General features: G+C 70.6%; 53 protein-coding genes, 1 tRNA gene and 1 riboswitch (1 of these 55 cut by a window edge). Of the genes, 32 read left to right on the forward strand and 22 right to left on the reverse strand.

The genetic code is table 11. The features are described from left to right. The 9 genes from HLK59_RS08010 to HLK59_RS08050 form a co-directional block, all read left to right on the forward strand. Positions 1-1,251, forward strand: a 1,251-nt coding sequence (locus HLK59_RS08010; RefSeq protein ID WP_171140572.1) for a cytochrome P450, incomplete at its 5' end; no start/stop codon positions are given. A 215-nt stretch (positions 1,252-1,466) separates the two neighbouring features. Then, positions 1,467-2,411 carry a transglycosylase family protein gene (locus HLK59_RS08015; RefSeq protein WP_171140573.1) on the forward strand — a complete coding sequence of 315 codons (945 nt, stop codon included), beginning with the start codon at positions 1,467-1,469 and terminating at the stop codon, positions 2,409-2,411. Positions 2,412-2,615: 204 nt separating this feature from the next. Beyond that, positions 2,616-2,794: riboswitch (cyclic di-AMP (ydaO/yuaA leader) on the forward strand. Positions 2,795-2,797: 3 nt separating this feature from the next. After that, on the forward strand, positions 2,798-3,493 hold the full coding sequence (locus tag HLK59_RS08020) for a transglycosylase family protein (RefSeq protein WP_171140574.1): 696 nt from the start codon (positions 2,798-2,800) through the stop codon (positions 3,491-3,493). A gap of 326 nt (positions 3,494-3,819) precedes the next feature. Next, a complete protein-coding gene (gene eno / locus HLK59_RS08025) occupies positions 3,820-5,106 on the forward strand; it encodes a phosphopyruvate hydratase (RefSeq protein WP_171140575.1) in 1,287 nt (428 codons plus the stop codon). 99 nt (positions 5,107-5,205) lie between these two features. Further along, a complete protein-coding gene (locus HLK59_RS08030; RefSeq protein ID WP_171140576.1) occupies positions 5,206-5,682 on the forward strand; it encodes a septum formation initiator family protein in 477 nt (158 codons plus the stop codon). Positions 5,683-5,727: 45 nt separating this feature from the next. Beyond that, on the forward strand, positions 5,728-6,258 hold the full coding sequence (locus HLK59_RS08035) for a DUF501 domain-containing protein (RefSeq protein ID WP_171140577.1): 531 nt from the start codon (positions 5,728-5,730) through the stop codon (positions 6,256-6,258). Next, the gene (locus HLK59_RS08040) at positions 6,255-7,196 is read left to right on the forward strand and encodes a Ppx/GppA phosphatase family protein (RefSeq protein WP_171140578.1); all 942 of its coding nucleotides are present in this window, start codon (positions 6,255-6,257) and stop codon (positions 7,194-7,196) included. Before HLK59_RS08035 ends, HLK59_RS08040 begins: the two co-directional genes overlap by 4 nt. Positions 7,197-7,616: 420 nt before the next feature. After that, the gene (locus HLK59_RS08045) at positions 7,617-8,993 is read left to right on the forward strand and encodes an NAD(P)/FAD-dependent oxidoreductase (RefSeq protein WP_171140579.1); all 1,377 of its coding nucleotides are present in this window, start codon (positions 7,617-7,619) and stop codon (positions 8,991-8,993) included. 182 nt (positions 8,994-9,175) lie between these two features. After that, positions 9,176-10,465: a cyclopropane-fatty-acyl-phospholipid synthase family protein gene (locus tag HLK59_RS08050; RefSeq protein WP_171140580.1), complete on the forward strand. Its 1,290-nt coding sequence runs from the start codon at positions 9,176-9,178 to the stop codon at positions 10,463-10,465. 53 nt (positions 10,466-10,518) lie between these two features. Here HLK59_RS08050 and HLK59_RS08055 read toward each other — a convergent pair whose 3' ends face one another. Then, a complete protein-coding gene (locus HLK59_RS08055; protein WP_171140581.1) occupies positions 10,519-13,047 on the reverse strand; it encodes an FtsX-like permease family protein in 2,529 nt (842 codons plus the stop codon). Further along, complete coding sequence (locus tag HLK59_RS08060; protein ID WP_171140582.1) at positions 13,047-13,817, reverse strand: ABC transporter ATP-binding protein; 771 nt, start codon at positions 13,815-13,817, stop codon at positions 13,047-13,049. Before HLK59_RS08060 ends, HLK59_RS08055 begins: the two co-directional genes overlap by 1 nt. 391 nt (positions 13,818-14,208) lie before the next feature. Between HLK59_RS08060 and HLK59_RS08065 the strand changes: the two genes are divergently transcribed. The 3 genes from HLK59_RS08065 to HLK59_RS08075 all read left to right on the forward strand — a co-directional run bounded on the left by HLK59_RS08065 (position 14,209) and on the right by HLK59_RS08075 (position 16,741). Further along, positions 14,209-14,291, forward strand: a tRNA-Leu gene (locus tag HLK59_RS08065). 216 nt (positions 14,292-14,507) lie between these two features. Then, entirely contained in the window at positions 14,508-15,683 is a 1,176-nt protein-coding gene (locus HLK59_RS08070) for a 4-hydroxybenzoate 3-monooxygenase (protein WP_171140583.1), read from the forward strand. 170 nt (positions 15,684-15,853) lie between these two features. Continuing rightward, positions 15,854-16,741, forward strand: a complete 888-nt coding sequence (locus HLK59_RS08075; protein WP_171140584.1) for a Bax inhibitor-1/YccA family protein — start codon at positions 15,854-15,856, stop codon at positions 16,739-16,741. An 81-nt stretch (positions 16,742-16,822) separates the two neighbouring features. Here HLK59_RS08075 and HLK59_RS08080 read toward each other — a convergent pair whose 3' ends face one another. Beyond that, positions 16,823-17,053 (reverse strand): DUF4287 domain-containing protein, encoded by a 231-nt coding sequence (locus tag HLK59_RS08080; RefSeq protein ID WP_089102276.1) that lies wholly within the window; start codon positions 17,051-17,053, stop codon positions 16,823-16,825. A gap of 120 nt (positions 17,054-17,173) precedes the next feature. Here HLK59_RS08080 and HLK59_RS08085 point away from each other — a divergent pair, with 120 nt between their 5' ends. After that, positions 17,174-17,467 (forward strand): hypothetical protein, encoded by a 294-nt coding sequence (locus HLK59_RS08085; protein WP_206326898.1) that lies wholly within the window; start codon positions 17,174-17,176, stop codon positions 17,465-17,467. Between the two features lies 1 nt (position 17,468). Here the strand turns inward: HLK59_RS08085 and HLK59_RS08090 are convergent, their stop codons facing one another. The 3 genes from HLK59_RS08090 to HLK59_RS08100 all read right to left on the reverse strand — a co-directional run bounded on the left by HLK59_RS08090 (position 17,469) and on the right by HLK59_RS08100 (position 20,983). Further along, the gene (locus HLK59_RS08090; RefSeq protein ID WP_171140638.1) at positions 17,469-18,251 is read right to left on the reverse strand and encodes a hypothetical protein; all 783 of its coding nucleotides are present in this window, start codon (positions 18,249-18,251) and stop codon (positions 17,469-17,471) included. A 283-nt stretch (positions 18,252-18,534) separates the two neighbouring features. Continuing rightward, entirely contained in the window at positions 18,535-19,755 is a 1,221-nt protein-coding gene (locus HLK59_RS08095) for an acetyl-CoA C-acetyltransferase (protein ID WP_171140586.1), read from the reverse strand. A gap of 196 nt (positions 19,756-19,951) precedes the next feature. Beyond that, positions 19,952-20,983 (reverse strand): SGNH/GDSL hydrolase family protein, encoded by a 1,032-nt coding sequence (locus HLK59_RS08100; protein ID WP_171140587.1) that lies wholly within the window; start codon positions 20,981-20,983, stop codon positions 19,952-19,954. Positions 20,984-21,132: 149 nt separating this feature from the next. Here HLK59_RS08100 and HLK59_RS08105 point away from each other — a divergent pair, with 149 nt between their 5' ends. Then, on the forward strand, positions 21,133-22,521 hold the full coding sequence (locus HLK59_RS08105) for a cystathionine beta-synthase (protein WP_171140588.1): 1,389 nt from the start codon (positions 21,133-21,135) through the stop codon (positions 22,519-22,521). Positions 22,522-22,855: 334 nt separating this feature from the next. Here the strand turns inward: HLK59_RS08105 and HLK59_RS08110 are convergent, their stop codons facing one another. Continuing rightward, a complete protein-coding gene (locus HLK59_RS08110; RefSeq protein WP_171140589.1) occupies positions 22,856-23,683 on the reverse strand; it encodes a helix-turn-helix transcriptional regulator in 828 nt (275 codons plus the stop codon). A 153-nt stretch (positions 23,684-23,836) separates the two neighbouring features. On the opposite strand from HLK59_RS08110, the gene HLK59_RS08115 reads away from it, so the two are divergent. Next, positions 23,837-24,598, forward strand: coding sequence for an SDR family oxidoreductase (locus tag HLK59_RS08115; RefSeq protein WP_171140590.1), 762 nt, complete (start codon positions 23,837-23,839; stop codon positions 24,596-24,598). A 9-nt stretch (positions 24,599-24,607) separates the two neighbouring features. On the opposite strand, the gene HLK59_RS08120 is transcribed toward HLK59_RS08115, so the two are convergent. The 6 genes from HLK59_RS08120 to HLK59_RS08145 form a co-directional block, all read right to left on the reverse strand. Further along, positions 24,608-25,048, reverse strand: coding sequence for a hypothetical protein (locus HLK59_RS08120; protein WP_171140591.1), 441 nt, complete (start codon positions 25,046-25,048; stop codon positions 24,608-24,610). Positions 25,049-25,129: 81 nt separating this feature from the next. Then, the gene (locus HLK59_RS08125; protein ID WP_346779672.1) at positions 25,130-25,567 is read right to left on the reverse strand and encodes a carbonic anhydrase; all 438 of its coding nucleotides are present in this window, start codon (positions 25,565-25,567) and stop codon (positions 25,130-25,132) included. Positions 25,568-25,714: 147 nt separating this feature from the next. Next, positions 25,715-26,647, reverse strand: a complete 933-nt coding sequence (locus HLK59_RS08130) for an ABC transporter substrate-binding protein (protein WP_171140592.1) — start codon at positions 26,645-26,647, stop codon at positions 25,715-25,717. A gap of 10 nt (positions 26,648-26,657) precedes the next feature. Continuing rightward, positions 26,658-27,320, reverse strand: a complete 663-nt coding sequence (locus HLK59_RS08135) for an ABC transporter permease (protein ID WP_171140639.1) — start codon at positions 27,318-27,320, stop codon at positions 26,658-26,660. Further along, positions 27,320-27,961, reverse strand: coding sequence for an ABC transporter permease (locus HLK59_RS08140; protein ID WP_171140593.1), 642 nt, complete (start codon positions 27,959-27,961; stop codon positions 27,320-27,322). Before HLK59_RS08140 ends, HLK59_RS08135 begins: the two co-directional genes overlap by 1 nt. After that, complete coding sequence (locus tag HLK59_RS08145) at positions 27,958-28,995, reverse strand: ATP-binding cassette domain-containing protein (RefSeq protein WP_171140594.1); 1,038 nt, start codon at positions 28,993-28,995, stop codon at positions 27,958-27,960. Before HLK59_RS08145 ends, HLK59_RS08140 begins: the two co-directional genes overlap by 4 nt. Before the next feature lie 141 nt (positions 28,996-29,136). On the opposite strand from HLK59_RS08145, the gene HLK59_RS08150 reads away from it, so the two are divergent. The 3 genes from HLK59_RS08150 to HLK59_RS08160 all read left to right on the forward strand — a co-directional run bounded on the left by HLK59_RS08150 (position 29,137) and on the right by HLK59_RS08160 (position 32,465). After that, on the forward strand, positions 29,137-30,834 hold the full coding sequence (locus tag HLK59_RS08150) for an aromatic amino acid ammonia-lyase (protein WP_171140595.1): 1,698 nt from the start codon (positions 29,137-29,139) through the stop codon (positions 30,832-30,834). Further along, entirely contained in the window at positions 30,831-31,745 is a 915-nt protein-coding gene (locus tag HLK59_RS08155; protein ID WP_171140596.1) for a MurR/RpiR family transcriptional regulator, read from the forward strand. The genes HLK59_RS08150 and HLK59_RS08155 overlap by 4 nt, the downstream gene beginning before the upstream one ends. A 126-nt stretch (positions 31,746-31,871) precedes the next feature. Beyond that, the gene (locus HLK59_RS08160) at positions 31,872-32,465 is read left to right on the forward strand and encodes a hypothetical protein (protein ID WP_171140597.1); all 594 of its coding nucleotides are present in this window, start codon (positions 31,872-31,874) and stop codon (positions 32,463-32,465) included. 12 nt (positions 32,466-32,477) lie between these two features. On the opposite strand, the gene HLK59_RS08165 is transcribed toward HLK59_RS08160, so the two are convergent. From HLK59_RS08165 to HLK59_RS08185, 5 genes are all read right to left on the reverse strand, one after another. After that, positions 32,478-32,852: a hypothetical protein gene (locus HLK59_RS08165; RefSeq protein ID WP_171140598.1), complete on the reverse strand. Its 375-nt coding sequence runs from the start codon at positions 32,850-32,852 to the stop codon at positions 32,478-32,480. Positions 32,853-32,878: 26 nt separating this feature from the next. After that, positions 32,879-33,364, reverse strand: coding sequence for a roadblock/LC7 domain-containing protein (locus HLK59_RS08170; protein ID WP_171140599.1), 486 nt, complete (start codon positions 33,362-33,364; stop codon positions 32,879-32,881). 34 nt (positions 33,365-33,398) lie between these two features. Then, positions 33,399-34,277, reverse strand: coding sequence for a MarR family transcriptional regulator (locus HLK59_RS08175; RefSeq protein ID WP_171140600.1), 879 nt, complete (start codon positions 34,275-34,277; stop codon positions 33,399-33,401). Continuing rightward, a complete protein-coding gene (locus HLK59_RS08180) occupies positions 34,274-34,678 on the reverse strand; it encodes a hypothetical protein (RefSeq protein ID WP_171140601.1) in 405 nt (134 codons plus the stop codon). The genes HLK59_RS08175 and HLK59_RS08180 overlap by 4 nt, the downstream gene beginning before the upstream one ends. A gap of 187 nt (positions 34,679-34,865) precedes the next feature. Continuing rightward, positions 34,866-36,194: a diaminopimelate decarboxylase gene (locus HLK59_RS08185; protein ID WP_171140640.1), complete on the reverse strand. Its 1,329-nt coding sequence runs from the start codon at positions 36,192-36,194 to the stop codon at positions 34,866-34,868. A gap of 172 nt (positions 36,195-36,366) precedes the next feature. On the opposite strand from HLK59_RS08185, the gene hutU reads away from it, so the two are divergent. Genes hutU through hutI form a run of 4 tightly spaced genes read left to right on the forward strand, consistent with a single transcriptional unit; the run spans position 36,367 to position 41,931 of the window. Further along, complete coding sequence (gene hutU / locus HLK59_RS08190) at positions 36,367-38,031, forward strand: urocanate hydratase (RefSeq protein ID WP_171140602.1); 1,665 nt, start codon at positions 36,367-36,369, stop codon at positions 38,029-38,031. A gap of 56 nt (positions 38,032-38,087) precedes the next feature. Beyond that, entirely contained in the window at positions 38,088-39,290 is a 1,203-nt protein-coding gene (locus HLK59_RS08195) for an allantoate amidohydrolase (protein WP_171140641.1), read from the forward strand. Continuing rightward, on the forward strand, positions 39,287-40,639 hold the full coding sequence (locus HLK59_RS08200) for a formimidoylglutamate deiminase (RefSeq protein ID WP_171140603.1): 1,353 nt from the start codon (positions 39,287-39,289) through the stop codon (positions 40,637-40,639). Before HLK59_RS08195 ends, HLK59_RS08200 begins: the two co-directional genes overlap by 4 nt. Continuing rightward, on the forward strand, positions 40,636-41,931 hold the full coding sequence (hutI, locus tag HLK59_RS08205) for an imidazolonepropionase (RefSeq protein ID WP_171140604.1): 1,296 nt from the start codon (positions 40,636-40,638) through the stop codon (positions 41,929-41,931). The genes HLK59_RS08200 and hutI overlap by 4 nt, the downstream gene beginning before the upstream one ends. Positions 41,932-41,993: 62 nt before the next feature. On the opposite strand, the gene HLK59_RS08210 is transcribed toward hutI, so the two are convergent. Further along, positions 41,994-42,899 (reverse strand): RNA polymerase sigma factor SigF, encoded by a 906-nt coding sequence (locus HLK59_RS08210; RefSeq protein ID WP_171140605.1) that lies wholly within the window; start codon positions 42,897-42,899, stop codon positions 41,994-41,996. A 240-nt stretch (positions 42,900-43,139) separates the two neighbouring features. Between HLK59_RS08210 and HLK59_RS08215 the strand changes: the two genes are divergently transcribed. The 7 genes from HLK59_RS08215 to HLK59_RS08245 all read left to right on the forward strand — a co-directional run bounded on the left by HLK59_RS08215 (position 43,140) and on the right by HLK59_RS08245 (position 49,971). Further along, positions 43,140-43,517: an STAS domain-containing protein gene (locus tag HLK59_RS08215; protein WP_171140606.1), complete on the forward strand. Its 378-nt coding sequence runs from the start codon at positions 43,140-43,142 to the stop codon at positions 43,515-43,517. A gap of 200 nt (positions 43,518-43,717) precedes the next feature. After that, a complete protein-coding gene (locus tag HLK59_RS08220) occupies positions 43,718-44,233 on the forward strand; it encodes an ATP-binding protein (protein WP_171140607.1) in 516 nt (171 codons plus the stop codon). Positions 44,234-44,568: 335 nt separating this feature from the next. Continuing rightward, the gene (gene serS, locus HLK59_RS08225; RefSeq protein ID WP_171140608.1) at positions 44,569-45,846 is read left to right on the forward strand and encodes a serine--tRNA ligase; all 1,278 of its coding nucleotides are present in this window, start codon (positions 44,569-44,571) and stop codon (positions 45,844-45,846) included. Between the two features lie 168 nt (positions 45,847-46,014). Further along, positions 46,015-46,695, forward strand: a complete 681-nt coding sequence (locus HLK59_RS08230; RefSeq protein WP_171140609.1) for an LPXTG cell wall anchor domain-containing protein — start codon at positions 46,015-46,017, stop codon at positions 46,693-46,695. 125 nt (positions 46,696-46,820) lie between these two features. Beyond that, the gene (locus tag HLK59_RS08235; protein WP_171140610.1) at positions 46,821-47,633 is read left to right on the forward strand and encodes a hypothetical protein; all 813 of its coding nucleotides are present in this window, start codon (positions 46,821-46,823) and stop codon (positions 47,631-47,633) included. Positions 47,634-47,635: 2 nt separating this feature from the next. Continuing rightward, a complete protein-coding gene (locus HLK59_RS08240) occupies positions 47,636-48,691 on the forward strand; it encodes a hypothetical protein (RefSeq protein WP_171140642.1) in 1,056 nt (351 codons plus the stop codon). Continuing rightward, a complete protein-coding gene (locus HLK59_RS08245; protein WP_346779673.1) occupies positions 48,688-49,971 on the forward strand; it encodes a hypothetical protein in 1,284 nt (427 codons plus the stop codon). The genes HLK59_RS08240 and HLK59_RS08245 overlap by 4 nt, the downstream gene beginning before the upstream one ends. A 62-nt stretch (positions 49,972-50,033) precedes the next feature. Here the strand turns inward: HLK59_RS08245 and HLK59_RS08250 are convergent, their stop codons facing one another. Next, entirely contained in the window at positions 50,034-50,846 is an 813-nt protein-coding gene (locus tag HLK59_RS08250; protein ID WP_171140611.1) for an alpha/beta hydrolase, read from the reverse strand. Between the two features lie 95 nt (positions 50,847-50,941). Further along, the gene (locus tag HLK59_RS08255) at positions 50,942-52,438 is read right to left on the reverse strand and encodes an oligopeptide:H+ symporter (protein ID WP_171140612.1); all 1,497 of its coding nucleotides are present in this window, start codon (positions 52,436-52,438) and stop codon (positions 50,942-50,944) included. A gap of 291 nt (positions 52,439-52,729) precedes the next feature. Here HLK59_RS08255 and HLK59_RS08260 point away from each other — a divergent pair, with 291 nt between their 5' ends. Together HLK59_RS08260 and HLK59_RS08265 are read left to right on the forward strand one after the other, a co-directional pair. Beyond that, on the forward strand, positions 52,730-53,407 hold the full coding sequence (locus HLK59_RS08260; RefSeq protein WP_171140613.1) for a response regulator transcription factor: 678 nt from the start codon (positions 52,730-52,732) through the stop codon (positions 53,405-53,407). 141 nt (positions 53,408-53,548) lie between these two features. Beyond that, a complete protein-coding gene (locus tag HLK59_RS08265; protein WP_171140614.1) occupies positions 53,549-54,820 on the forward strand; it encodes a HAMP domain-containing histidine kinase in 1,272 nt (423 codons plus the stop codon). Positions 54,821-54,829: 9 nt separating this feature from the next. Here HLK59_RS08265 and HLK59_RS08270 read toward each other — a convergent pair whose 3' ends face one another. Continuing rightward, a complete protein-coding gene (locus tag HLK59_RS08270) occupies positions 54,830-55,408 on the reverse strand; it encodes a GtrA family protein (RefSeq protein ID WP_171140615.1) in 579 nt (192 codons plus the stop codon). A gap of 196 nt (positions 55,409-55,604) precedes the next feature. Between HLK59_RS08270 and HLK59_RS08275 the strand changes: the two genes are divergently transcribed. Then, a protein-coding gene (locus HLK59_RS08275; RefSeq protein ID WP_171140616.1) for a 5-(carboxyamino)imidazole ribonucleotide synthase crosses the window boundary here: on the forward strand, positions 55,605-56,539 show its 5' portion. It continues 208 nt past the right edge of the window; 935 of the gene's 1,143 nt are visible here — the first part of the coding sequence; its start codon is at positions 55,605-55,607; its stop codon lies off the right edge, out of view.

The raw sequence follows: 56,539 nt of genomic DNA on the forward strand, positions 1-56,539 counted from the left end.
GCCCCCGAGCTCTTCACCTGGGAGTTCGCCACCGACCCCTACCCCGCCTACGCCTGGCTCCGCGAGCACGCCCCCGTGCACCGGACGAGGCTGCCCAGCGGGGTGGAGGCCTGGCTGGTCACGCGTTATGCCGATGCCAAGCAGGCCCTCGCCGACCAGCGGCTCAGCAAGAACCCGGCGCATCACGCCGAGCCCGCGCACGCGAAGGGGAAGACCGGGATTCCCGGTGAGCGCAAGGCCGAGCTGATGACGCATCTGCTGAACATCGACCCGCCGGACCACACCAGGCTCCGCCGGCTCGTCAGCAAGGCGTTCACCCCACGCAGGGTCGCCGAGTTCACCGACCGGGTGCAGGAGTTGACCGATCAGCTCATCGACCGGTTCGCGGAGAAGGGGTCCGCCGACCTCATCCACGAGTTCGCCTTCCCGCTCCCCATCTACGCGATCTGCGACCTGCTCGGCGTCCCGCGCGAGGACCAGGACGACTTCCGGGACTGGGCGGGCATGATGATCCGGCACGGGGGAGGGCCGAGGGGCGGTGTCGCGCGGTCCGTCAAGAAGATGCGCGGCTATCTGCTGGAACTCATCCACCGCAAGCGCGAAGGGCTCCCCGCCGACCCCGTCGCCGGCGAGGACCTCATCTCCGGTCTCATCCGCGCCTCCGACCACGGCGAGCACCTCACCGAGAACGAGGCCGCGGCCATGGCCTTCATCCTTCTCTTCGCCGGGTTCGAGACCACGGTGAATCTGATCGGAAACGGGGCATTTACCCTATTCGCCCACCCTGAGCAGAGGGCCCGTCTCCAGGACTCCCTCGCCGCCGGAGAGACCGACCTCCTGGAAACAGGCGTGGAGGAACTCCTGCGTTACGACGGTCCCGTCGAACTCGCCACCTGGCGTTTCGCCACCAGGCCGCTCAGTATCGGCGGACAGGACATCGCACCCGGCGACCCCGTCCTCGTCGTACTCGCCGCCGCGGACCGGGACCCGGAGCGGTTCGCCGATCCCGATGTCCTCGACCTCTCCCGACGTGACAACCAACACCTCGGGTACGGCCACGGCATCCACTACTGCCTCGGCGCCCCGCTCGCCCGCCTGGAGGGCCAGACCGCACTCGCGACTCTCCTCACCCGGCTGCCGGACCTCCGACTCGCGGTGGATTCAGCCGATTTGAGATGGCGTGGGGGTCTCATCATGCGTGGACTGCGTACGTTGCCGGTCGAGTTCACGCCCACGAGCCAGGCCCGGTAATCGGCTTCGCGTCGATTCCATGTGCGGCTTCACGCCAACTCGCGCGTCCCCGCAGCTCCTTGCAAACATGACACGCCTTCAACTCTGTGATCTTCACGTGATCTACGCGGCATTAACTTGTGACAAGTGATCGACTGCCGATACGTTCACGCATCAGCGCGGCGACTGTCTCCACCCGTCGCGCCGGTCACTGTTGTCTCGCGAAAGGCCTCCGCATGCTCACCGGGAACGGTCGTCACCGTCGCCCCCGCCAGGCTCCGGCACTCCTCGTCGCGGCCGGAGTGGCCGGCTCCGCCATCGCGATCCCGCTTCTGGGCGCCGGCGGCGCGAGCGCGGCGGACGGGAACACCTGGGATCAGGTCGCCAAGTGCGAGACCGACGGTTCCTGGAGCGCGAACAACGGCGACGGCTACTACGGAGGACTCAAGCTCTCCCAGGAGAACTGGGAGAAGTACGGCGGCCTCGACTACGCCACGAGCCCCGACCTCGCCAGCCGCAACCAGCAGATAGCCGTCGCCGAGAAGGTCCTCGACGACCAGGGCGTCGGCGTCTGGGGCACCTGCGGGCTGCTCAACGGGCTGAGCCAGGACTCGGCCTCGGACGACGTCGACACCGGCGTCGGGAGCGGCACCCCCTCGGCATCCGAAGAATCGGATTCGGATGAATCATCCGATTCATCCACCTCATCCGGTCTGTCCAACTCATCCGGGTCGTCCGACTCGTCGACGGGCTCCACCGCCGACCCGACCGCCTCGCCCTCGGCATCCACCGAAGCGGACGAATCCGCCAAGTCGGATGATTCCGACTCGGGTGCCGAGAAGTCACAGCCGTCCGACAGTCCGTCCACAGCACCGGCAAACAGTGGCGAATCGGACAACTCCTGGCAGGAAGGCGGCTCTTCGGCTCTCGTCGACACCGGCGCCCTCTCCGCTGCCGAGGAGGGCACAGTCGAGGAAGGCACCGGTACCGGCCGGCACCGCGGCGCGAGCGCCGACGAGGGTTCGTACACCGTCCGCGCCGGCGACACGCTCGCCTCCATCGCCGACTCCCTTGACCTCGACGGCGGATGGCGTCGGCTCTACACCGAGAACAAGCAGGTCATCGGCGCCGACCCGAGCAGTATCGAGCCCGGTCAGACCCTCGTACTCGGTAGCGAATAGGGCGAAAACCCCAGGAGAATGCCGGGAGTTCGCGCCACACTTCGCATCAAATGTCCGGTTTGGTGAAAGTGTGGGATGAGTCTCAGAAGCCCTGATCGTCTTTGAAATTCCCCGGATTCCCTGTCTACGGTCAACACCGCTCGTCACCACGAGCCCCGGCTGCCGCAACGCCGAATCCTGCCAGCGGCCGTACGGGAACAGTCGTCGCGTCAAGCGCCGTAGGCAGGAGCGGGGGACCCAAGGTAAGTGCCGGGCCCAGCAGTTCACGCTGGACCGGCTCGGGGTGAAGCCGCGCAACAGGTCGAAAGGCCGGGATGCGCGGCCGGGCAACTCAACCGGCCCGAACCCGACAGCTCACCTCGCAGGCGTCGGTGAGGGGATCCACCATGCTGTTTTCCGGCAAGGGCAAGCACCGCCGTCCGTCCAAGGCCACCCGCGTCGCCGCGCTCGCCGGCGTCACCGGTGTCGCCATCGCCGCCCCGCTGATGGCGGCCGGCAACGCCTCCGCCGCCACCGCCTCCGAGTGGGACGCCGTCGCCCAGTGCGAGTCCGGCGGCGACTGGTCCATCAACACCGGCAACGGCTACTACGGCGGTCTCCAGTTCTCGGCCTCCACCTGGGCCGCGTACGGCGGCACGGCGTACGCCGCGCAGGCCAACCAGGCCACCAAGGCCCAGCAGATCGCGATAGCCGAGAAGGTCCTCGCGGGCCAGGGCAAGGGCGCCTGGCCGTCCTGCGGCGTCGGCCTGTCCAGCGCGAGCTACACCGGCAGCAGCTCCTCCAGCGACAGCGGCAGCGGCTCCAGCTCCAGCTCCGGCACCGACACCAGCACGCGCTCCTCCGAGCAGCAGGCCTCCCGCTCCGCCGAGCGCCCGGCCGCCAAGAAGACCGTCACCACCCCGACCGGCACGAAGGTCAAGAAGGGCGACGGCGAGTACAAGGTCGTCAAGGGTGACACCCTCAGCTCCATCGCCGAGGAGCACGGCGTCAAGGGCGGCTGGCAGAAGCTGTTCAAGCTGAACAAGGACATCGTCAGCGACGCCGACTTCATCTACCCGGGTCAGCAGCTGCACCTCAAGTAAGAGGTCCGCGGCACTCAAGCAAGACCCAGCTGAACCACAGCGCCCTCACATCCGTGGTCCTCATACTGAAGGCCTCGTGAGGGTCCCCCCGTCCCCACGGGCCCCCCGCTCCGGTGCGTGTTCCCCCGTACGCACCGGAGCGGGGTTTTTTCTGCCCGGGTCTTCGGCCGTGTTTCCCGAAACGTCTTTGTTCCGTTCGGAAACAATTTACGATCGGTTCTGTCCACGGGGCGGTCCACGCGGTGGCCGATCGCCCGGAGCCGGTTAGGCTCGTCTCGCAGAGCCGCTGCGGCAGTGCCGTAGCCGCGTCACATCCCATGAAGGAGATGCTCGTGCCGTCCATCGACGTCGTCGTAGCCCGGGAAATCCTGGACTCCCGAGGCAACCCCACGGTCGAGGTCGAGGTCGGCCTCGACGACGGCAGCACGGGTCGTGCCGCCGTTCCGTCCGGCGCCTCCACGGGTGCCTTCGAGGCCATCGAGCTCCGCGACGGTGACCCCAACCGCTACCTCGGCAAGGGTGTCGAGAAGGCCGTCCTCGCCGTCATCGAGCAGATCGGCCCGGAGCTCGTCGGCTACGACGCCACCGAGCAGCGCCTGATCGACCAGGCCATGTTCGACCTGGACGCCACCGACAACAAGGGCTCGCTCGGCGCCAACGCCATCCTCGGCGTCTCCCTCGCCGTCGCCCACGCCGCCTCCGAGGCCAGCGACCTCCCGCTCTTCCGCTACCTGGGCGGCCCGAACGCGCACCTGCTGCCCGTTCCGATGATGAACATCCTGAACGGCGGCTCGCACGCCGACTCCAACGTGGACATCCAGGAGTTCATGATCGCGCCCATCGGCGCGGAGTCCTTCTCCGAGGCGCTGCGCTGGGGCGCCGAGGTCTACCACACCCTCAAGAAGGTGCTGAAGACCAAGGGCCTGTCCACCGGCCTCGGCGACGAGGGCGGCTTCGCCCCGAACCTGGAGTCCAACCGCGCCGCCCTCGACCTCATCGTCGAGGCCATCAAGCAGGCCGGTTACGTCCCCGGTGAGCAGATCGCGCTCGCGCTCGACGTCGCCGCGTCCGAGTTCTACAAGGACGGCAAGTACGAGTTCGAGGGCAAGTCCCGCTCGGCCGCCGAGATGACCGAGTACTACGAGGAGCTCGTCTCCGCGTACCCGCTCGTCTCCATCGAGGACCCGCTGTTCGAGGACGACTGGGCCGGCTGGAACGTCATCACCGAGAAGCTGGGCGACAAGGTCCAGATCGTCGGCGACGACCTCTTCGTCACCAACCCGGAGCGCCTGGCCCGCGGCATCGAGGAGGGCTCCGCCAACGCCCTGCTCGTCAAGGTCAACCAGATCGGCTCGCTGACCGAGACCCTGGACGCCGTCGAGATGGCCCAGCGCAACGGCTTCAAGTGCATGATGTCGCACCGCTCCGGCGAGACCGAGGACGTCACCATCGCCGACCTCGCCGTCGCCGTGAACTGCGGCCAGATCAAGACCGGCGCCCCGGCCCGCTCGGACCGCGTCGCCAAGTACAACCAGCTGCTGCGCATCGAGGAGATCCTCGACGACGCCGCGGTCTACGCCGGCCGCAGCGCCTTCCCGCGCTTCAAGGGCTGAGCCACGACAACGGCCTAGCCAGTCGTACGTACGTCCCCGTACGCGGTCCCGTACCGTGTGCGGGGACGTACGCGCGTGTGTGAAGGGAGAGGCCGGTACATGGCCGTCAAGGACCGGGACCGTTTCTCCACCGCGACCAGGATCAAGCTGCTCGGCGAGCAGACCGCGGCCCGGGTCTACCGCTCCCAGACCAAACGGCAGGCCCGTCGCTCCCGGCTGACCGGCCGGGCGGCGCTGCTCGCGCTGGTCCTGTGCTCGCTGATCGTCGCGCTCGCCTACCCGATAAGGCAGTACGTCTCCCAGCGCGCCGAGATCGCGGACCTCCAGCGGCAGCAGGAGCAGGCCCGGCAGCGGGTCGAGCACCTGCGGGACCAGAAGGCCCGCTGGCAGGACGACGCGTACGCCGAGCAGCAGATCCGCGAGCGGCTCCACTACGTGATGCCGGGGGAGACGGGGTTCATCGTCGTCGACCCGGGCGCGGCGCAGCAGTCGCGCGCCGACATGGGGGCGGCCGACCGCCCCTGGTACTCCAACGTCTGGGACGGGGTCGACAAGTCCGACGCCTCCGACCAGTGAACCGACCTTTTCCCCAGTCAGACAGCAGAGAGACTTTCGTACGGCATGGAAACGCCCCCGCCGACCACTGAGCGCACCGAGCCCACCGACGCCGACGTCGAGGCCTTCAAGCAGCAGCTCGGGCGTCCGCCGCGTGGCCTGCGCGCGATCGCGCACCGCTGTCCGTGCGGCCAGCCGGACGTGGTGGAGACGGCCCCCCGGCTCCCCGACGGCACGCCCTTCCCGACGACGTACTACCTGACGTGCCCGCGCGCCGCCTCGGCGATCGGCACGCTGGAGGCGAACGGCGTCATGAAGGAGATGACGGAGCGGCTCCAGACCGACCCGGAGCTCGCCGCCGCCTACCGAGCCGCGCACGAGGACTACATCGCGCGCCGCGACGCCATCGAGGTCCTGGAGGGCTTCCCGAGCGCGGGCGGCATGCCGGACCGGGTGAAGTGCCTGCATGTGCTGGTGGGGCACTCCCTGGCCGCGGGCCCCGGCGTGAACCCGCTGGGCGACGAGGCGATCGAGATGCTGCCGGAGTGGTGGCGCAAGGGTGCGTGCGTGACCCTCGCGAAGGAGGACGGGCAGTGACCCGTGTCGCCGCCGTCGACTGCGGTACCAACTCCATCCGGCTCCTCGTCGCGGACTGTGACCCGAAGACGGGTGAACTCGTCGACCTGGACCGCCGTATGACGATCGTGCGGCTCGGGCAGGGCGTCGACCGGACCGGGCGGCTGGCCCCCGAGGCGCTGGAGCGGACGTTCGCCGCCTGCCGTGAGTACGCGGCGATCATCAAGGAGCACGGGGCGGAGCGGCTGCGCTTCGTGGCGACCTCCGCCTCCCGGGACGCCGAGAACCGCGACGAGTTCGTCCGGGGTGTCCTCGACATCCTCGGTGTCGAGCCCGAGGTCATCACCGGTGACCAGGAGGCGGAGTTCTCCTTCACGGGCGCGACGAGGGAGCTCACGGGCCGGGACGACCTCGCCAGGCCCTATCTCGTGGTGGACATCGGCGGCGGCTCGACCGAGTTCGTCGTCGGCGACGACCATGTCCGCGCCGCCCGTTCCGTGGACGTCGGCTGTGTGCGGATGACCGAGCGGCATCTCGTCCTGGACGGGGCCGTCACCGACCCGCCCTCCGAGGCGCAGATCGCCGCCATGCGCGCCGACATCGAGGCCGCCCTCGACCTCGCCGAGGAGTCCGTGCCGCTGCGCGAGGCGCGCACGCTGGTGGGGCTCGCCGGGTCCGTCACCACCGTGTCGGCGATCGCGCAGGAGCTGCCCGAGTACGACTCGGTCCGCATCCACCACTCCCGGGTCTCCCGCGAGCGGGTCCGTGAGATCACCGAGTGGCTGCTGCGCTCCACGCACGCCGAGCGCGCGGCCGTGCCCTCCCTGCATCCCGGGCGGGTGGACGTCATCGCCGCGGGGGCGCTCGTACTGCTCTCGATCATGGAGCGGATCGCCGCCGAGGAGGTCGTCGTGAGCGAGCACGACATCCTCGACGGCATCGCGTGGTCGATCACGTAGCCCTCTGCTGAGCAGGAAGAACAACGTATGAGCACGTCTGAGGGGCCCTTCGGGGCCCCTTGGTCGCGTGCCGTCGGAAAAGTTCGTGAAGTTCTTCACAAGGAATTGGGTCCTGCCGGACGAGGAATGTGCCCCGGTTGACCCTTCCGAGGGCCCAACACCCGTGTGAACACGTTCAAAACGCAGAGATGCGGACCTCGTGCGAAGGCGCCGCGCGAGATCGTCTCGAAGGTCTCACGACGGCTCCGAAAGCCCGGAGAGGCAGCTCACGCGGCATTGACAACGGCCCGCTCTACACGCCGGTTCCCGGTCCGCGCCATGACCTGGATCACGTGAGCCGCGGAGGATAACACACACCTTGTTTGAGCTTGTGAAGGGGCGCACGAGCGACCCCCTAGGGGCAGGTGGATACTCGATGGCATGAGCACCACGGAGCGTCCCAGGATCCTCGTAGTAGGCGGTGGGTACGTAGGCCTGTACGCAGCTCGGCGCATTCTCAAGAAGATGCGCTACGGAGAGGCGACCGTCACGGTCGTCGACCCCCGGTCGTACATGACCTACCAGCCCTTCCTCCCCGAAACCGCCGCCGGCAACATCTCGCCGCGCCATGTCGTCGTCCCGCTGCGACGCGTGCTGCCGAAGGCGGAGGTGCTGACCGGCCGGGTCACCACCATCGATCAGGACCGCAAGGTCGCCACGATCGCCCCGCTGGTCGGCGAGGCGTACGAGCTGCCCTTCGACTACCTGGTCATCGCGCTCGGCGCGGTCTCCCGCACCTTCCCGATCCCCGGCCTCGCCGAGCAGGGCATCGGTATGAAGGGCGTCGAGGAGGCCATCGGCCTGCGCAACCACGTCCTGGAGCAGCTCGACAAGGCCGACTCCACCACCGACGAGGAGATCCGCCGCAAGGCGCTCACCTTCGTCTTCATCGGCGGCGGCTTCGCCGGTGCGGAGACCATCGGTGAGGTCGAGGACCTGGCCCGCGACGCGGCCAAGTACTACAAGACGGTGTCCCGCGAGGACATGCGCTTCATCCTGGTCGACGCCGCGGACAAGATCCTGCCCGAGGTCGGCCCCAAGCTCGGCCAGTACGGCAAGGAGCACCTGGAGAGCCGCGGTGTGGAGATCTACCTCTCCACCTCGATGGACTCCTGCGTCGACGGTCACGTGGTGCTGAAGAACGGCCTGGAGGTCGACTCCAACACGATCGTGTGGACCGCCGGCGTCAAGCCGAACCCGGTCCTCTCGCGCTACGGCCTCCCGCTGGGCCCCCGCGGTCACGTCGACACCGCCCCGACCCTCCAGGTCCAGGGCACCGACTACATCTGGGCCGCCGGCGACAACGCCCAGGTCCCGGACGTCGCCGCCCGCAAGGCCGGCGTCGAGAACGCCTGGTGCCCGCCGAACGCCCAGCACGCGCTGCGCCAGGCCAAGGTCCTCGGCGACAACGTGGTCTCCGGCATGCGGGGCTTCCCGCAGAAGGAGTACGCGCACTCCAACAAGGGTGCGGTGGCCGGTCTCGGCCTCCACAAGGGCGTCGCGATGATCGTCATGGGCAAGGTGAAGATCAAGGTCAAGGGCCGTCTCGCCTGGTACATGCACCGCGGCTACCACGGTCTGGCCATGCCGACCTGGAACCGCAAGGTCCGCGTCTTCGCCGACTGGACCCTCGGCATGTTCCTCAAGCGCGAGGTCGTCTCCCTCGGCGCGATGGAACACCCCCGCGAGGAGTTCTACGAGGCTGCCAAGCCGGTCCCGGCGGCCGAGCCGAAGAAGACCGAGGCGAAGGCCTCCTGACCGGCTCCGGTCACTGAACAGCCCGAAGGGGCCGCCCGCCATCCGTGGTGCGGGCGGCCCCTTCGGCGTCGTACATACGTGTCCTTTGCCCGGTCATGACGTCGCGCCGGGACTGGACTGCGCGCCCGCTTTTGTTTACGTAAGTGGACAAAACCAGGATCCTCGTCACGGAGGTGTGCGCCATGTCCGATGCCGCGCCGCGGCTGAAGAACCTCTTGGAACAGCTGCTGGGAGTCCCCCTCCCGGTGCGCGTCCGCGCATGGGACGGATCCCAGGCAGGCCCGCCGGGCGCCCCCGTGCTGGTCGTGCGCAACCGCCGGGCCGTCCGGCGGCTGCTGTTCAAGCCCGGCGAGCTCGGCCTCGCGCGCGCCTGGGTCGCGGGCGACCTCGACATCGACGGCGACCTCTACACCGCCCTCGGCCTCATCTCGGGCCTCGTCTGGGAGCGCGACGAGGACGCCCGCGGCCTCTCGGAGGTACTGCGCGACCCCGGCGCACGGGCCGCCGTACGCGGCCTCGTGAAGCTCGGCGGACTCCCGCTGCCGCCCGCCCCGCCCCGCGAGGAGGTCCGCCGCCGCGGCCACCTCCACACCAGGCGCACCGACCGCCGCGCCGTCAGCCACCACTACGACGTCGGCAACGACTTCTACGAGATCGTCCTCGGCCCGTCGATGGTCTACTCGTGCGCCTACTGGGAGTCTCCCGGCGGCACGCTCGAAGCGGCCCAGCGCGACAAGCTCGAACTCGTCTGCCGCAAGCTCGCCCTGACACCCGGTCAGCGCCTCCTCGACGTGGGCTGCGGCTGGGGCTCGATGGCCGTCCACGCCGCCCGTGAGCACGGCGTGAGCGTCGTCGGCGTCACCCTCTCCCAGGAACAGGCCGCCTACGCCCGCAAGCGCGTCGCCGACGAGGGGCTCACCGACCGGGTCGAGATCCGTGTCCAGGACTACCGGGACATCACCGACGGGCCCTACGACGCGATCGCCTCCATCGGCATGGCCGAACACGTGGGAGCGGAACGGTACTTGGAGTACGCCCGGGACCTGTACGCCCTCCTGCGGCCCGGTGGACGGCTTCTCAACCACCAGATCGCCCGCCGTCCGCAGCGCGACGAAACCACCTACCGCCTCGACGGGTTCATCGACGCCTACGTCTTCCCCGACGGCGAACTCGCCCCCCTCGGCACCACCGTCACCCAACTGGAGCGTGCCGGACTGGAGGTGCGCGACGTCGAGTCGATCCGCGAGCACTACGCCCTCACCCTGCGCCGCTGGGTCGCGAACCTGGCGGCCGACCGGCCTCGTGCCCAGCGGATCGCGGGCCCCGGCCGGGCCCGGGTCTGGCTTCTCTACATGGCGGCCTGCGCCCTGGCCTTCGAACGCAACCGCATCGGCGTCAACCAGGTCCTGGCCGTCCGCCCCGCGGAGTCCGGCGCCTCGGGGCTGCCACTGCGGGCGCGCACCTGGAACTGAACCGACACGAGGGGCCCGCCGCGCGCACGCGACGGGCCCCGAACGCCGTACGGCTATTCCGACTTGATGGCCGACAGCATGTTCAGCCGGGACGCGCGCCGGGCCGGCCACAGGGCCGCCAGGACGCCGACCGCCGCCGCCAGCAGCAGGAACAGGCCCATCCTGGTCCACGGCAGGACCAGTTCGTACGTCGGCATCTTGGTGCCCAGCAGCTCGCCGGCCGCCCAGCCGAAGAAGACGCCCAGGCCGATCCCGAGCACACCGCCGAACAGGGAGATCACCAGGGACTCCAGGCGGACCATCCGCTTGATGCCCTTGCGGTCCAGGCCGATCGCGCGGAGCATGCCGATCTCCTGGGAGCGCTCGAAGACCGACATGGCCAGGGTGTTGATGACACCGAGGACCGCGACGATCACCGCCATGGCGAGCAGGCCGTAGAGCATGTTCAGCATCAGCGTGAACATCTGCGCGATGTCGTCGGACAGGTCCTGCTTGCTCTGGACCTTGATGGCCGGGTTGGTGCCGAGGGCCTTCTCCAGCCTGTCCTTGGTCGCGCTCGTCGCGCCGTCGGACGTCTTCACCATGACCATCATGTCGGCGGCGTCCGACACATGCGGGGTGAGCGTGGCGTTGTCGAGGAGGACGCCGCTGAAGAACTCGTTGCCCTCGTAGACCCCGGCGACGGTCAGCTTCTGCTTCTCGCCGTCCTCGTAGGAGACGGTGAAGCTCGAACCGGCCTTCCAGCCGCGCTGCTCGGCGCGATCGGCGTCGACCACGACCTGTGTGCCGCCCACCTCGAACGAGCCGTCGTCGACCTTGAGGTCGGTGAGCTTGCCGAACGAGGTTCCGTTGACGCCGGTGAGGTACTCCGTCTCGCCGCCGATGCGGGAGGGGGCGTTGCGCATCGGGCTGATCTCGGTGACGTCGTCGACCCTTGCCAGCTCCTTCGCGACGTCCGGTGAGAGCTGGTTGCCGTTCGCCATCGACACGACGTAGTCCGCGCGGATCGCCGACGAGGCCATCTTGTCGATCGACTTCTGGAGGCTGCCCGCCATCACCGTCATACCGGTGATGAGGGTCAGGCCGATCATCAGCGCCGAGGCGGTGGCGGCCGTACGACGGGGGTTGCGGACCGAGTTCTGGCGGGCCAGCTTGCCCGCCGTGCCGAAGATCCGCAGCACGGGCGCCGCGGCCGCGATCAGCGGGCGGGACAGCAGCGGGGTCAGGATGAACACACCGATGATCAGCAGGACCGCGCCCAGGCCCATCGGGGCCTGACCGTCCGAGCCCTCCATCGTGGTCGCCGCCAGGACGACCGCGACGCCGGCGCCGCTGAAGAGGGCGCCCAGGGTGTTGCGCAGCACCAGCGACTTGGTGGTGGCCTGCGCGTGCACGCTGCTCATCGCGGCGACCGGCGGGATCCTGGCTGCCCGACGGCCCGGCAGCCATGCCGCCAGCATGGTGATGAGGACGCCGACCGCGAGGGCGGTGGCGACCGTGCCGCCGGAGACGATGAGCGGGCCGTCGGGGACGGTGGCGCCCAGGGTGCCCATGAGCGAGCGCAGCCCGGCACCGATACCGATGCCCGCGACCAGACCGGTCACCCCGGCGACCGTGCCGACCACGAACGCCTCGATGAGCACCGACCGCGTGACCTGCCGACGCGAGGCGCCGACGGCCCGCAGCAGCGCGAGCTCCTTGGTGCGCTGGGCGACCAGCATGGTGAAGGTGTTGGCGATGATGAAGGTGCCGACGAAGAGCGCGATGCCCGCGAAGACCAGCAGACCCTGCTTCAGCCCGGCCATCGACGCGGAGATCATCTCGGCCTGGTCGTCGGCGAGTTGACGCCCCGTGGTGGTCTCCACGAGGTCCGCCGGCAGCGCCTTGTCGAGGGCGGCCTTCAGCGCGGTCTGGGAGGTGCCGGAGGCCGCCTTCACATCGATCTGGTCGTACGTGCCCGTCTTGCCGAACAGCGTCTGCGCGGTCGCCGTGTCGAACAGGGCGAGGCTGCCGCCGGCCGCGACATTGCCGTCGTCGGTGGTGAAGATGCCGGTGATCTCCGGGCTCAGGACCGGCCCGTCGACGGAGATCCGGACCGTGTCGCCGACCTCGTACCCGGCGCGCTCGGCGGTCGCGGAGTCGATGGCGACCTGGTTCGCGCCGTGCGGTGCCGTGCCTTCCTTCAGCGGGTACCGCGGGTCCTTGTCCCCCCAGTAGTTCCCGCCCTGCGACTGGAAGCCGCCGCCGATGAGCTTGCCGTCCTTGTCGGCGATGGCGGTGAAGCCGTTGACGACCCCGATCGCCGAGGCGGCCCCGTCGGCCTTCGCGCTCTTGTCGACCAGTTCCTGGGTGAGTTCGGTGGGCTTGCCGACCTGGTCGCCCTTGCTCTCCTGGTAGTCGGGCTCCACGGCCACGTCGACCTGGTCGAAGCCCTTGGCCGAACTGTTCTGGTAGGCGTTCGAGATGGTGTTGGTGAAGACCAGCGTCCCGGACACGAAGGCCACGCCGAGCATCACGGCGAGCACGGTCATGAGCAGCCGGGCCTTGTGCGCGAGGACGTTGCGCAGGGCGGTGCGGAACATCAGGAGGTACGGCCCTTCGCGTCGAACTGCTTCATGAAATCAAGCACGGTCTCGGCGGTGGGCCGGTGCATCTCGTCGACGATCCGCCCGTCGGCGAGGAAGACCACCCGGTCCGCGTAGGAGGCGGCCACCGGGTCGTGGGTCACCATCACCACGGTCTGCCCCAACTCCCTTACGGAGTTGCGGAGAAAGCCCAGTACCTCGGCGCCGGAGCGCGAGTCGAGGTTTCCGGTGGGCTCGTCGCCGAAGATGATGTCGGGCCGGGAGGCGAGCGCCCTGGCGACGGCGACGCGCTGCTGCTGGCCGCCGGAGAGCTGGGAGGGCCGGTGGGAGAGCCGGTCCCTGAGCCCCACCATCTGGATCACCGAGTCCAGCCACTGCTTGTCCGGCTTACGGCCCGCGATGTCCATGGGCAGCGTGATGTTCTCCAGCGCGGTCAGCGTCGGCAGCAGGTTGAACGCCTGGAAGATGAAGCCGATCTTGTCCCGGCGGAGCTTGGTGAGCTGCTTGTCCTTGAGGGTGCCCAGCTCGGTGTCGCCGATGCGCACGGACCCGGAGGAGAAGGTGTCCAGCCCGGCCACACAGTGCATCAGCGTGGACTTGCCGGACCCCGACGGGCCCATGATCGCGGTGAACTCGGCCTGCCGGAAGTCGACGGAGACCCGGTCGAGGGCGACCACCTGGGTCTCGCCCTGTCCGTAGATCTTCGACAGATCCGTGGCGCGAGCGGCCACGGTGGTGGCTCGGCCGGCGATGGGAGTGGTGGTCACGGGTGGGCGCTCCTGACGGGACGACGATGTGTTCGGGGGACGTGAACCATCGTCGCGGTGCCCCGCCGCCGTGTAGTCAGCCGCTGTTCCGGTTCCGGGGGGCGACTTGCGACTGACCGCGCCCGGCCGTGTCATACCTGGGGATGACGGGACCCCTGAGCGGAGGCCGCGTCGAGAACAGGTGGAGCCCCCTCGTTCGGGCGGTGAAATTCCGTCATTCCGCATGCGCGGCCGACCGTCGCGCGTAAGGCTATTGGCAAGTGCGGATGGCTCGTTCCAGGGGCTGATGCACCCTCAGACGTCAATAAAATAAGACAACATCGGTCCGCCCGTCCGCTGTTCGGGGGATGTATCCCGATAGGCTCGAACCTCGACGCGGAGCCCATGGCCTGCCCGGATGGTGGAATGCAGACACGGCGAGCTTAAACCTCGCTGCCCCTCGCGGGCGTACCGGTTCAAGTCCGGTTCCGGGCACCTCCGACCTTTTCAGAACCCGTAGGCAGACACCGCTTGCGGTGGGGCCCTTCCTTCAGCACATCGCGGCAGCGCGTGGCGTCCTGCCCCGCACCGACCGTTGACACGGGCCGTCGCCCGTCGCAGACTCACGGGGCGGAATGGATGAACTAAATTTCACCATGCGAACGAGCGCCATGACGTCACGGCATTGAAGCCCACCGAAGGGAACGACCGATGCGCACCACCGTCGGCATCATCGGAGCCGGCCCCGCCGGGCTCCTCCTCGCCCGGCTGCTCCACAACGCCGGGATCGACTCGGTCGTCCTGGAAAGCCGCGACCGTGCCTACGTCGAGCAGCGGCAGCGGGCCGGAATCCTGGAGCAGGGGACCGTGGACGTGCTGCGGGCGGCCGGGGCCGGGGAGCGGATGGAGCGGGAGGGGCTGCGGCACGACGGGATCGAGCTGCGGTACGAACGCAAGCGGCACCGCGTCGACTTCCCGGCCCTCACCGGCGGGCGGTCCGTGATGGTCTACGCGCAGACCGAGGTGTGCAAGGACCTCATCGCCCTCCAGATCGAGGAGGGCGGACCGCTGCTGTTCGAGGCGGAGGCGCTGGCCGTGGAGGGGGCGGACAGCGCGGGGCCCCGTGTCCGGTTCCGGCACGGAGGGCGTGAGGACGTCCTCGAGTGCGAGTACGTCGTCGGCTGCGACGGGTTCTGGGGCGTCGCGCGCCAGGCGATCCCCGAGGAGCTGACCCGGGTCTTCGAGCGGACGTACCCCTTCGGCTGGCTCGGCATCCTCGCCGACGTCCCGCCCTCCCACGACGAACTGGTGTACGCCCGCCACGACCGCGGCTTCGCCCTGCTGTCCATGCGGTCGCCGTCCGTCTCCCGGCTCTACCTCCAGGTGCCCGAGGGCACCGACGCGGAGAGCTGGGGCGACGAGGAGATCTGGGCCGAGCTGGAGCGGCGCTTCGAGACCGACGACGACTGGCGGCTGCGCAGGGGGCCCATCACCCAGAAGTCCGTCACCCCCATGCGGTCCTACGTCCATGAGCCCATGCGGTACGGCCGGCTCTTCCTCGCCGGGGACGCCGCCCACATCGTGCCGCCGACCGGGGCGAAGGGGCTGAACCTCGCCGTGGGGGACGTCGTCACCTTCGCGCGGGCGCTGACGTACGAGAAGGAGACGGGGTCCACCGAACTCCTCGACACCTACTCCGAGACCTGTCTGAGCCGCGTCTGGCAGGCCGAGCGGTTCTCGTACGACATGACCACGCTGCTGCACCGGACCCCCGACGCCACCCCCTTCGAGGACCGGCTCCAGGTGGCGCGGCTGGACCGGATCGCGGGGTCGAGGGCCGCCGAGACCGACCTCGCCGAGGGATACACCGGGTTCGCGTTCGAATGATGTACCAGGTTGGTCATGATTCCGGCCCTCCGTGGCCGGGAATCGGCGGGCCGCGTAGCGTGTTGGCGAACATGACAAGGGAAAGATCCTCCCCAAGCACTAGGGTCAATCCTTTGCCTACCTATTACTCTTGAGCCAAGGCCCGCACGAAGTGGCCATGGAGGAGTGAAATGAGGAGCAGCAACCCGGTCTTCTCGCGACGGGGGTTCAGCCGCGACAACGGCTACGCGGGCTTCAACGCCCAGCCGCAGGCCGGGGGCGCAGCCGTGGGCACGCAGGGCAACCCGTATGCCCAGCCGCAGGGCAACCCGTACGCGCAGAACCCCTACGCGCAGCAGGACCTGCACGGCGCGCCGCCGCAGGCCCCGGCCGGCACCGGCCGGATGACGATCGACGACGTCGTCCTGCGCACCGGCACCACCCTCGGCATCCTGGTCGTCACGGCCGCGGTCGCCTGGGCGGCCCTGCCGGTCGACGACGCCAACATCGGCCGGTCGTACGGCATCGCCATCGGTGCCGCCCTGATCGGTATGGTCCTGGCGCTCATCCAGTCGTTCAAGCGCAAGGCCTCGCCCGCGCTGATCGTCTCGTACGCGGCGTTCGAGGGTGTCTTCCTCGGCGTCGTCTCCAGCGTCGTGGACAACCGCATCGCCAGCGGCGCGGCCATGCAGGCCGTGATCGGAACCCTGGCGGTGTTCGCCGCGGTGCTCGTGGCGTACAAGGCGGGCTGGATCCGCGTCAACCGCCGGTTCTACGGCTTCGTGATGGCGGCCACGCTCGGCTTCGTCCTGCTGATGATGGTGAACCTGCTGTTCGCCGTCTTCGGCGGCGGTGACGGCCTCGGCTTCCGCAGCGGCGGCCTCGGCATCGTCTTCGGCATCGTCGGCGTCCTGCTCGGCGCGTGCTTCCTGGCCCTCGACTTCAAGCAGGTCGAGGACGGCATCGCCTACGGCGCGCCGAAGGAAGAGGCCTGGCTGGCGGCGTTCGGTCTGACGATGACGCTGGTCTGGATCTACCTCGAGTTCCTGAGGCTGATCTCGATCCTCAACAGCGACTGACGCACCTCGCGTGCGTGAAAGGGCCCCGGGTTCGTTCCCGGGGCCCTTCGTCGTCGTGGCGTCTGGGGTTGTTGTGCGCGCCTAGAGCAATTTGCGCGCGGCCCTCCTCAGGTCGTACTCGTGGATGAGAGCTTTGGCGTGGCCGTAGGCGAGGTTGTGTTCGTGGCGGAGCCAGCTGACCTTTTCCTCGAAGCGGAAGAGCGCCGGGCCTTCGTCGACGGTGCGCAGCCAGTCGGACACTTCACGACCGGTGCAATGGGGGATGCGGGCGAGCAGATTGCGGTGGGTCTCCTCGGAGAAGACTTGGGACATCGGCGCCTCCGGACGCATGGGATGTAAGCCGGTCCTTCAGGTCACCGTGCCTGAGGGTTCGCCCGTTGGCAACAGTCCCGGTGCGGCGCGTACGGTGTCGCCGTGGCCGATACAGCGCGTTTGACCCAAGCCGTGGATCACTTTGCCGACCGGTTGAGAGCGGCCCCTCAGAGCCGGCTGCAGCGGGGGGCGGCCACCGAGGCGCTGGGGCTGGCCAGGGAGTTGGTCCGCCGGGCGCAGCTCCTGGAAGATCCCTCGAAGGAGCCTCGGGAGATGCCGGACGCCGGGATGTTCGCGGCCGCGGACCAGATCACCGTGGCCGTGCACGACTTGGCCCTCGTCCTGACGGACGAGGGCCAAGTCGACGAAGCCGTGCGATGGGTCGAGGAAGCGCAGAAGCGCGCCGGGGTCTGAGCTACAGGCTCGCTATGACCCGGTCCGCCAGGATGTAGACGTTCTCCTCGCCGCACGCGAAGGTCAGGGTGTACGCGCCCGACACTCCCGAACCGCCCAGCAGTATCGGGGTCTCGCCCGCCGTCAGGGCCGCCGAGAGGCGCTCCGCCGTCTCCCGGTGCCCCGGGGTCATGCAGAGCGTGGTGCCGTCGGCGAAGACATAGACGTCGAGGGTGCCCAGCGGGCCCGGGCGGACGTCGGCCAGCTCCACCCGGCCGGCGGCCAGTTCCTCAAGGGTGGCCACCGTGCGCTCATGGTCGTTCACCACCGGCGACTGCACCGGGACGAAGTCCGGGTGGGAGGGGTGGCGGCGGCGGGCCGCGGCCAGCTCCGCGGAGTCCCCGGCGAACTCGTCGAAGTCGGCACTCGGCTCGGTGACCGGCTCCAGCGGCTCCAGGCCCACGAAATCGGCCTGCCGGGGCAGGAACAGCTCGCTGTCGGGCAGGCCGAGCAGGGTCGGCGCGTCGGAGGCGTCACGGGCCTCCTGGGCAGCCCAGAACGCCCGCGCCTCGGCGAGCTCCCGCTCCCGTTCCTCGGCGAGGGCCTCGGCCACGGCGGCCCGTATCTCAGCGGCGTCGGCGGAGTGGCGGGCGGCCGGTACGAGACCGTGCGCGGTGGCCGCGTTCGTCTTCGCAAGCTCGGTGTGCAGGGCCGCGACCTGGCGGCGCAGCTGCAAGAGGGTGCGCAGGACGGCGACGGCCACGGCGCCCGTGGCGGCCGTGGTGACCAGCAAGGCGATCGGCATGGCGCTCACTGACGTACTCCCGGTTCAAAGTCGACCCCCGACTTCCTACATCAGCTTGAAGGGCGGACTATCCCGCTGTCAGTGCGTAACGTCACGAAACGGGCAGGACTTTGGGCCCGGGGTTTAGTGTGAGAACGGTTCTGACCTGCGTAAATCCCTTCGCGAAGGGAGATAGGTCACATCCTGGGGGAGATTGGATCACAAAACGGCCCAGAACCCTTGTGGTTCAAGGGTTCTGGGCCCGAGCCTCACATGGAGTGCCCGTGCGAACACGGGCAGTTGGTCAGCTGAGGCGCTCGATGACCATCGCCATGCCCTGGCCGCCGCCGACGCACATCGTCTCCAGACCGAACTGCTTGTCGTGGAACTGGAGGGAGTTGATGAGCGTGCCGGTGATGCGGGCGCCGGTCATGCCGAAGGGGTGGCCGACGGCGATGGCGCCGCCGTTGACGTTCAGCTTGTCCAGGTCGATGCCGAGGTCGCGGTAGGAGGGGATTACCTGGGCGGCGAACGCCTCGTTGATCTCGACCAGGTCGATGTCGTCGATGGTGAGGCCGGCGCGGCGCAGCGCCTGGTTGCTCGCCTCGACCGGGCCGAGACCCATGATCTCGGGGGACAGGCCCGAGACGCCGGTCGACACGATGCGGGCGAGCGGGGTGAGGCCGAGCTCGCGGGCCTTGGTGTCGGACATGATGACGACCGCGGCGGCGCCGTCGTTGAGCGGGCAGCAGTTGCCGGCGGTGACGAGTCCGTCGGGGCGGAAGACCGGCTTCAGGCCGCCGACGGCCTCCAGGGTGACGCCGGCGCGCGGGCCGTCGTCCTTGCTGACCACCGTGCCGTCGGGCAGCGTGACCGGGGTGATCTCGCGCTCCCAGAAGCCGTTCTTGATGGCCTCTTCGGCGAGGTTCTGCGAGCGGACGCCGAACTCGTCCATGTCCTGGCGGGTGACGCCCTTGATGCGGGCGAGGTTCTCCGCGGTCTGGCCCATGCCGATGTAGGCGTCCGGGACGAGGCCGTCCTCGCGCGGGTCGTGCCAGGTCGTGCCCTCCTGGGCGGCGACTTCGAGGGTGCGGGCCTCGGCGTCGGCGAACAGCGGGTTGTGCGTGTCCGGGAGGCTGTCGGAGTTGCCCTTGGTGAAGCGGGAGACCATCTCGACACCGGCCGAGATGAAGACGTCGCCCTCACCGGCCTTGATGGCGTGCAGGGCCATGCGGGAGGTCTGGAGCGAGGAGGAGCAGTAGCGGGTGACCGTACAGCCGGGGAGGTGGTCCATCCCCATCTGCACGGCGACGATCCGGCCCAGGTTGTTCCCCTGCTCGCCACCCGGCAGACCGCACCCGAGGTGCAGGTCGTCGATGTCCCTCGGGTCCAGCTCCGGAACCTTGGCCAGGGCCGCCTGGATGATCGTGGCGGTGAGGTCGTCCGGGCGGAGGTCCTTCAGTGAGCCCTTGAAGGCGCGGCCGATGGGGGAGCGGGCGGTCGAGACGATCACTGCTTCGGGCATGACGGCTCCAGAAAGGGGGCGGCGCGTAGCGCCTCGTTGAGGGGCGGTGGTCGGGCGACGGGTGGGAGTGCGGGTTCTTCCGGGCAGGGCTGGTTGGGAAGTTACCCGTACGTATGGGCGAGGTCACGGGTATGGGGGTGTGACCCTGACCGCAATTGTCTAAGCGCTTGCTTTCCTCGCTCCCGCCGGGGCGCGCTCAGGGCTGCACCGGGGCCCGCTCCGGCTCCGTCACCGACACCCGGCGCCGCTTCCTCCTCTTCAGCAGCGCCCACGGCCCCTTCGGACCCGTCGGCATCGCCGCCGTCACCTCGGTACCGGGGTCCGCCACCGCCTCCGCGGCGGCCCGCGCCACCGGCAGGAAACCCTCCCGACGCGAGACGTCCGGGCGCTCCTCCTCCGCCGGCCACAGACCCAGGGCCGCGCAGACCGTCGGGAGCATCGCCATCGCCGCGGTCGCGTAGCCCTCCGCCGAAGGGTGGTAGTTGTCGGGACCGAAGAGCTCACGGGGATTGGCCGCGAACTCCGGGCCGAGCAGATCGCCCAGCGACACCGTGCGCCCGCCCTGCTCCACCGTGCCGATCGTCTGCGCCGCCGCCAGCTGCCGCGAGGCCCGGCGCGCCAGCCAGCGCAAGGGCTGCTGGACCTGCTCGACCGTACCGAGATCGGGACAGGTGCCGACGACCACCTCGGCACCAGCCGTACGCAGCCGCCGCACCGCCGCCGAGAGATGGCGGACCGAACGGGTGGGCGGCATGCGATGCGTGACATCGTTCGCCCCGATCATGATCACGCAGACGTCCGGCACCCGTCCGGGGTCCGCGAGGACGAGCGCGACCTGGCGGTCCAGATCGTCCGAGCGGGCACCTGGCAGCGCCACATTGCGCAGGTCCACCGGGCGCTCCGCCACCGCCGCGAGCCCCGAGGCCAGCAGTGCCCCCGGCGTCTGCCCCGACCGGCGCACACCCTGGCCCGCGGCCGTGGAGTCGCCCAGCATCGTCAGACGCAGGGGAGGCTCACCCGGGGTGGAATACGACAGGCCATACAGTCCGTGCGCGCTCGGCACATGAGGCGACGGCCCGTTGCCGTTGCCCACCTGCCGCTTGGCCAGCCGCACCTCCGCCAGCAGCAGCCCCATGGCCGCCGCGCCCACCAGACCGATCCCGCCGCCGCCGTACGCCGCGCCGGCCGCGATCCGCCGGGCCACCCTCGCCCTCGACATGCTCGTCATTCGTCGCCGCCACCTCCGTGCTAGCCGTACAACCACTCCTTGCCCCGTACAGACGGTCGTCCAATCTCAACGGGGAGTGAACGACCGCTCCGGGCTTTAGGCTGGCTGAACCACTAAGACCACATCTTTTGCAGCATCCGGAGACAACGGTGCAATTCCACGACTCGATGATCAGCCTCGTCGGCAACACCCCGCTGCTGAGACTCAACAGCGTCACCAAGGGCATCCAGGCCACCGTCCTGGCCAAGGTGGAGTACTTCAACCCGGGCGGTTCCGTGAAGGACCGCATCGCCCTGCGCATGATCGAGGCGGCGGAGGAGAGCGGCGCGCTCAAGCCCGGAGGCACGATCGTCGAGCCGACCAGTGGCAACACCGGGGTCGGCCTGGCCATCGTGGCCCAGCAGAAGGGGTACAAGTGCATCTTCGTGTGCCCCGACAAGGTGAGCACCGACAAGATCAACGTGATGCGGGCCTACGGGGCCGAGGTCGTCGTCTGCCCCACCGCCGTCGACCCCGAGCACCCGGACTCGTACTACAACGTCTCCGACCGCCTCGTCCGTGAGACCCCCGGCGCGTGGAAGCCCGACCAGTACTCCAACCCCAACAACCCGCTCTCCCACTACCACTCCACCGGCCCCGAGCTGTGGGAGCAGACGGAGGGGAAGATCACCCACTTCGTCGCGGGCGTGGGCACGGGCGGCACCATCTCCGGCACCGGCCGCTATCTGAAGGACGCCAGCGGCGGCAAGGTCGAGGTCGTCGGCGCCGACCCCGAGGGGTCCGTGTACTCCGGCGGTTCCGGCCGTCCGTACCTCGTCGAGGGCGTCGGCGAGGACTTCTGGCCGACCGCCTACGACCGGAGCGTCGCCGACGAGATCGTCGCCGTCTCCGACAAGGACTCCTTCCAGATGACCCGCCGCCTGGCCAAGGAGGAGGGACTGCTGGTCGGTGGCTCCTGCGGGATGGCCGTCGTGGCGGCGCTGCGGGTCGCCGAGCGGCTCGGGCCCGACGACGTCGTCGTCGTGCTGCTGCCCGACAGCGGTCGCGGGTACCTCTCGAAGATCTTCAACGACGAGTGGATGGCCGACTACGGCTTCCTGGAGGGCGAGGGTCCCAGCGCCCGCGTCGCCGACGTCCTCAACGACAAGGTGCACGGCGCCATCCCGTCCCTCGTCCACATGCACCCGGACGAGACCGTCGGGCAGGCCATCGAGGTGCTGCGCGAGTACGGCGTCTCGCAGATGCCGATCGTGAAGCCGGGCGCCGGTCACCCGGACGTCATGGCGGCGGAGGTCGTCGGGTCGGTCGTGGAGCGGGAGTTGCTCGACGCGCTGTTCGCCCAGCGGGCCTCGCTGGAGGACCCGCTGGAGAAGCACATGTCGGCGCCGCTGCCGCAGGTCGGCTCCGGCGAGCCCGTCGGCGACCTGATGACGGTCCTCGGCACCGCGGACGCGGCGATCGTCCTCGTCGAGGGCAAGCCGACCGGTGTGGTCAGCCGGCAGGACCTGCTGGCCTTCCTCGCCAAGGGCGCGAAGTGACGGTGAACGTCCGGTGAACCGGGGGCACGGCAGGCGGACTTCCGTTTGCCTACCGAAGTGGTGGACTTCGCGGAAGTGGTACGAGCGTGTCACGTCCACGCAGCACACGCTTAACACGGGTCCGGCACATTAGGGGGTGTCGGCAGGGCGGGAGCGGCTCCCCGCCCAGGCCGGCACCAAAACGGCGTCACAGGACCTCCGGAGCGGCTCCCGGACCTCCACAGACGCCTGGACGCGAGGCCCGGCCCTGACCCGGTCAGCGTCCCTCGCGGGGACCGCCGTCGTCCCGCCCCCCGGTAACGGGGGTGCGGCGGTCCCCGCGCACAGCTTCTCCCTACGCGCCCGTACTGGCCCAACTCCCCAGCAGCGCAAGCCTCTCCGCCGTCTCCGACCCCGGCTCCGGTGTGTACACCACGAGCGTCTGGTCCGGGGCCTCCGGGAGGACCAGTGACTCGTAGGGGAGGGTCAGCAGACCCGCCACCGGATGCCGGACGCGCTTCACGCCGTACATGCACGCCCTCACCTGATGGTCGGCCCACAGACGGCGGAAGTCCTCGCTCTTGAGGGAGAGTTCGCCGACCAGCTCGCGCAGGACGGGGTCGTCGGGACGGGCGCCCGCGCTCAGACGGAGGTGGGCGACGGTCTGGGCGGCCACCGCGGCGAAGTCGGGGTAGAGATCGCGGCCCCCGGGCTCCAGGAAGAGCTGGCGGACGATGTTGCGCCGGGCGGGAGCCATCCGGCTGAGGCCGAGCAGGGCGTCGCCGAGCGCGTTCCAGGCCAGGACCTCCATACCGGGGCCGAGGACGAAGGCCGGGGTGCGCTCCATGCTGTCCAGCAGCAGCTGCACGCCGGGGCGGACGCGGGGCGCGGACCGGCGGCGCCCGCCCTTCTTCGGCGGCCGGGCCACCGCCAGCAGATAGGCGTGCTCGGTCTCGTCCATGCGCAGTACGCGCGCGATCGCGTCCAGGACGGCATCGGACACACTCGGGCCCCTGCCCTGTTCCAGACGGATGTAGTAGTCGACGCTCACACCCGCCAGCTGCGCCACCTCCTCCCGGCGCAGACCGGGTACGCGGCGCCGCCCGTGCGAGGCCAGCCCCACCTCGTCCGGCTGGATACGGCCGCGGCGCGAGCGCAGAAAGTCTCCGAGGTCCCCGTCCATGGGTTCGATCGTAGGGGAGCGGCGGGATCCGAACCTGGTACTGGCAGACCCAGGAAAAGCTCATCCCTGGGTAGCCGGGGCGGGGCGGCGCAGGGTGGTCGGTGCCGCCGGGCGAGTGCCCCGGCGGACTCCCGACACTCAAGGAGCACCGCGATGTCGTACGAGAATCTGGCCGGCCGCACCGCTGTCGTCACCGGCGCCGCGAGCGGGATCGGCGAGGCCGTGGCCGTGCTGCTCGCCGCGCAGGGGGCGAGGGTCGCGCTGCTCGCCCGGCGCGGGGAGCGGCTGGAGGCCGTCGCCGGGAAGATCCGGGCGAACGGCGGGCAGGCGCTGGCCGTGGTCGCGGACATCACCGACGCCGCGTCCGTCGACGCGGCCGTCACACGGGTTCACGGCGCCTTCGGGGCGGTCGACCTGGTCGTCAACAACGCCGGTGTCATGCTGCCCAACCCCGTCGACGACGGTCGTATCGACGAGTGGCAGCGGATGATCGACACCAATCTCACCGGGGCGCTGCGGGTGATCCGCGCCTTCGGCGCGGACCTGGTGGGCGCCGCTCGGGACGGGCGGACCGCGGACCTGGTGAACATCTCGTCCGTCGGCGCGCACATCCCGTTCCCCACCTACGCGGTGTACGGGGCGACCAAGGCCGCGCTCACCTATCTCTCCCAGTCCCTGCGCACCGAGTTCGGGCCGCGGGACGTCCGGGTCACCAACATCGAGCCGGGGCTGACGGAGACCGAGCTCGCCTCGCACATCGACAACGACGGTCTGCGGGACCAGGTCGGCGGGATGATCGAGTCGGTGGGCCTGCTGGCCGCGGAGGAGATCGCCGACGTGGTGGCGTACGTCGGCAGCCGGCCCCGGCACGTCAACCTGCGCCAGATCATGGTGCTGCCGACCCGGCAGGCGTGAGCCGCCCGGTCAGTCCTCCCAGGCGTCGTCGCCCTTGTGATGGCGGTGGCGCCTGCCCCGGAAGAGCTCCGGGTTGGTGCGCACCGCCTGGAAGGCGTTCACGCCCACGATGCCGGCCCAGGCGACCAGCAGGCCCGGCAGATGGGCGACGCCGCCGCCGATCGCGGACAGCGGGATCGCCAGGACCAGGGAGACGATGCCGAAGCCGAAGCGCTCCCCCCAGGAGTCCGTCGGCTTCGGCGACCGGGAGCCCCGGGCCACCACCATCTGCTGCTCGGCCATCTGCCGGCGCACCCGGCGCTCCACCGCGCCGTCGATGCGCTGGTCGACCTTCTCCAGGAAGGAGTCGACCAGCGCGGACTCGTACTCCTCGCCCAGTTCCCTGCGTGCCTGAAGGGTGGCGTCGAGTTCCTTCTTCAGTTCGGCGTCCCGCGCGTCCATTCCGCTCATGGAATCCAAGCTAGGCAGCGCCGACGCCTGCCGCACTGGGGATAGCCCCCCTGTTCGTGGTCGGGATCCCCGGGACCGGGTTCAGGGGAGGAGGGAGACGAGGCCGGTGCCGAGGTCGAGGCGGGCGGCCGCCACATGGGCTCCGTGGAACGCCGGGTCCGCGCGGATCGCGTCCCGTACCCAGGCCGTGTGGGCCGTCATCGTGTGCTCGGCCCAGTCGCCGGGCAGGGCGCGGGTGCGGCGGGCGGACGGGGTGATCTCGTCCACCAGCAGGCTCAGATGGCCGGGGACGGGCGCGCCGGTGCGCACGTGCTCCAGGGTCGCCGCGACGGCCCCGCAGCGCTCGTGGCCGAGCACCAGCACCAGCGGGATGCGCAGTTCCTCGACGCCGTACTGGACGGACGCGAGCACCGCCTCGTCGAGGACCTGGCCGGCCGTCCTTGTGCACAGCAGGTCGCCGAGGCCCTGGTCGAAGACCAGCTCGGGCGGGACCCGGGAGTCGACGCAGCCGACGATCACCGCGAAGGGGTGCCGCGCGGCCGCCGGGAGAGGGCGGTGGCCATGACGTGTCCTCAGGAGTCGTACGGGTAGCGCTCGATCACCTTGCGTACCCGTTTAACGACTCTTGGCGGATTCCTCGTCAGATCATCGACGGTTCACTCCGGTTCATTTCGCCAGCCCGTGCTGTGCCGCGTACGCGTTCGCCACGTCCTCCGGGTCCTTCTTGTCCTTGTCCACCTGGCGGTTGAGCTCGGTGAGCTGGGCGGTGGTGAGGACGTTGCCGAGGCGGGCGAGGGCCTTGCGGACCGTGGAGTCGGCCTTGCGGTCGGCGATGAGCGGGACGACGTGCTGTCCGGGGATGAGGTTCTTGGGGTCGGTCAGCACCACCCAGTCGTTGGCCTGGATGTCGGTGTCGGTGGTGAAGAGGTTCGCCACGTCCACGTCGCCCTTCTTCAGGGCGCCCTTGACCAGCGGCCCCGAGGAGTCCAGCGACTTGAACTCCTTGAACTCGACGCCGTACACGTCCTTGAGCCCCACGACACCCACCTGACGCTTCTTCACCTCCGGCGCCGCGCCGATGACCAGCTTGCCGTTCTGCTTGCGCAGGTCTGCGAGGGAGGTCAGGCCGTACTTCCGCGCCGTCTCCTGGGTGACGACGAAGGCGTCGGAGTCCTCGGCCATGCCGTACGGCAGCACCTGGAGCCCGGCGGGGAGCGCGACGGCGAGGGCGTTCTGCATCTCGCCCTCCTCGGTGGCCGTGGCCTTCGGGTCGAGGTAGTGCAGGAGGGCGCCCTGGTACTCGGGCAGCAGGTCGATGTCGCCGCCCTTGAGGGCGGGGATGAGGATCTCGCGGGTGCCGAGGTTGGGGCGGACCTTCACCTTCACGCCGGCCGCCTCCAGGACGGCCGCGTAGAGGTAGCCCAGCACCTGGTTCTCGGTGAAGTTGGCCGTGCCGATGGTGACTCCGTCCTTGCTGGAGCCGCCGCCACCGGTGCCGGAGCCGCCGCCGTCGAGCGAGGTGATGCCGCCCGAGCAGGCGGTCAGTACGGGGACGGAGGCCGCTGCGAAGAGGCCGCCGAGGAGAGTGCGTCGGTTCATCGAGGGGTCCCTAGGCAGTGCGGTGGCGGAAGAGGAAGCGCTGGAGGCCGGACAGGGCCAGGTCCAGGACCACGGCGATCACGGCGACCAGCACCGCGCCGCCGAGCACCTGCACGAGGTCGCGCTGGGCCAGACCGTCGAAGACGTAGCGGCCGAGGCCGCCGAAGGAGACGTACGCGGCGATGGTCGCCGTGGCGACGACCTGGATCAGCGCCAGGCGCAGGCCCGTCATGATCAGGGGGAGCGCGAGCGGGAACTCCACCTGGAACAGCACCTGGTGGCCGCGCATGCCCTGCCCGCGGGCGGCGTCGCGGACGTCCGGGTCGACGGCGGTCATCCCGGCGTAGGTGTTGGTGACGATCGCCGGGACCGCGAGGGCGACCAGGGCGACGTACACCGGCAGCATCGACAGTCCGCCGGCCAGGAAGACCAGGACCACCAGGCCGACGGTGGGCAGTGCGCGGCCGAAGGACGCGAGGTTGATCGCGACGAACGCGCCCTTGCCGGTGTGGCCGATCAGCAGTCCGAGCGGGAGGCCGATCGCGGCCGCGATGAGGGTCGCGAGCAGCGAGTACTGGAGGTGCTCGGCGAGCCGGTGGGCGATGCCGTCCGAGCCGGACCAGCTCGCGCCGCTGGTCAGCCAGGTGCCGAGGTTCTTGAAGAGTTCGTACATCAGGCTCGCCGCCTCTTCCACGGGGTGAGGACGTACTGGAGGGCGACCAGCAGGGCGTCCGCGACCACCGCGAGCAGGATCGTGAGGACCACGCCGACGATCACCGGGGTCGGGAAGTTGCGCTGGAAGCCGTCGGTGAAGAGCTGGCCGAGGCCGCCGTCGCCGATGTAGGTGGCGACGCTCACCAGCGAGATCGACATGACCGTCGCGATGCGGACGCCCGCCATGATCACGGGGAGCGCGAGCGGGAACTCGACGGTGAGGAGCGTGCGCAGCGGGCGGGTGCCCATCGCCTTCGCCGCCTCCTTGGTCTTCGCGGGGACCGAGTCGAGGCCCTCGACGGTGTTCCGGAGCAGCACGACCAGCGTGTAGACGGTCAGGCCGATCACGGTCGTGGTGCGGGTCAGGCCGCTGACCGGCAGCAGGAGCACGAAGATCGCGATCGACGGGATCGTGAACAGGACGTTCGAGAGGCCCAGCAGGAAGCCGCGCAGGGGCCGGACCCGGTGGGCGATCACCGCGAGCGGGAGCGAGATCAGGACGCCGAGGAAGACGGCGCTGAGGGCTGCCTGGAGGTGGGAGACCGTGAGGGTGGTGAGGTCGTCGGTGTGGTCGCCGATCCACGACCAGTCGATGGTCATGCGGTCACCACCCTGGCCTCGCTGTGCGCCTGTCCGGCGTGCCGGTGGATGTCGTCACGGGACGAGACACCGGTGAGGACGCCGTCGGCGTCGACACGGGCGATCAGGCCGGTGGGGGAGGCGATGGACTCGTTGAGCGCCGCCAGCAGGGAGTCGCCGTCGGCCAGCGGCCGTACGGGGACTTCGGCGGCCTCCGACTTCCAGTGCAGCGGCTTGCGGGCCTCGTCGAGTACGAGGGTCCAGGCGCCCCCTTCCGGGGCCGGACCCTGCGGAACCTCCGCCAGGCTCTTCAGCGAGAGCAGCTTGAGACCGCGCTCGGCGCCGAGGAAGTCGGCCACGAAGTCGTCGGCGGGGCGGGCGAGGAGTTCGGTGGGGCCGGCGCACTGGACGAGGTGGCCGCCGGTGCGGAAGACGGCGATGCGGTCGCCGAGCCGGACCGCTTCGTCGATGTCGTGCGTGACGAAGACGATGGTCTTGCCCAACTCCTTCTGGAGCCGCAGGAGTTCGTCCTGGAGCTGGGTGCGCACGACAGGGTCGACCGCGCCGAACGGTTCGTCCATGAGCAGCACCGGCGGGTCGGCGGCCAGCGCGCGGGCCACACCGACGCGCTGCTGCTGGCCGCCGGAGAGCTGGTGCGGGTAGCGCTTGCCGGCGTCCGGTGCCAGGCCCACGGTCTCCAGGAGCTCGGCGGCGCGGGCGCGGGCCTTCTTGCGGCCGTGGCCGAGGAGGAGCGGCACGGTGGCGATGTTGTCGAGCACCGTGCGGTGCGGGAAGAGGCCGGCCTGCTGGATGACGTAGCCGATGGAGCGGCGCAGTTCGGCCGCGTCCTGGTGGGTGATGTCCTTGCCGGCCACCTTGATGGTGCCGGAGGTCGGTTCGACCATCCGGTTGATCATTCTGAGGGTGGTCGTCTTGCCGCAGCCGGAGGATCCGACGAGGACGGTCACGCCGCCTTCCGGCATGTCGAGGGTCAGGTCGTGGACTGCTGTCGTGCCGTTGGGGAAGCGCTTGTGCACCGCGTCGAACTGGATCATGAGATGTCCCTTGCCCGGCTGTATAACGTCATGCAGAGTTCTCTGTAGCTGAATAACTTGTCAACGGGTTGGTGTAAATCCGAAGTAACGGATGACCGGCAGGCAAGATCGTGTGTCCGGGTTGAGGGGAGTTTGGGCTTTATGTCGTCTCGAATCGTGGACACACCTTTTCCGGTGCACACCGGCCTCGTCGTCCTCGACGGGATCGGACTCGGGATCGCGGACGTCGTGCGGCTCGCCGACGGGGTCGCGCGGCCGGTGCCCGGCACCGATGCGATGAAGCGGGTGAACGAGTCCTGGGACGCCGCCCGGCAGATCGCCGCGACCGGACGCGTCTACGGCCGCTCCACCGGGGTCGGCGCCAACCGGAACGAGTCCGTGCCCACCGAGGCGGCCGCGGAACACGGCTTGCGGCTGCTGCGCAGCCACGCCGGGGCGATCGGGGAGGAGCTCCCGGCGAGACAGGTCCGCGCGATGCTCGCGGTGCGGGCGAACCAGCTGCTGGCCGGCGGCGCGGGGCTGCGGCCGACCGTGGTCACCGCACTGTGCGAGGCGCTGGAGAACGGGGCCTACCCGGTCGTCAACGAGTTCGGCTCGGTCGGGACCGGGGACATCGCCGCGTTGGCCCAGGTGGGGCTGGCGTTGGCGGGGGAACACCCGTGGCGGGACGCGGCGGACGCGGGCGGGGGTGTTTCCGGCAGCTTCGGCGGGCCCGGTGCGGGCGGCACCTCCGGCGGGCTCGGCGTGGGTGGCGCTGTCGGGGGCTCGGGCGCGGGGCCTTCCGGTGCCGCGGGCGCGCGACTTGCCGGTGCCTTCGGTGGGGTCGGTGCGGTTGCCTCCGGTGGGTTCCGAGGTGTGGGCGGTGCTCCCGCGCCGCAGCTCCTCGACAACAACGACGCGCTCGCCTTCATCAGCAGCAACGCCCTCACGCTCGGGCAGGCCGCCCTCGCCCTGCACGAGCTGCGTGGGCTGTTGGAGGCCACGCAGGTCGTCGGGGCGCTGTCGCTGCTCGCCGTGGACGGGTCGCACGAGGCGTACGCGGCGCCCGTGCACGCCGCCCGGCCGCACCGGGGGTCCGCCGAAGTGGCGCGGCGGATGCGGGAGTTGATCGGCGCCGACGAGCGGCCCACCCCGCCGCTCGGACGGATCCAGGACCCGTACGGCTTCCGGTGTCTGCCCCAGATCCACGGTCCCGCCCATGACGCCGCAGACGCCCTGGAGGCGGTCGTCGCGATCGAGATCAACGCGGCCGCGGAGAACCCGCTGATCATCCCCGAGGACATGGCCGCCTACCATCACGGCGGCTTCTACCAGGCCCAACTCGTCCTCGCCCTGGACCACTTCAGGCTGGCGCTGACGCAGGTCGCCCGGCTGTCGACGTCACGGCTCTCCACCCTCAACGAACCCGCCTACACCCGTCTGCGCCCCTTCCTCGCCGACCACGAACCCGCCTCCTCCGGCGTGATGATCCTGGAGTACGCCGCCGGCGCCGCCCTCGGCGATCTGCGGGCCTTCTCGGCCCCCGCGTCGCTCGGTCACGCTGTACTCTCCCGAGGCGTCGAGGAACAGGCCAGCTTCGCCTCGCTCGCCGCACGTCAGACACTGCGGGCGTGCGGTGCGTACCGTCTGGTGGTGGGCTGCGAACTCGTCGCCGCCGTACGGGCGCTGCGCCAGCGCGACCTCGGCCCCGACCCGGACCTCCCGGTGGGCCGCGCGCTGGAGCTCGCCAAGTCGGTGCTCGACGAGGACCAGGCCGACCGGCCGCTCACGGACGACGTGACGGCGGCGACCGCACTGCTCGACCGGTTCACGGACATCTGGAGGGGGAGCGAGTCATGAGCGCGGAGGAGACGGCGGAGGAAACGGCGGAAGAGCCGGCGCAGGAGTCGGCCGAGCGGACCACGGCCCCGGCCGCGGCCGACAGCCCGGCCGCACGGCTCCAGGCGCTCTTCGAGGGGCACCGGCTCACACCGACCCAGCGGCGCATCGCGCACAGCATGGTGCGGCGCGCCGCCGACGTGCCGTTCCTGTCCAGCGTCGAGCTGGCCGAGCTCGCCGGGGTCAGCCAGCCGTCCGTGACCCGCTTCGCGGTCGCCCTCGGCTTCGACGGCTACCCGGCCCTGCGCAAGCACCTGCGCGAGGTCGCGCCCGCCGAGCAGAGCGCGGCCTCGGCGTCGTACAACGAGTACCAGCAGGCCGTCGAGGCCGAGATCGAGAACCTCAGGCACCTGGCGGAGCTGCTCGCCGACCCGCGGCCCGTGCAGAAGGCCGGACGGCTCCTGGCGGCCTCGCGTCCGCTGCCGGTGCTGGGCCTTCGGGCCGCGGCCTCCCAGGCGTACGGCTTCGCGTACTTCGCCGCCAAGGTCCATCCGGACGTACGGCTGCTCCACGAGGGCGGCACGATGATCCACGACCGGATCGACGCCGCCGTCCGCGCGGGCGCCTCGACGCTGCTGTGCTTCGCGCTGCCCCGGCATCCACGGGAGGTCGTGGACACCCTCGCGTACGCGAAGGAGGCCGGGCTGACCGTCGTCACCGTCGCCGACTCCGCGTTCGCGCCGGTCGCCAAGGTGTCCGATCTGCTGCTCCCGGCCGCCGTCGGCACCGGGCTCGCCTTCGACACCGCGTGCGCGCCGATGCTGCTCGGGCGGGTGCTGCTGGAGGCCATGTGCGACGACCTGCCGGACGCGCAGGCCCGCCTGGAGGAGTTCGACGCGCGGGCGGCGGCGCGGGGTCTTTTCGTGGAGTGACGTGGCTTCGAGAGCGGCTTCAAGTGCGGCTTCAAGAGCGGCTTAAGACGCTTTAAGACTCGTCTCACGTTCGCTTACTAGCCTGCGCCGCCGAAGGACTGTGCCGGTACGGCGAGGAGGCGGAACGTGGCACGCGGAGATCGCAGAGCTCAAGGTCTGGCCCGGGTGGCCGTCGTCGTACGCGCCGGGGCCGCGCCGCTGTGGTGGGCCGGGGTGTTCGCCGCCGGTGTGGGTGTCCTGGTGCCGGGGCTGACCGGGCGCCGGATCGGCGTCCTGGCCGGGGCGGCGCTGTTCATCGTCGCGGCGGCCGTCGTGTCGTACCGCCGGCGCAAGCGCTACACCGCCCTGACCCGCGGTGCCGCCCGCGCCGGCAAGCACGATGTGCTCCAGGACCGCGCGGTGACCGTGCGGAACTGGCGCCACGGTCACCGCTGGTGGCTGCTGCTCGCCTTCGCGGCCGCGCTCGCCAGCTCCCTCGTCCTGCCCGCGGCGGGCGGCATGCTGCTCGCCGGGACCGGCGTGGGACTGCGGCTGAAGGCCGCGTGGCTCGGGCGGCGCGAGCGGGCCGAGGACGCCCTGCTGTGGGTGCGGGTCGACTGGCTCGACGCACGCGGCGGACGCCCGGCCGGCAAGGCGGTCAAGGCGTACCGCGGCACCGGCATCGCGGCGGGCGACGCGGCCCCGGGCGGGGCGCGCCGCCGTGCCGCGGCACTGGTCTGAGCGGTTCGCTCGTCAGACCTCCAGGTCCTCCTCGATCTTCCGCAGCTGGTGACGGGCCATCGCCAGGTTCGAGCGCTTGGCGTCCAGGACCAGGTAGATGAACAGGCCGTTGCCGCCGCGACCGCTGATCAGACGGATCAGGTGGTACTGGTCGGACAGCGAGATGAGGATGTCCTCGATCTGGCCCTTGAGCCCCAGATGCTCCATGGTGCGCATCTTGGCGCGCACGACGTCGGTGTTCCCGGCGGCCGCGACGTTCAGGTCGAAGCCCTTGCTGCCGCCCATCGTGCCGAGCGCCATACCGCTGGTGTAGTCCACGAGGGCGACTCCGGTCGCGCCTTCGATGGAGGCGAGAGCTTCCTTGAGACAGGTTTCGGTGTTGGCCATGGCTGTGTGTGCCCCTCTACTCGGGTTCAACTTTCGGTGGATGTGCGCGCGTTGGTGGTACGTGGCGCGCGCGCCGTTCTCGTTCGTGGGGTGCCGGTCCGGGCGGGCGCCCTGGCCGGTTTCGCGGGCGTCTCGGCGGGGGCCCGGGAGTCGACGAGGTCCCCGATGCGGGCACTGGCGCGACGGCCCTCCAGATGCAGGCGCCCGATGCTCACCCCGTCCTGGGCGAGCAGGGTGAGGACGGCCGTGCGGCCCGCCGAGTACGTCGACACATAGCCGTACGCCCCGCGCACCAGCAGTTCGCGGAAGTCGCCCTGCCCGGTCGCGTCGGCCAGCCGTACGGCGACGCCGAGCGCGGCGGCCGTCAGCGCCGCCATGCCCTCGGGCTCGACGCCGGGTGTGTCCTGGGCGATGACGAGTCCGTCGACGCTCGCCGCCAGGGCACCGGTGAGGTGCGGCACCCGGCTTCTCAACCGGCGCAGCTCGTCCAGGATCTCGGGTTCGGCCGCCATCAGGTCTCTCCTCTCGGCGCGTGCCCGCTGTCGCTCAAAGGGACTCCAGCGCATCCCTGAGCCTCTTCAGCAGCGTGATGTCGGGATCGGCGACCCTCAACGGGTCGGTCATGGCCGCATCGGAGGGGCGTGCGGGACCGCGGACTTCCAGGGGAGTGGGCGTGCCGCGGGTCGTGGGGCCGGGTGTGGCCGCAGGGTCGCGGGTCACGACCCCGGCCGCCGCCAGCCGCCGTACGTCCACCAGGGTGTGGAACGCCGGGCGGCCCAGCCGGCGGGCGATGTCCGGCGCCGCGCGGACGCCGTCGACCAGGTGCAGCACCGCCCGCTGGCGGGCCGTGAGGCCGGGGGCGGCGAGGGTGTCGCAGTGCAGCAGTGGTGCCTCGTCGGTCGCGGGGTCGGGCCAGATGCGGTGCAGCAGGTCGCGGCGGCGCAGCGTCTCGTGCTCCAGGGCGGCCACGGTGACCGGGTGCACGGCACCGAGGCGCCCCGCGCCCGTGTACCGGAAGCGGCCCGGGCTGCTGCTGGGCGCGAGCGCGAAGTAGGCGGCGTCGTACAGCGCCTCCAGGTGGCACAGCTCCAGCGCGCCCCGGGTGAGCCGGCCGCGCCCGGCCAGCAGGAGCCCGGCGCCGGGAGCGCCGTCGGCCTCGGCGGCCGCCTGGTTCCAGGTGTCGGCGTCGAGTGTGCCGTGGGCGGTGAGGAGCACGTCGAGGCCCGGCGCCAGGGGGCTCTCGGCGTGCACCACCCGGCCCTCGGCGAGATGCAGGGTGCCGCGCTCGCGGACGAGGACGCCGGTGGCCCGTTCGGCGGCGAGCCGGGTCAGCATCGGTGAGACGCCGCCCCACGCCCGGTCGCGGGCCTCCGCCTTGTCCCGCACCGGCAGCCGGGGCGGCGGTGGGGTCCTTACCGTGGTCATCCGAGCACCAGCCGTCCGGTCATCTCACCGAGGCGGATACGGGCCAGCGCGAGGTTGCCCTCCACGCGGGCCAGCCACAGATGCAGGAAGACGCTGCTGTCGAAGGACGTCCGGACGAAGCACAGGACGTGGTAGCTGTCCCGGTTGCTGATGATCACGTCCTCGACCGGTGGGTCGGCGGCTCCGTCCGCCGGGTCCTTGGGGTCGTCCGGGGCGAACGCCCGGTGTTCGGCGGCCAGTCGGGCCAGCTCGGCCGCCTCCGCCGCGGCCGCCTCGTGGTCGCCGCCCGGTGACTCCCCGGCGGTGCCCAGAGCCAGCCCGCTCGTCCAGTCGACCAGGGCGACGCCCCGGGCACCTGGTAGTTGCATGGCTTCGAGCAGACACTCGTCGATTCCGGGCACCGCGGTTCCCCTCCCGCATGGGGTTCGGCTGAGTGACGCCGAAACTACGCAGGGTGTGCGTGAGGGGTGAGGAATCTGGCATTTTCCGGTGGAACATTCGCCGGGTGACTAAGGTGGGTCAACTGAGCTCGTTTTCCGAACAGTTGACCCACATGTCCACCGGCGTGCGTCAATGGCGCGCGGTTGCTCAGAGGGTGGTGAGCCCGTCCGCGTGCGCCCCTCCCGATTCGGCCACGATCTCGGCGGTCGTCTGCGGCGTGCGGACGGTCGCGAAGGCGACCCCGCCGCCCCCGTCCGGGGCGAAACCGTGGATCCCCGGCCGCGCCAGGGAGTTGTACGCGTAGTGATGCGCGAAGTAGTACGCCCCCGTGTCCAGCGCCGCCGCGTAGTCCCCCTGCTCCAGCAGCGGCAGCGCCCGCCCCTCGGCGAGCAGATCCCCCGAGAAACAGGCCGGACCGGCGATGTCCTGCACCACCTCCGGCCCCTCCTTGGGCCGCCCCTTCGCGTCGTACGCCGCGATCCTGAGCGGCCACGACCCCGGCACGTACACCGTCCGCGTCGCCACCTGCACCCCCGCGTGCGTCACCGCGACCGACCGCCCGCCCGCGCTCTTGGCGTACTCGACCCGCGCCACGACCGTCCCGTGCTTGGCCAGCAGCGACCGCCCGAACTCGGTGACCAGCCCGTACCGCCCGTCGAACAGCCCCGGCACCGCCTCGCTCAGCAGCCGCGCGTACTGCGCGTACGTCGGCGCCGTCGCGTCCGAGCCGAAGTTCACCGGCAGCCCGCCGCCGATGTCGACGGTGTCGATCTGCCGCCGCCCGATGCTCCGGTTGATCTCCTCGGCGAGCGCGTACGTCTCGGCGGCCCCCTGCGCCATCAGCGACAGCGGGATGCCCTGGGAGCCGGTGTGCGCGTGCAGCCGGGTGAGCCAGGGGCGGTCGGCGTAGGCGCGCACGATCCACTCCCGCGCGCCCTCGTCCCGCAGCGCCACCCCGAACTTCGAGGTCGCCGTGGCCGTCGACGTCGCCCCGATCGAACCCCCGCCGACCTGCGGATTGACCCGGATCCCGAGGGGGGAGCGGCTTGTGGCGGACCTCATCAGCGCGTCGATACGGTCCAGCTCCTGCGGATTGTCCGCGTTGACGGCGATCCCCAGCGCCAGCGCCTCCCGCAGCTCGGCCGGAGTCTTCGCGGGCGAGTCCAGCACGGTCATCTCCGGACGCACCCCCGCCGCCCGCGCCAGCGCCAGCTCGCCCGGACTGGCCACCTCCGCCCCGATGCCCGCCTCCCGCAGCAGCCGCACCACCGGCACCAGCGGGGTCGCCTTCACCGCGAAGGCGTGCAGCACCGGGGTGCCGGGCGCGGTGACCGCGTCGAACGCCGCCCGCAGCTCGGCCGCCGACTCCCGGATGCCGGTCACGTCCAGAAGGCCGACGATGGGGCGGTCGGGCCCCAGCAGCCCCTGCTCCACCGCGGCCCGCACCGCCTCGTCCCGCCGCGCCGCACGCGCCATGTGTTCCCCGCTGCCGTTGTCCACGCCGTCCCCCGTCAGGTCGTTGTCCGTGCCTACATGTCCAGCCAAACACCGCTTCCCGCCCCACGCCGGGGGACCGCGCTATTGACTAGGTCTATTCAGAAAGTCAGGATGTGAATAACGACAGCAACAGTCCGCTAGGAGGCAGACCATGTCAGGACCCCGCCCCGTCCGAGCGTCGCGCGGTACGGAACTGAGTGCCCTGGGATGGCAGCAGGAAGCCGCCCTGCGGATGCTGCAGAACAACCTCGACCCCGAGGTCGCCGAACACCCCGACAAGCTCGTCGTCTACGGCGGCACGGGCAAGGCGGCGCGTGACTGGCGCTCCTACGACGCGATGGTCCGCACCCTGCGCACGCTCAAGCAGGACGAGACGATGCTGGTCCAGTCCGGCCGGCCCGTCGGGGTCATGCAGACCCACGAGTGGGCGCCGCGCGTGCTGATCGCCAACTCCAACCTCGTCGGCGACTGGGCGAACTGGGAGGAGTTCCGCCGCCTGGAGGCCCTCGGCCTGACCATGTACGGCCAGATGACCGCCGGCTCCTGGATCTACATCGGCACCCAGGGCATCCTCCAGGGTACCTACGAGACCTTCTCCGCCGTCGCCGCGAAGAAGTTCAACGGCACCCTCGCCGGCACGATCACCCTCACCGCCGGCCTCGGCGGCATGGGCGGCGCCCAGCCGCTCGCGGTCACCATGAACGACGGTGTCGCGATCTGTATCGACGTCGACCCGCGCGCCATCGAGCGCCGCATCGAGCACCGCTATCTGGACGTGAAGGCCGACAACCTGCGGCACGCGCTGCAACTGGCGGTCGAGGCCCGGGACGCCCGCAGGCCGCTCTCCATCGGCCTGCTCGGCAACGCCGCCGAACTCTTCCCGCAGATGCTGGCCGAGGGCGCCCCCATCGACATCGTGACCGACCAGACCTCGGCCCACGACCCGCTCTCCTACCTGCCCGTCGGCGTCGACTTCGACGACATGGCCTCCTACGCGGCCAAGGACCCGGCCGGCTTCACCACCCGCGCCCGCGAGTCGATGGCGCGGCACGTCGAGGCCATGGTCGGCTTCATGGACGCCGGCGCCGAGGTCTTCGACTACGGCAACTCGATCCGCGGCGAGGCCCAACTCGCTGGATACGAGCGGGCGTTCGCCTTCCCCGGCTTCGTCCCCGCCTACATCCGACCGCTCTTCTCCGAGGGCAAGGGCCCCTTCCGCTGGGCCGCCCTGTCCGGCGAGGCCTCGGACATCCACAAGACCGACAAGGCGATCCTCGACCTCTTCCCCGAGAACGAATCCCTGCACCGCTGGATCAAGATGGCCGGCGAGCGGGTCCACTTCCAGGGCCTGCCCGCCCGTATCTGCTGGCTCGGCTACGGCGAGCGCGACAAGGCCGGCGAGCGGTTCAACGACATGGTGGCGAGCGGCGAGCTGGCGGCTCCGCTGGCCATCGGCCGCGACCACCTCGACTCCGGATCGGTGGCGTCGCCGTACCGCGAGACGGAGGCGATGCTCGACGGCTCGGACGCCATCGCCGACTGGCCGCTGCTGAACGCCATGGTCAATGTGGCCTCGGGCGCCAGCTGGGTCTCCATCCACCACGGTGGCGGCGTCGGCATGGGCCGCTCCATCCACGCGGGCCAGGTGTCCGTGGCCGACGGCACGAAGCTCGCCGGCGAGAAGATCCGGCGCGTACTGACCAACGACCCCGGCATGGGCGTCATCCGGCACGTGGACGCGGGCTACGACATCGCGGTGTCCGTCGCCGACGAGCGGGGCGTGCGGGTGCCGATGCGTGAAGGTGACGACGCGTGACGCAGCAAGAGGGCCGCCCGCACAGCGGCGGCCCGACCGGCGGTTCCTTCCACACCATGTGGAAGGAGCTCCGCCCCATCGGCCGGCACCCCGACTCCCACGGCTACCGCCGCTACGCCTGGACCGGCGCCGACGCCGAGTGCCGGACCTGGTTCGAGGAGCAGGCGCGGGCCCGCGGGCTGACCTACGAGCTGGACCGCAACGGCAACCAGTGGGCCTGGCTCGGCGACCCCCTGGCCGGGGACGCCGTCGTCACCGGATCGCATCTGGACTCCGTACCGGACGGCGGTGCCTTCGACGGGCCCCTCGGTGTCGTGTCCTCCTTCGCCGCGCTCGATGAACTCCGCGCCCGCCGGGCGACGTTCACCAAGCCCCTCGCCATCGTCAACTTCGGTGACGAGGAGGGTGCCCGGTTCGGGCTGGCCTGCGTCGGCTCGCGGCTCACCTCGGGGCAGCTCACCGTGGAGCAGGCGCACCGGCTGACCGACGGGGACGGGGTCACGCTGCCCAAGGCCATGGCGGCCGCCGGGTACGACCCCGACGCCATCGGCGCGGACCCGGAGCGGCTCTCCCGCATCGGCGCCTTCGTCGAACTCCATGTCGAGCAGGGCCGCGCGCTGGACCTGTCCGGCGACCGCGTCGGGCTCGCCAGCGCCATCTGGCCGCACGGGCGGTGGCGGTTCGACTTCCGGGGCGAGGCCAACCACGCCGGCACCACCCGGCTCGTCGACCGGCGCGACCCCATGCTGTCGTACGCCGAGACCGTGCTCGCGGCCCGCCGCGAGGCCGAACTCGCCGGTGCCGTCGCCACCTTCGGCAAGATCTCCGTCGAACCCAACGGCGTCAACGCCATCCCGTCCCTCGTGCGCGGCTGGCTCGACTCCCGCGCCGCCGACCAGGAGAGCCTGGACGCCGTCGTCGGCGGCGTCGAGAAGGCCGCCCGGGAGTACGCGGCGGCCCACGGCATCGACCTCGACGTGGTCCGCGAGTCCTTCACCCCCGTCGTCGAGTTCGACCACGCCCTGCGCGACGAACTCGCCCGCATCCTCGGCACCGGCACCGACCTCAAGGTCCCCGTCCTGGGAACCGGCGCCGGACACGACGCCGGAATCCTCTCCGGGGACATCCCGACCGCCATGCTGTTCGTACGCAACCCCACGGGTGTCTCGCACTCCCCGGCCGAGTTCGCGGCCGAGGACGACTGCGTGGCCGGGGTACTCGCACTCGCCGACGTACTGGAAGGGCTGGCCTGCAGGTGACCCCGAAGACCTACTGGCTCGAACACGCCTGGCTCGACACCCACGTCGAGCCGGGCGTGGCCGTGACGACGGCGGACGGCCGCATCACCACCGTCCGCACCGACACGCCCACCCCGCCCCCCGGCGCCGAGATCCTGCGCGGCCTCACCCTCCCCGGCCTCGCCAACGCCCACTCGCACGCCTTCCACCGCGCCCTGCGTGGCACCGTCCAGGTCGGCTCGGGCACCTTCTGGACCTGGCGCGAGGTCATGTACGCCACGGCCGACCGGCTGACCCCGGAGACCTACCACGCCCTCGCCCGGGCCGCCTATGCCGAGATGGCCCTGGCCGGCATCACCGCGGTCGGCGAGTTCCACTACGTCCACCACGCCCCCGGCGGCACCCCCTACGCCGACCCCAACGCCATGGGCGAGGCCCTCATCGCGGCCGCCGCCGACGCCGGCATCCGCATCACCCTCCTCGACACCGCCTACCTCTCCTCCGCCCTCCTCAACCAGCACGTCGGAGAGCCGCCCAACACCCACCAGCTCCGCTTCTCCGACGGCAGCGCGGACGCCTGGGCCGAACGCTGTTCAGTTCTCAAGGAACGGGATCACGCGCGGATCGGGGCGGCCATCCACTCCGTACGGGCCGTGCCCGCGGGCCAGCTGGCGACCGTGGCGCGGTGGGCCGAGGAGCGGCGCGCCCCGCTCCATGTGCACCTGTCCGAGCAGACCGCCGAGAACGACGCCTGCCAGGCCGCCCACGGCTGCACCCCCACCCAGCTGCTCGCCGAGCACGGCGTCCTCGGCCGGCGCACCACCGGCGTCCACAACACGCACCTCACGGACCAGGACATCGCGCTGATCGGCGGCTCCGGCACCGGCACCTGCATGTGCCCCACGACGGAACGCGACCTGGCGGACGGCATCGGACCGGCGGTGGCCCTCCAGCGAGCGGGCTCCCCGCTCTCCCTCGGCTCCGACAGCCACGCCGTCATCGACCTGCTCGAAGAGGCACGGGCGATGGAGCTCAACGAGCGCCTGCGCACCCGCACCCGGGGCCACTGGACGGCCGCCGCGCTGCTGCGGGCCGCCTCCGCCGACGGTCACGCGGCCCTCGGCTGGGACGAGGCGGGCACCCTGGAGCCCGGCGCGCTCGCCGACTTCACGACGATCGCGCTCGACTCGGTCAGGACGGCAGGGCCGCTTCCACGGCTCGGGGCCGAGACAGCCGTATTCGCCGCGTCGGCAGCAGACGTGTCGCACACGGTCGTGGGCGGTCGGCATGTCGTACGGGACGGGGTCCACTCCCTCGTACCGGATGTACCGAAAGCCCTCGCGGACGCCGTCGACGCCCTGCGCGGATGACTCCGGGCCGCCCGCCCGCGCGGCCCGCCTCCGTCCCCGAACCCGCCCCCACCGCAGACCAGGCCACCAAGGACGCCATGAGCAACGCGACGACCGTCAGCCCCGCACACTCCGCGAGCACCGCAAGCACGCTCATCACCAACATCGCCGCTCTGGTCACCAACGACCCCTCCCTCGGTGACAGCTCTCCCCTCGGACTGATCCAGGACGCGGCGCTCGTCATCGAAGGCGACCGCGTCGTGTGGACCGGTGATCAAAGCAAAGCACCCGCCACTGACAACCGGGTCGACGCGGGCGGCCGGGCGGTCGTCCCCGGCTTCGTGGACTCCCACTCCCACCTCGTCTTCGCGGGCGACCGGACACAGGAGTTCAACGCCCGGATGTCGGGGCGGGCGTACAGCGCGGGCGGTATCCGTACGACGGTCGCGGCGACCCGGGCGGCGAGCGACGCCGACCTGGAGGCCAACCTCACCCGCTACCTCGCCGAGGCCCTGCGGCAGGGCACCACGACCTTCGAGACGAAGTCCGGCTACGGCCTGACCGTCGAGGACGAGGCCCGCGCCCTGCGCATCGCCGCCGCGCACACCGAGGAGGTCACCTACCTGGGCGCGCACATCGTCTCGCCCGACTACGCCGAGGATCCGGCCGCCTACGTGGACCTCGTCACCGGCGAGATGCTCGACGCCTGTGCCCCGTACGCCCGCTGGATCGACGTCTTCTGCGAGAAGGGCGCCTTCGACGGCGACCAGGCCCGCGCGATCCTCACGGCCGGCAAGGCGAAGGGCCTGCACCCGCGCGTCCACGCCAACCAGCTCTCCTACGGCCCGGGCGTCCAGCTCGCCGTCGAACTCGACGCGGCCAGCGCCGACCACTGCACCCACCTCACGGACGCGGACGTGGACGCGCTGGCGAGCGGCAGCACCGTGGCGACGCTCCTGCCCGGCGCCGAGTTCTCCACGCGCGCGCAGTGGCCGAACGCCCGCCGCCTCCTGGACGCCGGCGTGACCGTGGCCCTGTCGACCGACTGCAACCCGGGCTCGTCGTTCACGTCCTCGGTGCCGTTCTGTATCGCCCTCGCGGTACGGGACATGGGCATGACCCCCGACGAGGCGGTCTGGTCGGCCACGGCGGGCGGTGCGGCGGCCCTGCGCCGCGACGACATCGGCCGCCTCACCCCGGGCGCCCGGGCCGACCTCACGGTCCTCGACGCCCCGAGCCATGTCCACCTGGCCTACCGGCCGGGCGTACCGCTGGTCGCCGAGGTATGGCGACGGGGCGTGCGCGAGATCTGACGCGAACGCCGGATCCGACTCGCACGCCCCGTACGCACACCGCCGTACTCAGAGGGACAGGGTCACTCCTCGACCGTGAGCCCCTTCCGCAGCCGTACCAGCGTCCGGGACAGCAGCCGCGACACATGCATCTGCGAGATGCCCAGCTCGTCGCCGATCTCGGACTGCGTCAGCCCCGCCACGAACCGCAGGGAGAGGATCTTCCGGTCCCGTGCCGGGAGTTCGGCGATCAGGGGCTTCAGGGACTCGACGTACTCGATGCCCTCGATGCCGTGGTCCTCGTAGCCGATCCGGTCGGCGAGGGCGCCCTCGGCGTCGTCCTCCTCCGGCTGGGCGTCCAGGGAGGAGGCCGTGTACGCGTTCGACGCGGCCATGCCCTCGACGACCTCGTCCTTGGTCAGGTCGAGGCGCTCGGCCAGTTCGGCCACCGTCGGCGCGCGGTCCAGCTGCTGGGCCAGCTCGTCGCCCGCCTTGGCGAGGTCGAGCCGGAGCTCCTGGAGCCGGCGGGGCACCCGCACCGACCACGACGTGTCGCGGAAGAAGCGCTTGATCTCGCCGACGATGGTCGGCATCGCGAAGGTGGGGAACTCCACGCCGCGGGCGAGCTCGAAGCGGTCGATCGCCTTGATCAGGCCGATCGTGCCGACCTGGATGATGTCCTCCATCGGCTCGCTGCGGGAGCGGAAGCGGGAGGCGGCGAACTTGACCAGGGCGAGGTTGAGCTCGACGAGCGTGTTGCGGACGTACGAGTATTCGTGAGTGCCCTCCTCCAGCGACTCCAGCCGTGCGAAGAGGGTCTTGGACAGGGCCCGTGCGTCCACCGGCCCCACCTCGTCGAACGGGGGGATCTCCGGAAGCCCGGCGAGTGGGTCGTCCTGCTCGATGGGATCCAGCTGTTCCGGGGGGGATGTCGACGTCGCCGTCTGGGTATGCGAGGCGTCGAGCCGGGGTGACATGATGTCCTCCATCGTTCTCGGCATATGGGCTGCCGAAGCCATTGGTGTGCACTGCGGTGTGCGGCGCCTCCAAAGCCGGCCGTGTCGAGTACGTGTCCTTACTAGCCCTACCCGCTTTCGCGACCCCACCGCAAGTGCGTTCTGTTCGTATATGTCCGTTTCTGGGCAGATGTTCGGGTGTCAGGGCGTGGAGGTAAGGCGTAGTGTTCGTGGGCGTCATAGGCAGCCACGACGTCGGGAGAGAGAGGCGGCATGGACCGCGGGACGGTCGGCAGCGCACAGTCTGGCCGGCTTCTGGTCGAGGTGCGGAAACAAGGCGCCAGCGCCGTCGTGACCCCGGCGGGTGAGTTGGATCACCACACCGCCGATCTGTTGCGTGAGCCACTCGAGGCCTGCCTCGGCGAGGGCTTCCACCGGCTGGTCGTGGACTGCTCGCGCCTGGAGTTCTGTGACTCCACCGGGCTCAACGTACTGCTCGGCGCCCGGCTGAAGGCCGAGGCCGCCGGCGGCGGAGTGCATCTCGCCGGGATGCTGCCCGTGGTGGCGCGCGTCTTCGAGATCACCGGCGCCGACGCGGTCTTCACCGTCCATGACACGCTCGAAGCGGCCCTGGCCGACGAGACCGGCTGAGCCGGTCCGTCGGGCCTCGCGGTGCCCCGGGCGTCCCGGTGCGAAAGACGCGTGCCGAAACAGGGGGTGTTCTGTTCGCCCGGTCGGGCAGGAGACTTCCTGAAAAAGGCGTCAGGCGCGGCGACGGATCCATCGTCGATCTACGTACTGCACTCTGACTATTGAATCGTGAACTGGTGAATCGGTGAGGTGAAGCGCTGATGAGCAGCACCCGGCCTTTCTCGCCGGGCGACCGCGGCCCGGAGGCCGACGGCGCTTCCGGGGTGTCCGAAGGGGGTGCGGCCGTGCCGCCCGAGTCGTCGGCGGGCCGGCAGGTCCGCAGTCTGAGCTTCGACGGCGCGAGCGGCGTCGTCCCCCTGGCCCGTGACTTCGCCCGTCAGGCGTTGTACGCGTGGGGCTGGCTCCCCGCGGCCACCGCCGACCAGCGGGCCGCCGCCGAGGACGTCCTGCTCGTCGTCTCCGAGCTGGTCACCAACGCCTGTCTGCATGCCGAGGGCCCCGACGGGCTGTGGATCACCCTCGACAACAAGGTGATCCGCATCGAGGTCTCCGACAAGGGCACCGGCCAGCCGGCCCCCCGCACCCCGCACCGCGCGGGCCGCCCCGGCGGCCACGGCATGTTCATCGTGCAGCGCCTCTGCCTGGACTGGGGTGTGGTCCGCAGCCCCGGACTCGCGGGCAAGAAGGTGTGGGCGGAGCTCGGCGCACCGGCGTAATCCGGTTGGCGGGCCGGGCCCGGCCCCCTACCCTCGACCGCAACGCGCTGACGGAGACAAGTAGCCCCGGGCCACGCGAGTCGAGAGAGCCGCCGACAGCTGTGAAGGCGGCCTCGCGGTCCCGGTGCGAATCCACTCCCGAGTGCGGGGAGGAAATGCCCCGCCGGCCGGCCCCCGTCACCGGGCCCGAACGAGACCGTCGTACCGGCCGCGGAGACACGGCGCCACGACGGTGAAGGCGTGGTGGCACCGCGAGCACCCTCTCGCCCACGCCCCGAGGGGCCCTCCCCGGGGCGGCGCCCGCCGTTCCGGCAGAACCGGACGGAGCGCGCACCATGCTCGACGTCACCCTCATCCGACAGTACCCCGACCGAGTCCGCGACGCCCTGCGCAAGCGCGCCGTGGACGCCGACATCCCCGCCTTCCTCGTCCTGGACGCCGAGTTCCGCGAGGCCCGCGGTGCCGTGGAGCGGCTGCGCGGGGAGCGGCGGCGGATCTCGGCCGACATCGCCGTACGGCGCCGGGCGGGCGAAGCCGCCGGGGGGCTCCAGGCCGACGCCAAGGAGCTGACCGACCGGCTCGCGGACGCCGAGGCCGAGCTCGCCCGGCTGGCGCGGGAGCATCAGGCCTTCCTCGACGCTCTCCCCAACCTCCCGGACGACGACGTCGTGGCGGGCGGCAAGGAGAACAACCAGGTCGTACGGGTCACCGGAACCCCGCCCGCCTTCGACTTCGACGCCAAGGACCACGTCCGGCTCACCGAGGAACTCGGCCTCGTCGACCACCGGCGCGGCACCCGGCTCGCCGGCAGCGGCTACTGGGTCTACCGCGGCGAGGGCGCCGCCCTGGAGTGGGCGCTGCTCAGCCACTTCCTCGACACGCACCGCCGGGCGGGCTACGAGTTCGTGCTGCCGCCGCACTTGCTGACCCACGAAGCCGGCTATACGGCGGGACAGTTCCCGAAGTTCGCCGACGAGGTCTTCCGTACGGACGACGGCCACTTCCTGCTGCCGACCGCCGAGACCGCCCTGGTGAACCTGCACCGCGGCGAGACCCTCGACGAGGACGGGCTGCCCCTCAAGTACGTGGCCTACACGCCCTGTTACCGCAAGGAGAGCGGCAGCCACCGCACCGCCGACCGTGGCACCCTGCGCGGCCACCAGTTCAACAAGGTCGAGCTGTTCCAGTTCGCCCGCCCCGAGGACTCGGACGCGGCCCAGCACGAACTCCTCGCCCGCGCGGAGGAGTTGGTCGCCGGGCTCGGACTGCACCACCGGGTCACCCGGCTCGCCGCCGAGGACACCAGCCCCGCCCAGGCCAAGACCTACGACGTCGAGGTGTGGCTGCCGAGCCTCGGCGCGTACGCCGAGGTCAGCTCGGTGTCGAACGCCCGCGAGTACCAGGCCCGGCGCGGTGGCATCCGCTACCGGCCGCGGGGTGGCGGCAAGTCGGCGTACGTCCACACCCTCAACGCCTCGGGCCTCGCCACCAGCCGGCTGCTGCCCGCGATCCTGGAACAGCACCAGCGGGCCGACGGAACGGTCGAGGTGCCGAGCGTGCTGACGCGCTGGGGAGCCCCCGAGCTTCTGCGTCCTCGGGTTACCCGGGGTTAGCTCTCCACCCGAACCCCCTTGCGTGCGCGCCGGATCGTCACAACTCCGGCGCGCGCCTTGTCTTCCCTCCTCGCGAGCCCGGGCGTACCTTGACGGCCCATCTGATGTGCCGTCAGGTATTCGCGCAAGGCAGGAACCAGTCAGGGAAACGAGTAAGGGAGCGGAACCGTGTCGTACCGGAAACGAACCGCCGCGCTCGCGTCCGCCGCGGCCCTGGCCGGCTCGGTGGTGCTGATGGCCGCCCCCGCCGCCCGGGCCGAGGTCGTCGACGTCAAGTACCAGTGCAAGACGCCGATCGGCGACAAGAGCGCCCTCTCGCCCATCGACATCAAGGGCGTCAAGAGCGGCAGCGGCTACAAGATCACCATGTCCTGGCAGAAGGGCGTCTCCTCCAGCCCGGTCGATCTGGGCAAGGGGTCGATGGAGCCGAGTGCCGTCATCCAGCTCGGTGGCGCCGAGAAGGGCACGCTGAAGGTGACCGGCGCGGCCAACCAGGCGGTGGTGCCCGCCAACACCCCCATCAAGATCAATGACTTGAGCGGTACGTACACGCCGAAGGAGTCCGGGAAGGTCACCTTCACGGCGGGTGTGCTGACCATCATCGCGCTCGGTACGACGACGACGTGCACGCCGACGAACAGTCCCGGGCCGTCGCTGAGTCTCGATGTGACCGCGGCGGGTGGCTCCGCCGACGACACGCAGAACGAGTCCGGCTCCGGTGACTCGCTGCCGCAGACGGGGCCCGAGGATTCGGCGATCGCGCTCGGGACGCTGGGCGGCACGGTGTTGCTCGTGGGGGCGGCGGGGTCGTTGTGGGTTACGCGGAGGCGTCGGCGTTCTGCGGGATGAGTTGCGCCATCGGTTCTGCCGGGCCATGACTGTCGGCGGCTGCGGGCGGTTCGTGGTTGCTCGCGCAGTTCCCCGCGCCCCTTAAGGGGCGCGTTCCCGCAACGCACGATCCTACGGAGCCGCTGATGTCGTTCGCCCTTCGTGTTCTGGGGCTGACCCTGCTCACCCTGCTTCCCGCCGTTCCGGCGGCGACTGCCGCCGGCGGGTGGTCCGTCGCGCCCTCGGGGGAGGGGCGGTCCGCGTTCTACGGTGAGGGCGAGCCCGGCGTCGTGCTTCAGGACACGGTGGCGCTGACCAACCGCTCCGAAGGCCCGGTCGACGTCTCTCTGCGGAGCGAGGGCGTCGACGTCACCTTCGCCGACGACCGGCTCCGGCTGGCCCCCGGCACCCGCACCGAGGTGCCGTTCACCGTGACCGTTCCCGATGAGGACGGCATCGCCGAGATCGTGGCCCGGGACTCCGACGGGCGGACCCGGCGGGTGGCCCTGCACCTCCGTGCGGCTGTGCCCAACGTGTCCGCGCTGACCGTCGAGCACCTTGCCGTGCGCGGTGACCGTATCACGTACGAGCTGGTCAACCGGGGTACGACCGCGCTCGCGCCCCGGGTCGCCGTCAGCGCCGACGGTGTCTTCGGCCGGGTCCTTGACCGGGCTCCGCGCACCCTCGCGGCCGAACTGGCGCCGGGGGAGCGGCGGAAGCTCAGTGAGTCGTGGGACCGGCCCGCGCTGGACTTCGTCGAGGTGCGGCTGACGGTGACGGCGGGTGGGGTGCGGGACGTGGCGAGCGTGTCGACGGGAGGCGGGCCGTGGGAGATGGGGGCCGCCGGGGCGGTGGCGGCCGGGGGCGCGCTGTTCGTCGTACGACGTCGAAGGCGCCGTAAGGGCGACGCGATTGAACCCTCTTGTGCCGAAGTCGAGTTGACGGGAGCGGTGTCGTGAAGGTGCGGATCCTGGTGCTGGCGGCGCTCCTGGCGCTGGTGTCGGTCGTGTCGTTGCCCGTCCAGGCCGCCGAGCGGCCCACGGTGAAGCTCTCCAAGTCCCAGGCGGGGACCGGCGGTTCGATCACCGTCAGCGGCGGCGGCTGGCGGGCGAAGACGCTGCTGATGATCCTGGTCTGCGGGCAGGCCGTGCCGTCGCGGGGGGTGCCCGGTGGCACCAACTCCTGTGCCAACGCGGACGGTCGGGCCGTCACCACGGACGCCGACGGCCGTTTCAGCAAGAAACTGCCGGTCGCCGAGCCGCCCGTGCCCTGCCCCTGCGTGGTCCATGTGGCGACGGTGACCGGGGCGAAGGCCGAGGCCGACGTCGTCTTCCAGGTCGCCGGGCACGCCGTGGAGCCCCTCCCGGCCGAGGCCTCCGGCGGGCGGCTGTCCGTGCTCACCGACACCCGGCTCGACGGCTCCGGCGGACTGCTGACCTGGTTCGGGGCACCACCCGCCCGCACCCTCGTCTTCACCGTCGGCAACGTCGGCACCTCGGACATCAAGAACCCCCTCTTCCAGGTCGGCACCTCCCACGGTGTGTTCGCCCCGCAGTGGGAGGAACAGCAGTGGCGCGGCACGATCGAGCCGGGCAAGAAGGCGCGCATCGAACTGCCCGTCGAACTCGCGGGCGGCGCGCACGGCGACTACACCGTGTCCCTCAAGTACGGCGGCAAGGTCCTCGCCGAGCAGCCCTGGGGTGTGGACCGGCCCTGGGGCGTGACCCTCTTCTGGATCCTGGTCTGCCTGGTCGTGCCCGCCGCGCTGTTCCGTATCGGGATGGCCGTGATCGACCGGGTACGGCCGCACCGGTCCGGCCGCGCCAGGACCCCGGTCCGGCTGCGGCTGCCCGAACTCACCCTGCGGCTCCCGGGGTCGCACACCCCGCACCGGCAGCCGCCGCCCTCTTCGACCCTGCCGTGGTTCACCCCGGACTCCGATCCGGGCGCGGCCGGCCGGCTCTCCGCACCGCACGACGACAACTCGACGACTTCCACCAGAAAGGGATCCACGTGAGACAGCGAAGGAGAGTCCTGCCGGGCCGCGCGAGAGTCGCGCTCGCGCTCGGCTGCGCGGGCGCGCTGACAGGTGTGGCCGTCGTGCCCGCCCAGGCGGCGGAGGTGTCGTTCGCGACACACTGCATACCGCCCGTGGGTGATCCGGTGGACGGCACCACCAAGGTCGAGGTCACCGCCCCGGAGACCGCGAAGGTCGGCGACGAGGTCACGGTGGTGTGGAAGTTCGTCCAGGCCGCCTCGAAGAACCCCGGTCCCATCGTCATCGAGAAGGACAAGGTCAAGCCGACCGGCACCCTCAAGGCGGCCGGTGCGCAGACCGCCGACATCGCGATGGAGGGCCCGCAGGAGAACCCGGAGATCCCCATCGGCAGCGACATGGTGCTCTCCGACATGACGGGCACGCTGAAGCTGACGACGGCCGGCGAGGTGACGCTGACGCCGGACGCGTTCGTCGTCAACGCCTACGGCACGAAGACCAACTGCGCGCCGACGGAGGCCGTACCGACAGCCGCGACCATCAAGGTCGAGGAGGGCGACGGGAGTTCACCGAGTACCACCCCGAGTCCGACCGACAGCGAGAGCACGTCCCCGACACCGACGGAGAGCACCACGGAGAGCCCCTCCGGGACCCCCTCCGCGAGCGCGTCCGAGACCGACGGCGGCCAGACCGACTTCACCGGCGAGGTCGTCGACATCCCCTACACCTGCCAGTCGCCCATCGGGGAGCAGAAGGCGACCTCCTCGATCCAGATCAACGCCAAGAAGAACGGCGGGGACTTCGACATCACCGTGCAGTACAAGAAGGCGCCGATGAACAGTCCGGCGCCCATTCCCGCGGGCAAGCTCCAGCCGTTCATGAAGGTCGTCCTGGGCGGCGCCGACGAGGGTTCGGTGGCCGTGGAGGGGCCGGTCAACGCCGAGGAGATCAAGACGGGGGACCCGATCGAGATCCCGGACATGACCGGCACGTACAAGCCGGGGGCCACCGGTGAGTCGACGCTGTCGCCGGGGGTGCTGACGATCGAGGCGCTCGGTACGACGACGACGTGCACACCGGACAAGACGGAGGTCTCGCTGACCCTGGACACGACCGAGCAGGAGGGCGGGGCGTCGGGCGGTTCGTCGTCGACGGGTGGTGACTCGACCTCCGGTGGTCTCGCGGACACCGGTTCCGGGGATCACGACGCGTTGAAGGCGCTCGGGCTGGTGGCCGGTACGACCGTGTTGCTGGGTGCCGCTGTGTTCACGTTCCTTCCGGGGCGGCGGCGTCTGCGGTGATGGTGCCGACGGCCGGTGGGTGCTGGTCGCGCGGTTCCCGGCGCCCCTAGGCGGGTCGGTGCTCACGCGTGTTTCGACAGCCAGCTCAGGATCTGTTCCCTTGCCTGGCTCATGAGGGCGCCTCCATGTGAGGCGCCCTCCAGCGTGCGTACGGTGATGTCCCTGTGCCCCGACCGCCGTTCCGCCGCCGCCAGTTCCGTCGAATGGGCCGGCGGTACGAAGTCGCCCTCCGAGTGGATCAGTAGCATCGGGGCGTCGTCCGCGCCGGAGGCGTGGGTGCGGGCCGCGAGGTCGGCCCAGCGGGCCCAGCAGCGCGGGCCCGTGCGGTCCGGGTCGCAGCCGACCAGACGGCGTGCCTCCTGGCGCAGGCGGCGCTGCCGGTCCGTGGCTCCGGGGCGGCCGCCGTCCACCCAGGCCCGGTAGGGGGAGGCGACCGGGGACAGGGCAACCACGCCCCGGACCAGCGATCCGCCCGCGCCGTACGTCGCCGCGTCCAGGGCGAGCTGGCCGCCCGCGGAGGAGCCGAGCAGCAGGGGCCGGCCGGGGGAGTCGGCGGCGATCCAGCGCAGAGCCGCCCGGACGTCCTCGCGCTGTGCCGGCCAGCGGGCGTCGGTGTTCAGGCGGTAGTCGGTCTCGTAGACGCGGAAGCCCTGTCCCGCCAGCCACCGTGCCGTGCGGCTCCAGTCGGCGTCCTCGGCCCAGTAGCCGCCGTGCAGGATCACCACGGGCGGGGCGCCCCGGTCGCCGTACACCGTGACGGTCTGCCGTTCGTGGCCGCCGTACGGGGTCGCTTCCGGGACCGCCTCCACGACCGTGCCGGACGACGACATGAGGAAGCCGAGGGCCGCGGCCACCGACAGGAACGTACGACGCATACTCCCGATGGTGTGGTGCGGTCCTGGAGCGCGGCCGGAAAACCCCGAAGGGCCACCGCACCGGGTGGTGCGGCGGCCCTTCGTTCGAAGAAACGTCAGTGGACGTCGCCCATGAGCTCCTTGACCCGGTTGCGGTACATCCAGATCGCGACACCGGCGACCACGGCGAGCGTGGCCTCCAGGGCGACGATGCCCGTCCTGTTCAGGTCGACGCCGGCGATGGAGAGCAGACCGGTCGTGGCGTCACCGGCGGTGACGGCCAGGAACCAGACGCCCATCATCTGGGAGGCGTACTTGGCCGGGGCCATCTTCGTCGTCACCGACAGGCCGACCGGGGAGAGCAGGAGCTCACCGACGGTCTGGACGAAGTAGATCGCCACCAGCCACGCCGCGGCCGCCTTGTGACCGCCCTCGGCGATCGACAGCGGGGCGAGGAACAGGAAGAAGGACGCGCCGACCAGCACCAGACCCGAGGAGAACTTCACGATCGTGCTCGGCTCCTTGCCGCGCCGGTTCAGCGCGAGCCAGAACCAGGCGAAGACCGGGGCCAGCGCCATGATCAGGACCGGGTTGACCGACTGGTACCAGGAGACCGGGAACTCCCAGCCGAAGATGGTGTTGTCGGCGGAGGAGTCGGCGAAGATCGACAGGGTCGAGCCGCCCTGGTCGTAGATCATCCAGAACACGGCGGCGGCGACGAAGAACCAGATGTACGCCGACATCGAGCGCTGCTCGGTGCGGTCCAGGTCCTTGTCGCGCTTGATGCGGGCCAGCACCATCACCGGGATGATCAGGCCGAGCAGGGTCAGCGGGACCAGGATCCAGTTCAGCGTGTAGTGGCCGGAGAAGCCGACGATCGCGTAGAAGACGACGGCGATGCCCGCCCAGATCGCGGCCTTGCGCAGCGTGGACTGCTTCTCCTCGGCCGACAGCGGCGTCGGGACCACGCTGGAGCGGTCCGCCAGGTGGCGGGAGCCGATCAGGAACTGGCCGAGGCCGAGCGCCATGCCGAGCGCGGCGAGCGCGAAGCCCAGGTGCCAGTTGACGTTCTCACCGATGGTGCCGATGACCAGCGGCGCGGCGAACGCGCCGAGGTTGATGCCCATGTAGAAGACGGTGAAGCCACCGTCGCGACGCGGGTCGTCCTTGCCCTCGTAGAGGTGGCCGACCATCGTCGAGATGTTGGCCTTCAGCAGACCCGAACCGAGCGCGACCAGGCCCAGACCGGCGTAGAAGGTGCCGGAGGACGGCAGCGCCAGGGTGAGGTGGCCGAGCATGATGACGCCACCGGCGACGGCGACGGTCTTGCGGGGGCCCCAGACGCGGTCGCCGAACCAGCCGCCGGGCAGCGCGAGCAGGTACACCAGCGACACGTACACGGAGTAGATCGCGGTCGCCGTCGCGGCGCTGAGGTGGAGGCCGCCCGGGGCGACGAGGTACAGCGGGAGGAGAGCCCTCATGCCGTAGTAGGAGAAACGCTCCCACATCTCGGTCATGAAGAGAGTGGCCAGTCCGCGGGGGTGGCCGAAGAAGGTCTGCTCGGTTCCGGGGGTGCCCGGGCGGGCCGAGTCCTTCGTCAGGCTGGACGCCATGGTCGTTCCTTGCTGGTGGGGACGCACATAAAAGAGACCTTCAGCGTGAAGTGATCGCCAAAGGTCCCCGTGCTGCAAAAGGCGTCTTTCACCATACGGCAGGACAGGGCCGGAAATGGAAGGACTTGAGATGTGGATCACAGGTAATCATGGAACCGTACACACGTTTTCTAAGGTTCTTACCGCGTCCTCACCGTGGAGACATAGGTTCGTACCAAATCGCCCCATGGTAAGAATCACGGGCTTGCGATCACACCCCAGCTTCTGTCATGGGCGGTCTACCATCAGGTCATGACCCGTGTACTGCTCGCCGAGGACGACGCGTCCATCTCGGAGCCGCTGGCCCGCGCACTGCGCCGGGAAGGGTACGAGGTCGAGGTGCGCGAGGACGGCCCCACCGCGCTCGACGCCGGCATCCAGGGCGGCATCGATCTGGTCGTGCTGGACCTCGGACTCCCCGGCATGGACGGCCTCGAAGTGGCCCGCCGACTGCGCGCCGAAGGCCTCACCGTGCCCATCCTCATCCTGACCGCGCGTGCGGACGAGGTGGACACCGTCGTCGGGCTCGACGCCGGCGCCGACGACTATGTGACCAAGCCGTTCCGGCTCGCCGAGCTGCTCGCCCGGGTCCGGGCCCTGCTGCGGCGCGGTGCCGCGGAGCCGGCGCAGCCGCCGGCCACCCACGGCGTGCGGATCGACGTCGAGTCGCACCGCGCGTGGATGGGTGACGAGGAGCTCCAGCTCACCGCCAAGGAGTTCGACCTGCTGCGGGTTCTCGTGCGGGACGCGGGGCGGGTCGTCACGCGTGACCAGCTCATGCGTGAGGTGTGGGACACGACGTGGTGGTCGTCGACCAAGACGCTGGACATGCACATCTCGTGGCTGCGGAAGAAGCTCGGTGACGATGCGGCCAATCCTCGGTACATCGCCACCGTGCGGGGTGTCGGGTTCCGTTTCGAGAAGAGCTAGCTTCCGCGTGTCGTGTTGTCCGTGCGGGTCGACTGTGGCTGGTCGCGCCCACGCGGCGGTAGCCGCAAAATGACACAGCCCCGCGCCCCCAGGCCGGTGCCCTGCACCGGCCTCCAGAAGTAACCCGCCCGGAGGGGCCCCGTGCGTCGCCGTCTCATCCAGTCCACCCTCGCCGTGGTGCTGGTCGTCATCGCCGTCTTCGGCGTGAGCCTTGTCATCGTCGAGACCCGCACCATCAGCAACAGCGCGCAGGAGCGGGTCGACTCCGAGGCGGTGCGGCTGGCCAGCATCGTGGACAGCCGGCTGCTCGGGCATCAGACGGTCGACGCCCAGGTGCTGAAGGAGCAGGTCACGGGGGAGCGGTACGCCGTCATCCGGATCCCCGGCGAGCCGGTCATCGAGGTCGGCACCAAGCTCACCGGCGACGTCATCAGCGCCACGGCGACCGGCGAGGAGGGCGAGAAGGTCACCGTCCAGGAGCCCCGCTCGTCCGTGACCCGCGAGGTCGGCCGGACCCTGCTGATCATCGGGGCGGTGGCACTGCTCGCGGTGATCGCGGCCGTGCTGCTCGCCGTACGGCAGGCCAACAAGCTGGCGTCACCGCTGACCGACCTCGCCGAGACCGCGGAACGCCTCGGTTCCGGCGACCCGCGCCCCCGGCACAAGCGGTACGGCGTCCATGAGCTCGACCGGGTCGCCGACGTCCTGGACTCCTCCGCCGAGCGCATCGCCCGCATGCTCACCGCGGAGCGGCGCCTCGCCGCCGACGCCTCCCACCAGCTGCGTACGCCGCTCACCGCCCTGTCCATGCGCCTTGAGGAGATCACCCTCACCGACGACCTGGACACGGTGAAGGAAGAGGCCACCATCGCGCTCACGCAGGTGGAACGGCTGACGGACGTGGTGGAGCGGCTGCTCACCAACTCCCGCGACCCCCGTACCGGCTCCGCCGTCTCCTTCGACCTCGACGAGGTCATCCAGCAGCAGCTCGCCGAGTGGCGCCCCGCCTACCGCAGCGCGGGCCGCGCCATCGTGAGCTCCGGCAAGCGGCATCTGCGGGCGGTCGGTACCCCGGGCGCGGTGGCGCAGGTGCTGGCGGCACTGATCGAGAACTCGCTCATGCACGGCGGCGGCACGGTGGCGCTGCGGACCCGGGTGACCGGCAACCAGGCGGTCATCGAGGTCACGGACGAGGGGCCGGGGGTGCCCGCCGATCTGGGCGCGCGGATCTTCGAGCGGGCCATCAGCGGGCGGAACTCCACGGGTATCGGCCTCGCCGTCGCCCGGGACCTCGCGGAGGCCGACGGAGGGCGCCTGGAGATGCTCCAGGCGCAGCCCGCGGTGTTCGGGCTGTTCCTGTCGCGTACGCCGGTACAGAAGCCGGCCACGGAGGCGGAACCGACCGTACGGTGACCGGGCGGCTCAGCCGACCCGCTGCCTGGCCCGCTGCCTCGGCCGCCGGGCCTGTGCCGCCTCCGCCTGTGCCTGTGCCGCCTCCGCCTCCGCCAGGAAGGATTCCGCGCTGGCGACCACCTCGGGCCCCGGCATGGTCTTGAACACCCACGACCGGTAGGACCAGAAACGGAACAGGGTGGCGATACCGATGCCGAGGAACTTGAAGACGTTGCTCTGGAGCGGGCTGTCCCAGCCGAAGCCGTACGTCGCCGCGTAGAGCACGCCGTTCTCGATCACCAGACCGACCGCGCTGAACAGCAGGAAGAGGATGAGCTCCCTGGTGCGGCCGCTCTTGTCGCGGTCCCGGTACGTGAAGTAGCGGAAGCCGATGTAGTTCGAGATGATCGCGACGACCGTGGCGATCACACTGGCGCGCACCACCTGGAGGTCGGTCGTGTGCCGCACCAGGTTGAAGACGAGAAGGTTGACGAGCAGACCCGCTCCGCCCACGGCGCCGAACTTGGCGGCCTCGCGCACGAGCCGGTCGACGCGCTGTCGTACCGCGCTCGGAGGCGCCGCATGAAGCGCCGAGGAACCACGTCCCATGGTCGTGCAAGCCCCCGTCCGTCCGGTTTCGTCAACCAAGCCATGCTAACCACCCCCCTGTGCAAACGCTTGTGGACGAGCTCACAGATTGGGAACAGGACGTGAAGACGGGTGCGGGTTTCGGGCCAGACCGGCGGAAAACGCGTGCATGAGGTACGGAATCCGGCCGCCTCGATGTGGCCGATACCCTAGGAGCGTGACGTTCCCGGTAGTCGGCATGGTCGGCGGGGGCCAGCTCGCTCGTATGACACACGAGGCGGGCATCCCGCTCGGCATCAGGTTCAAGCTCCTCAGTGACACCCCTCAGGATTCCGCGGCGCAGGTCGTAGGCGATGTCGTCATCGGCGACTATCGCGATCTCGACACGCTGCGTGACTTCGCGAGGGGCTGCGATGTGATCACCTTCGATCACGAACACGTACCCACCGAGCACCTCCGGGCGCTGGAGGCGGACGGCATCCCCGTGCGCCCCGGGCCCGACGCGCTGGTGCACGCCCAGGACAAGGGCGTGATGCGAGCGAGGCTCGACGCGATCGGGGTGCCGTGCCCACGGCACCGGATCGTCAGCGACCCGGCTGATGTGGTCGCCTTCGCGGAAGAAGAGGGGGACGGCTTCCCGGTCGTCCTCAAGACCGTCCGCGGCGGCTACGACGGCAAGGGCGTGTGGGTCGTCGACTCGCTGGAGGAGGCCGCCGACCCCTTCCGGGCCGGTGTCCCGGTCCTCGCGGAGGAGAAGGTCGACTTCGTCCGCGAGCTCGCCGCCAATGTCGTACGGTCGCCGCACGGCCAGGCCGTCGCCTACCCGGTGGTGGAGTCCCAGCAGGTCAACGGCGTCTGCGACACCGTGATCGCCCCGGCGCCCGACCTGGACCCGGCCCTCGCGCTCAAGGCCGAGGAGATGGCGCTCAGCATCGCCAAGGAACTGGACGTGGTCGGCCACCTCGCCGTCGAACTGTTCCAGACCCGCGACGGGCGCATCCTCGTCAACGAGCTCGCGATGCGCCCGCACAACTCCGGCCACTGGTCGATGGACGGCGCGATCACCTCCCAGTTCGCCAACCACGTCCGGGCCGTCCTGGACCTGCCCCTCGGCGACCCGCGCCCCCGCGCGAAGTGGACGGTCATGGCGAA

It is taken from the genome of Streptomyces sp. S3(2020) (genome assembly GCF_013044505.1).
Taxonomy (GTDB): Bacteria; Actinomycetota; Actinomycetes; order Streptomycetales; family Streptomycetaceae; genus Streptomyces.

Coding starts and splice junctions, on each gene's coding strand:
- HLK59_RS08015 (WP_171140573.1), top strand. CDS start 1,467: ATGCTCACCGGGAACGGTCGTCACCGTCGCCCCCGCCAGGCTCCGGCA.
- HLK59_RS08020 (WP_171140574.1), top strand. CDS start 2,798: ATGCTGTTTTCCGGCAAGGGCAAGCACCGCCGTCCGTCCAAGGCCACC.
- eno (WP_171140575.1), top strand. CDS start 3,820: ATGCTCGTGCCGTCCATCGACGTCGTCGTAGCCCGGGAAATCCTGGAC.
- HLK59_RS08030 (WP_171140576.1), top strand. CDS start 5,206: ATGGCCGTCAAGGACCGGGACCGTTTCTCCACCGCGACCAGGATCAAG.
- HLK59_RS08035 (WP_171140577.1), top strand. CDS start 5,728: ATGGAAACGCCCCCGCCGACCACTGAGCGCACCGAGCCCACCGACGCC.
- HLK59_RS08045 (WP_171140579.1), top strand. CDS start 7,617: ATGAGCACCACGGAGCGTCCCAGGATCCTCGTAGTAGGCGGTGGGTAC.
- HLK59_RS08050 (WP_171140580.1), top strand. CDS start 9,176: ATGTCCGATGCCGCGCCGCGGCTGAAGAACCTCTTGGAACAGCTGCTG.
- HLK59_RS08055 (WP_171140581.1), bottom strand. CDS start 13,047: ATGTTCCGCACCGCCCTGCGCAACGTCCTCGCGCACAAGGCCCGGCTG.
- HLK59_RS08070 (WP_171140583.1), top strand. CDS start 14,508: ATGCGCACCACCGTCGGCATCATCGGAGCCGGCCCCGCCGGGCTCCTC.
- HLK59_RS08075 (WP_171140584.1), top strand. CDS start 15,854: ATGAGGAGCAGCAACCCGGTCTTCTCGCGACGGGGGTTCAGCCGCGAC.
- HLK59_RS08080 (WP_089102276.1), bottom strand. CDS start 17,053: ATGTCCCAAGTCTTCTCCGAGGAGACCCACCGCAATCTGCTCGCCCGC.
- HLK59_RS08090 (WP_171140638.1), bottom strand. CDS start 18,251: ATGCCGATCGCCTTGCTGGTCACCACGGCCGCCACGGGCGCCGTGGCC.
- HLK59_RS08095 (WP_171140586.1), bottom strand. CDS start 19,755: ATGCCCGAAGCAGTGATCGTCTCGACCGCCCGCTCCCCCATCGGCCGC.
- HLK59_RS08100 (WP_171140587.1), bottom strand. CDS start 20,983: ATGACGAGCATGTCGAGGGCGAGGGTGGCCCGGCGGATCGCGGCCGGC.
- HLK59_RS08110 (WP_171140589.1), bottom strand. CDS start 23,683: ATGGACGGGGACCTCGGAGACTTTCTGCGCTCGCGCCGCGGCCGTATC.
- HLK59_RS08115 (WP_171140590.1), top strand. CDS start 23,837: ATGTCGTACGAGAATCTGGCCGGCCGCACCGCTGTCGTCACCGGCGCC.
- HLK59_RS08120 (WP_171140591.1), bottom strand. CDS start 25,048: ATGAGCGGAATGGACGCGCGGGACGCCGAACTGAAGAAGGAACTCGAC.
- HLK59_RS08130 (WP_171140592.1), bottom strand. CDS start 26,647: ATGAACCGACGCACTCTCCTCGGCGGCCTCTTCGCAGCGGCCTCCGTC.
- HLK59_RS08135 (WP_171140639.1), bottom strand. CDS start 27,320: ATGTACGAACTCTTCAAGAACCTCGGCACCTGGCTGACCAGCGGCGCG.
- HLK59_RS08140 (WP_171140593.1), bottom strand. CDS start 27,961: ATGACCATCGACTGGTCGTGGATCGGCGACCACACCGACGACCTCACC.
- HLK59_RS08145 (WP_171140594.1), bottom strand. CDS start 28,995: ATGATCCAGTTCGACGCGGTGCACAAGCGCTTCCCCAACGGCACGACA.
- HLK59_RS08150 (WP_171140595.1), top strand. CDS start 29,137: ATGTCGTCTCGAATCGTGGACACACCTTTTCCGGTGCACACCGGCCTC.
- HLK59_RS08155 (WP_171140596.1), top strand. CDS start 30,831: ATGAGCGCGGAGGAGACGGCGGAGGAAACGGCGGAAGAGCCGGCGCAG.
- HLK59_RS08165 (WP_171140598.1), bottom strand. CDS start 32,852: ATGGCCAACACCGAAACCTGTCTCAAGGAAGCTCTCGCCTCCATCGAA.
- HLK59_RS08170 (WP_171140599.1), bottom strand. CDS start 33,364: ATGGCGGCCGAACCCGAGATCCTGGACGAGCTGCGCCGGTTGAGAAGC.
- HLK59_RS08175 (WP_171140600.1), bottom strand. CDS start 34,277: ATGACCACGGTAAGGACCCCACCGCCGCCCCGGCTGCCGGTGCGGGAC.
- HLK59_RS08185 (WP_171140640.1), bottom strand. CDS start 36,194: ATGGCGCGTGCGGCGCGGCGGGACGAGGCGGTGCGGGCCGCGGTGGAG.
- hutU (WP_171140602.1), top strand. CDS start 36,367: ATGTCAGGACCCCGCCCCGTCCGAGCGTCGCGCGGTACGGAACTGAGT.
- HLK59_RS08195 (WP_171140641.1), top strand. CDS start 38,088: ATGTGGAAGGAGCTCCGCCCCATCGGCCGGCACCCCGACTCCCACGGC.
- hutI (WP_171140604.1), top strand. CDS start 40,636: ATGACTCCGGGCCGCCCGCCCGCGCGGCCCGCCTCCGTCCCCGAACCC.
- HLK59_RS08210 (WP_171140605.1), bottom strand. CDS start 42,899: ATGGAGGACATCATGTCACCCCGGCTCGACGCCTCGCATACCCAGACG.
- HLK59_RS08215 (WP_171140606.1), top strand. CDS start 43,140: ATGGACCGCGGGACGGTCGGCAGCGCACAGTCTGGCCGGCTTCTGGTC.
- HLK59_RS08220 (WP_171140607.1), top strand. CDS start 43,718: ATGAGCAGCACCCGGCCTTTCTCGCCGGGCGACCGCGGCCCGGAGGCC.
- serS (WP_171140608.1), top strand. CDS start 44,569: ATGCTCGACGTCACCCTCATCCGACAGTACCCCGACCGAGTCCGCGAC.
- HLK59_RS08235 (WP_171140610.1), top strand. CDS start 46,821: ATGTCGTTCGCCCTTCGTGTTCTGGGGCTGACCCTGCTCACCCTGCTT.
- HLK59_RS08250 (WP_171140611.1), bottom strand. CDS start 50,846: ATGCGTCGTACGTTCCTGTCGGTGGCCGCGGCCCTCGGCTTCCTCATG.
- HLK59_RS08255 (WP_171140612.1), bottom strand. CDS start 52,438: ATGGCGTCCAGCCTGACGAAGGACTCGGCCCGCCCGGGCACCCCCGGA.
- HLK59_RS08260 (WP_171140613.1), top strand. CDS start 52,730: ATGACCCGTGTACTGCTCGCCGAGGACGACGCGTCCATCTCGGAGCCG.
- HLK59_RS08270 (WP_171140615.1), bottom strand. CDS start 55,408: ATGGGACGTGGTTCCTCGGCGCTTCATGCGGCGCCTCCGAGCGCGGTA.